The sequence below is a fragment of the Caballeronia ptereochthonis genome, from assembly GCF_001545075.1.
Classification (GTDB): Bacteria; Pseudomonadota; Gammaproteobacteria; order Burkholderiales; family Burkholderiaceae; genus Caballeronia; species Caballeronia ptereochthonis.
The window spans coordinates 57,672-115,342 of sequence record NZ_FCOB02000007.1; the positions used below are offsets into that span (position 1 = coordinate 57,672).

The following is a 57,671-nucleotide window of genomic DNA, read 5'->3' on the forward strand; positions in this document are numbered from 1 at the left end:
GCGACATCTGTGGCAAATGGGCGGCAGGCAAACGGAACGGCTACATACAATCCTTATGGAATTCGTATGCAATCTGCGGGACAATTGGAGCAGAACGTCGTCGCACAACAAGGAAAGCCGTCATGCCAATAGCAAGGAAGCGCGGATCATCGAGCGAAGGGGAGCTGAAAGGCTCGTTCGACGGCGCACAGCGCGGCCCTATCTACGAACGTTTGATGAACGCCATCGCTGAGCACCGTCTCCACCCGGGGACCAAGCTCGCCGAGGACCGGCTCGCCGCCATTTTCGGTGTGAGCCGTACGGTTGTGCGCGCAGTTCTCCAACAGCTCTCGCATGAACTGGTGGTCACGATCGTGCCGAACCGCGGCGCATTCATCGCCAGTCCGACCGTCGAGGAAGCACGCGAGTTGTTCGAGGCAAGGCGTCAGATAGAATTGCCAATCGTGGAGAAAGTGTGCCGCTCCGCCACGAAAAAGGACATTGCCCTGCTAAGAGCCCATGTGGCGCGTGAACAGGAAGCGCGCAAGCGCGACGATCGTCGCACCGCCGTGCGCCTGTCGGGCGAATTCCATGTGCTGCTGGCGCACTTGGGCGGCAACCGCTTCATCGAGCGCACGATGCGCGGCCTGCAAATGCTGACCTGTCTGACGATACTGCTGTACGACGCGCCGACCTCCCAGGCATGTCCGCACGACGAACACGGGTGCCTCATCGACGCGATCGAGGACGGCAGCGTCAAGCTCGCGCAAAAGCTGATGGTCGAACATCTGGCGCATATCGAGGCCAGCCTGCGACTTCATGCTCCGGAAGAAGAAGAGGACGATCTCGAAGCCATTCTGCTGCGCGGCGCGTCCTCATAACGAAATCGTGTTGGCGAGGCGGACGATGAAGTCCGCGCATGCGTCGAGCTGATCGAGCGCGACGGATTCATCCGCCTTGTGGGCGTCGTCGATGGAACCCGGACCGCAGATTACCGTCGGCACGCCTGCCCGCGCGAACAGTCCGGCTTCGGTGCCATAGGCGACCTTGCGTACAGCGGTGTCGTCGCAGAGCGCGCGTACGAGTCGCGTGATGGCGGCCTCCTCGTCGACATCCAGCGCGACCGTTGTGCCGATTTTCTCGAAGTCGATACGCGCCCCGGCCGCCACCGCACGCATCTGCGGTTCCAGCCGTTCTCGCGCGAAACGGGCGACGAGCTCGTAAAGATGCTCGGGGTCGTCGCCCGGCAAATTGCGATACTCGAACTGAAATTCGCACTGCCCGGGGACCGTGTTCAGCGCATTGCCGCCCGAGATCAGTCCCGTCTGCGCGGTGGCGTACGGTACGGCAAAGGCGTCATCGAATGGGCCGTCGCGGCGCAAGGTGTCGGCGATTTCGCGGATGCGGCAGATGAGCTGCGCCGCGTATTCGATCGCGTTGACGCCGTGCGGCGCTAGCGATGAATGCGCTGCATGGCCCCGCACGCAGCATCGATAACCGTTGTTGCCCTTGTGCGCCACGACGGGGCGCATGTCCGTCGGCTCCCCGACCACACACCCGCGCGGACGAATGCCGCGTTCCGCGAGTTCGGCGAGCAGCAGCGGCAAGCCGAGACAACCCACTTCCTCATCGAACGAAAACGCCAGGTGAAGCGGCTCGCGCAGCGGTCGCCGTGAAAGCAGCGGCACAAGGCCAAGCGCGACGCCAATAAATCCCTTCATGTCGCACGCGCCTCGCCCGTACAACCTTCCTGCGCGAACCACCGGATCGAACGGATCCAAGGACCATGCCTGACCCGCGACGGGCACGACGTCGGTGTGGCCCGAAAGCAGCACGCCGTTCGCGGTATCGCCATTTGCAGCGGGTAGCGTCGCAAAGAGGTTCGCCTTCGCGCCAGCCGCATCGCCGACCACGATCACATGTTCGACGCCGTGGTCCTTCAACCACATGCGCACGAAATCGATCAGCGCGAGATTGGATCGGCTGCTGGTGGTATCACAGCGAATCAGCGCGCGGATCAGATCGATATCGGCGCGCGCATTGGGGATCAGCGGGTTGAGACGCATCGTTGATTTTCCACATGAGGGCGAACCGGGAAGCAAGCACGATCGGTGCCACAGTGCCTATCAGGAGAAGCGAAGGGCAGCCTAAGTGACTCTGTAATCGCGGTTTATCTTGCGTTTGCGTTCGTGAACGGCTTTGCTTATCGGGAGCGCCGCGCGGGAGGAGCTTTAGCAGTGCTCGTACGGGAAGTACTGCCTCAATAGCCCATTTGTATTCTCGTTCGAACCGCGCTGCCAGGGATGTTGCGGGTCGTAGAAATAGACGGCAATGTCAGTCGCAACAGTAAAAAGCTTGTGGCTGGCCGGGCACTGTCAACTTGCCAACCTAGTGCTGCCCGACCGGACCGAAGGTCGATAAGAAAGCCTGGGTGCGCTTCGGGTCGCGAAAGCCTCGCATGCGCCGCTCGCGCTCCCGCGTGGGCTGATGACTGTTCTCCGCACGGTGGTGTTGGCTTTCGATGCTGGATAGCTGCGCAATTGATCTGTGACGAGGGGATTCTCGTCGAATAGCGCCGTCCTCGTCTCCGAGCTGATCTGCGGGAGTGTCACGCCTTCCGCTAAGAGATTCTGAATTGAGAGCAAAGAAATCGTGAATGTACTTTAAGTATCGCGCTCGCATAAGCTTGGTGTCCATGAGGTCATCAGGACGGGAGGCAAACGATGACCAAGTTCGACAAAAGGCGGCGTAATCCCGGATGCAAAAAAGCGTTACGCCGCTGGCGGGCTCAGATGCATGCCATATCGCCTTCAAAGCTCATGGCCACGCGAGCGAACATGTTGGCGAAGCCAATATTAAGAATCGGAATGAACCGGGTTCTGGATCTGGCGAATGACTTGATGAATCAGAAAGCGGATTAGCAGGTTTCTAAAAAAAAATCTTTAGTGAAGCAACGCGGGGTTCGCATACCTGCAGCGAGTCGTCTTCGACTCCCTTTCGGTGAAAGGTCGCCGTTCCGTCTTCGATCGGTATTTCAGCAGCCCGCTGGTGCGTAGATATACAAACGAGATGTGCAAACGAAAGGGCGACGTACGGTATCGGATTACCGCAAGATCCCCCAACGGAGACGACTATGAGCAGTGTTATCGAGCCAGCTGGCCGCACGGGCAACGCGCCGTTCTTTTCGAAGGCGGCGACCGTCGCCCAGCCGGGCTTCTCCCGCTGGATGGTGCCGCCAGCTGCATTCGCCGTGCACCTGTGCATCGGCCAGGCCTATGCATTCTCCGTGTTCAACGGACCGCTCACGAAAGTCATCGGCATCACGAAGTCCGCACCGGACGACTGGACGCTGACCACGCTCGGCTGGATCTTCTCGCTCGCGATCGCGTTCCTCGGTCTGTCGGCGGCATTCGCGGGCAAGTGGCTCGAGAAAGTCGGCCCGCGCCGCACGATGTTTACGGCCGCGTGCTGCTTCGGAGGCGGCCTCATCGTGTCGGCGATCGGCGTGTGGACCCACCAAATCGTATTGCTGTATCTGGGCTACGGCGTAATCGGCGGGATCGGACTGGGGCTCGGCTACGTGTCGCCTGTCTCGACGCTTATCCGCTGGTTCCCGGACCGCCGTGGCATGGCAACAGGCATGGCGATCATGGGTTTCGGCGGCGGTGCGATGATCGCCGCGCCGTTGTCGGTCGCGCTGATGAACCACTTCAAGAGCGCAACGAGTGTGGGCGTGTCCGAAACTTTCGTCGTGCTCGGCGTTGCGTACTTCATTTCGATGTCGATCGGCGCGCTTGCTATTCGCGTGCCGCCGGCCGGCTGGGCGCCCGCCCGCTGGACGCCGCCTGCGACCGCGACGCAGAAGATGATCACGCGTAATCACGTGCACATTGATCAGGCGTTGAAGACGCCGCAGTTCTATCTGATCTGGCTCGTGTTGTTCCTGAACGTGACGGCCGGGATCGGGATTATCGGCCAGGCTTCGGTGATGATCCAGGAGAGCTTCAAGGACACCGTCACGGCCGCGGCAGCCGCTGGTTTCGTCGGGCTGCTTTCGCTGTTCAACATGGGCGGCCGCTTCCTATGGGCCTCGGCATCGGACTTCGTGGGCCGAAAGAACACGTACTTCATCTTCTTCGCACTGGGTGCCGTGCTGTACTACTTCGTGCCGACTTTCGCGGCGACGGGCAATATCGCGCTGTTCGTGCTGTGCTTTTGCCTGATCCTGTCGATGTACGGCGGCGGCTTCTCGACCGTGCCCGCGTACCTTGCCGACATGTTCGGCACGGCTTACGTCGGCGGCATTCACGGACGTCTGCTGACGGCGTGGGCGGCGGCGGGTGTCGCGGGTCCCGTGCTCGTCAACTACCTTCGCGCGTACCAGATCGCGCATGGCGTCGCGAAGGCGGACGCGTACACGATGACCGTACACGTCATGGTGGTGGTGCTCCTGATCGGTTTCGTCTGCAACCTGCTGGTGAAGCGCGTGCATGACAAGCATCACATGACGGAAGCGCAACTCGCGGCCGGCAACTAACTCCGTAACGACACGAAGGAGAATCGCAATGTCGACGCAAACCGCTCATCCAACCAACAAGATGTTACTGGCCGTGTTCTGGCTGTATGCACTGATTCCTCTGACATGGGGTGTCGCCAATACGCTGGTGCAGGCGTTGAAGCTCTTTCATTGAACGCGGCGTCGCTCCAGAGGCTGCGCATACGCCACTGAGACAGGACTAGATTCATCGGTGGCAAAGTCATGCGGAACATTCGTGACGGACGCAACCAGGACGCTCAGGTGAATCTCGTCTTTATCACCGCGTGACTTCGTTCGCTCGAACCGGGCGAACTCACGGTCGACGGCTCGATCAATCTCCGCGCCCCGCAGCAGTATCGTCGATCCCGCGGGACGCCGCGTCTGCAGCGCCCGATGCGGAGTCGCCGAGGCTACAGGGCGCTCGCGTCATACGTGGCCGAACTCCTGCCTCAGGAATTCCTCCGCGTGCTCGAGCATGAAGTAACGAAACGCTTCAGCGGGCGGCGACAACACCTTCGAGAGCAAATTCGCCATATGCCAGCGGCGCAACACCGGGGCGCCTTCCACGTCGATGATCGCGATGCGCTCGTTACTCAATTCGAGACCGAGCGTATGCAGGGACAAGAGGCTGATCCCCATGTTGGCCATCACGGCCTGCTTGATCGTCTCGTTGCCTGACATTTCCATCGTGATATGGGGAGTAAGGCCGTGCCGCTTCCAGTACTCCTCCAGCACCGCGCGCGTGCCGGAACCGGGTTCTCGCACGATGAAGTTATAGCCGGCCAGCGCCTCTGCGGGCACATGCCCAAGTCGCACGAGGGGATGATCCGGAGCCGCGACGAATACGTGCGGATGCACCGCGAAAGGTTCCGCCCGCGTGGCCATCTCCCTCGATGGGCGTCCCATCACGGCCAGATCCACTTCGTTGCGCTGCAATTGCTCCACCAGCGTCTGACGGTTGCCGACGGACAGGCTCACCTCCACACCGGGGTGGTCTTGGCAAAAACGCCCGAGTAGCGGAGGCACGAAATATTGCGCCGTGCTGACCATTCCGATGACGAGCCGACCCGTCTCGACTCTCTTGAAGTGAGCCACCATGTCCTCGGCATCCTTAAGCGTCGCGAGGACCTTTCGCGCGTAGACCAGGAAATATTCGCCGGTAATGGTCAACGAAACGTTCCTGCCCTCGCGGTCGAAAAGCGGCAGCCCGATCTGCGTCTCCAGCTCGCGGATCTGCATGGTTACCGCTGGGGGCGTCAGGCTCAGCATGTCGGCTGCGCGCGAAAAACTCAAATGATGCGCGACAGCGACGAAGACGCGAATTTGCCGGAGTGTCACGCCTTTCATTAAGAAATCCTTAATCGAGAGACATCAATTCTTGAATATACATTAATTATCGTGCCGCATAAGCTTGGTGTTCATGTGGTCGGTCAACCAAACAGGAGACACTACGATGACCAAGTCAGTCGAAAGCACGGTGATGCCCGATGCCAAGCGTTACGCCGCCGGCGTGCTCAAGTATCGGCAGATGGGGTACTGGAACCCGGATTACCAACCCAAGGAAACCGACATCATCGCGTTGTTCCGCATCACGCCTCAGCCTGGCGTGGACCCGGAAGAAGCGGCTGCGGCCGTGGCGGGTGAGTCTTCGACCGCGACCTGGACGGTCGTGTGGACCGATCGCCTGACCGCGTGCGACATGTATCGGGCCAAGGCCTACCGCGTCGAGCCGGTGCCCAACAATCCCGAGCAGTATTTCTGCTGGATCGCCTACGATCTGTCGCTGTTCGAGGAAGGGTCGATCGCCAACCTGACCGCCTCTATCATCGGCAATGTGTTCAGCTTCAAGCCGCTGAAGGCGGCCCGTCTCGAAGACATGCACTTTCCGGTGGCCTACGTCAAAACCTTCACGGGCCCGCCGACCGGCATCATCGTCGAGCGCGAGCGGCTCGACAAATACGGCCGCCCGCTGCTGGGCGCCACCACCAAGCCGAAGCTCGGCCTGTCGGGACGCAACTACGGCCGCGTCGTGTATGAGGGGCTCAAAGGCGGCCTGGATTTCATGAAGGATGACGAGAACATCAACTCGCAACCTTTCATGCATTGGCGCGACCGTTTCCTTTTCGTGATGGATGCCGTCAACAAGGCATCGGCTGCAACGGGCGAAGTCAAGGGCAGCTACCTCAATATCACTGCCGGCACCATGGAAGAGATATACCGGCGCGCCGAGCTTGCCAAGGAACTGGGCTCGGTGATCGTCATGATCGACCTGGTCGTCGGCTGGCCCTGCATCCAGTCGCTGAGTCAATGGTGCCGGCAGAACGACATGATTCTGCACCTGCACCGCGCAGGTCACGGCACTTATACCCGCCAGAAAAACCACGGAGTGTCGTTCCGCGTCATCGCCAAGTGGCTGCGTCTCGCCGGTGTGGACCACATGCATACCGGCACCGCAGTGGGCAAGCTGGAAGGCGATCCGCTTACCGTGCAGGGTTACTACCACGTCTGCCGCGATGCGGTGACGAAGCAAGATCTGTCGCGTGGTCTCTTCTTCGATCAGGACTGGGCGTCGCTGCGCAAGGTGATGCCGGTCGCGTCGGGCGGCATTCACGCGGGCCAGATGCACCAGTTGATCGACCTGTTTGGCGACGACGTCGTGCTGCAGTTCGGTGGCGGAACCATCGGTCACCCGCAAGGCATTCAAGCGGGGGCGACCGCCAACCGCGTGGCGCTCGAGGCGATGGTGCTGGCCCGCAACGAAGGGCGCGACATCAAGAACGAAGGACTGGAGATCCTGCGCGAAGCGGCCAAATGGTGCTCGCCGCTGCAAGCCGCGCTCGACACCTGGGGTGACATCACCTTCAATTACACGCCGACTGACACGTCGGACTTCGTACCCACCGCGTCGGTGGCGTGACACCGCGACCGAGACTTCCCCAACGCTGAATTGCCGCAAGAGAGGACACCATGCGCATTACACAAGGCACCTTTTCCTACCTGCCGGACCTCACGGACGAGCAGATCACCAGGCAGCTCGAATACTGCCTGGACAAAGGCTGGGCGGTCGGCATCGAATACACCGACGATCCTCATCCGCGCAATACGTACTGGGAGATGTTCGGCTTGCCGATGTTCGATCTCCGCGATGCGGCCGGTCTCCTGCTGGAGATCAACAACGCCCGCAAGACGTTTCCCAACCAGTACATCCGCGTCACGGCCTTCGACTCGACGCACACGATCGAATCGGTGGTGCTGTCCTTCATCGTCAACCGGCCGGCTCACGAACCGGGTTTTCGGCTGGTGCGGCAGGAAGACGAAAGCCGCCGGATCCGCTACTCGATCGAGAGCTATGCGGTTCTGTTCCACCCCGAGGGCGAGCGCTACTAAACGAAGGAGAGCCGTATGTCCGCGCCTGGAACCATGGAGACATTGCCGCCGGCCACGCTGTCCAGCTCGCTGGCGACATCCGGCATCGCCGAATTGCTGACGCAGCTCGATCGCGAGTTGATCGGGCTGGCGCCGGTCAAATCCCGCATCCGGGACATCGCCGCGCTGCTGCTGGTCGACAAGCTGCGGTCGGCGCGCGGTTTCAGCGCGTGCACGCCCAGCCTGCACATGTGTTTTAGCGGCAATCCCGGGACCGGCAAGACCACCGTTGCAATGCGCATGGCGGCGATCCTGCACCGGTTGGGTTATGTGCGCAAGGGACATCTGGTGTCCGTCACGCGCGACGATCTGGTCGGGCAGTACATCGGACATACCGCACCGAAGACCAAGGAAATCCTCAAGAAGGCGATGGGAGGGGTGCTGTTCATCGACGAGGCGTATTACCTCTATCGTCCGGAAAACGAGCGCGACTATGGCCAGGAAGCCATCGAGATACTGCTGCAGGTGATGGAGAACAACCGCGAGGACCTGGTCGTGATACTGGCCGGCTACAAGGACCGCATGGACCGGTTCTTCGAGTCCAACCCCGGCATGTCGTCCCGCATCGCGCATCACATCGATTTTCCCGACTACAACGTTCAGGAGTTGCTACAGATTGCCGACTTGATGCTCGAGTCGATGCAATACCACTTCGATGAAGAGAGCCGGGTCGTATTTGCCCAGTACCTCGAACGCCGCATGACATTGCCGCATTTCGCCAACGCCCGAAGCGTGCGCAATGCCCTCGATCGGGCCCGGCTGCGGCATGCGTCGCGGTTGCTGAACGATGCGGACACGGTGGCGGACGACGCCGCGCTGACCACCATCACGGCGGCAGATCTGCTCGCCAGTCGCGTGTTCCAAGAGGCAAAAGACAAGGAGTAAGACGTGCAAGCATTGATATTCGACGTCGACGGCACGCTGGCCGATACCGAAGCGGCGCATCGCGAAGCGTTCAACGCGGCCTTTGCCGAGGTTGGCCTGGATTGGTACTGGGACGAGGGGTTGTACGCGCGCCTGCTGAATGTAGCCGGCGGCAAGGAGCGCCTGTTGCACTACTGGCGCACCATCGACCCGGAGGAAGCCCGTGGCCGCGAAGTGAAGGAAACCATCGACGCGGTGCATGCCATCAAGACGCGTCACTATGCCGCGCGTGTCGACGGCGGTGGATTGCCGTTGCGCCCCGGTATCCACCGGTTGATCGCCGAGGCCGAGGCCGCGGGTGTGCCCATCGCCATCGCGACCACCACCACGCCGGCCAATCTCGATGCGTTGCTGTGCGCGCCATTGGGTACGGACTGGCACAAGCGCTTCGCGTCGATTGGCGATGCCGCCACGGCGCCGGTGAAGAAACCGGCGCCGGACGTCTATCACGCCGTGCTGCAGCAACTCGGTCTGCAAGGTGCCGATTGCCTGGCCGTGGAAGACTCGTGCAACGGCTTGCGTGCGGCGACGGCTGCGGGAATTCCGACCGTCGTCACGACGACGCCCTACACGGAGATGCATTGGTTCGATGAAGCGCTCGTCGTCCTGCCCCATCTCGGCGATCCGGAGCAGCCATTGCCCCGGCTTGTGCCGGGCATGGGCCGACGCTGGGTGGATCTTGCCGCACTTCATCACTGGCACGACGGCGTGCTTGCAAGGGAGAACTGAGATGAGCACCGCACAGATCCGGCTTGCCCCGTCCATCCTGTCGGCCGATTTTTCCCGGTTGGGCGATGAGGTGCGCGCCATCGAAGCGGCTGGCGCCGATCTCGTTCATTTCGACGTGATGGATAACCATTACGTACCGAACCTGACCATCGGCCCCTTGGTTTGCGAGGCGATCCGGCCGCACGTGTCCATTCCCATCGATGTGCACCTGATGGTCGAACCGGTCGACGCGCTGATTCCGATGTTCGCCAAGGCCGGCGCGAATTTCATCACCTTCCATCCCGAGGCGAGCCGCCATATCGACCGCACGCTGTCGCTGATCCGCGATCACGGTTGCAAGGCGGGACTCGTGTTCAACCCCGCGACGCCTCTGGACTATCTGAACTACACCCTCGACAAGATCGAAATGGTGCTGCTGATGAGTGTGAATCCCGGTTTCGGCGGGCAGCATTTCATCGCCGGCACGCTCGACAAGCTGCGCGAGGCCCGCGCCCGCATCGAGCGTCACCGGGAGGACGGCGGCCAGCCCGTCTCGCTGGAGGTCGACGGCGGCGTGAAGGTCGAGAACATTGCGGAGATCGCGCGCGCCGGCGCCGATACCTTCGTTGCCGGCAGCGCGGTTTTCGGGGCTGCCGACGCGGACGGCGGCTACCGGACGATCATGCAACGCCTGCGCGCACAAGCTGCAGCGGCGCGCTGACTTCCAGATGATTAAAAGACGATGGGAGACACATCATGCCTTTGACCCCGAAGTTCACCCTGACGCAGTTCCTCATTGAAGAACGCCGGCGCCATCCCGAGGCCACAGGCGATTTCAATAGCGTCATCCTCAATGTCGCGATGGCTTGCAAGCATATTGCGCGCGCCGTGGCGTTCGGCGCGCTGGGCGGCGTGTACGGCAATGCCGGTGGCGCCGTCAATGTGCAGGGCGAGCAGCAAAAGACGCTCGATGTACTGAGTAACGACGCCTTTCTGCGCATCAATGAATGGGGTGGACAGCTTGCCGGCATGGCGTCGGAGGAACTGGAGAAGCCCTATGAAATTCCAGCGCAGTTTCCACGCGGCAAATATCTGCTGGCGTTCGATCCGCTCGATGGCTCATCGAACATCGACGTGAACGTGTCGGTCGGCAGCATTTTTTCCGTGCTGCGCGCGCCGGAACGGCTCCATGAGGGCGAAGAAATGGACTTTCTCCAGCCAGGCTGCACCCAGGTCGCCGCCGGCTATGCCATCTATGGCCCGACCACCATGCTGGTGCTGACGGTTGGCAACGGCGTCAACGGTTTTACCCTGGATCCGAACCTGTATGAGTTCGTCCTCACGCATCCCGACATGCGTGTGCCCGAGGATACGCAGGAATTCGCCATCAACGCGTCCAACAGCCGTTTCTGGGAAGCGCCCATCAAGCGCTATGTGGACGAGTGCCTGGCCGGCACGGGCGGGCCGCGCGGCAAGGACTTCAATATGCGATGGATCGCGTCGATGGTTGCCGAAGCGCATCGCATCCTGATGCGCGGAGGCGTCTTCATGTACCCGCGCGACACCAAGGATCCCAGCAGGGCAGGGCGGTTGCGCCTGCTCTATGAAGCGAACCCGATCGGGTTCGTCATGGAGCAGGCCGGCGGGCGCGCCAGCACCGGGCGGCAGCCGGTCCTCTCGGTCCAGCCCAGTTCGCTGCACCAGCGCGTCGGCCTGGTGTTCGGCTCGAAAAACGAAGTCGAGCGCATCGAGCGCTATCACCTCGAACCGCGCCGGGACGATTTTTCGTATCCGCTGTTTAACGAGCGCGGCTTGTTCCGCGCACCTCTCTGAGTTCACGGTCATGTCAGAGCGCCATCCCATTATCGCCATTACCGGTTCTTCGGGCGCCGGTACCACGTCCGTCACGCGGACCTTCGAAAACATCTTCCGCCGCGAAGGCGTGAAGTCGGTGGTGATCGAAGGCGACAGCTTCCATCGCTACGACCGCCAGCAAATGAAGACCATGCTTGCCGAGGCGGAAAAGACCGGCAATATGAACTTCAGTCATTTCGGCCCGGAGACCAATCTGTTCGACGAGCTCGAAAATCTGTTCCGCAGTTACGGCGAGTCCGGTACCGGCACGCATCGTCGCTATCTGCACAGCACCGAGGAGGCTGAACCGTACAAGCAAGAGCCCGGCACGTTCACCGAGTGGCAAGCGTTGCCGGAAGGGACCGATCTGCTGTTCTACGAAGGATTGCACGGCGGCGTGGTGACCGACAAGGTCAATGTGGCTCGGCATCCCGATCTGCTGATCGGGGTCGTGCCCGTGATCAACCTGGAGTGGATCCAGAAACTGTGGCGCGACAAGAAGCAGCGCGGTTACTCGACCGAAGCGGTAACCGACATCATCCTGCGCCGCATGCCGGACTATGTGAATTACATTTGCCCGCAGTTCTCCCGCACGCACGTCAACTTCCAGCGCGTGCCGTGCGTCGATACCTCGAACCCGTTCATCGCGCGGGAAATCCCGTCGCCGGACGAAAGCATGGTGGTGATCCGTTTCGCCAATCCGAAGGGCATCGACTGCCAGTATCTGCTGAGCATGGTGCACGGCTCCTTCATGTCGCGGGCCAACACCATCGTGGTACCCGGCGGGAAGATGGAACTGGCCATGCAACTGATTTTCACCCCCTTCGTGCTGCGCATGATGGAGCGCCGCAAGCTCGCGCTGGGCGCCATTTAAGGAGAGCCGCGATGAATGCTCCAGAACATCAACGGATGAAATCGCAATGCGCCAATGCCTTGCGTTTTCTGGCGGCCGACGCCGTCGAGAAGGCCAGGTCGGGACACCCGGGCGCGCCGATGGGCATGGCGGAAATCGCCGAGGTGGTGTGGCGGCGGCACTTGCGCCACAACCCGGCCAATCCGAAGTGGATCGACCGTGACCGCTTCGTGCTGTCCAACGGTCATGCATCGATGCTGCTGTACGCGTTGCTGCATTTGAGTGGTTACGATCTTCCGATCGCCGAGCTGCAGCGGTTTCGCCAGCTCCATGCCCGCACGCCGGGCCATCCGGAGGTGGGCGTCACGCCCGGCGTGGAGACGACCACCGGCCCTCTCGGACAAGGTCTTGGCAATGCGGTGGGGATGGCGCTCGCCGAAAGGCTGCTGGCCGCCACCTTCAACCGCGATGGTCACACGATCATCGACCACGCGACCTATGTGTTTCTCGGCGATGGCTGCCTGATGGAAGGCATCAGCCACGAAGCAGCATCGCTGGCCGGCAAGCTCGCGCTCGGCAAACTGATTTGCCTCTATGACGACAACGGCATTTCCATCGATGGCGACACGTCCGGCTGGTTTGCCGACGATACGGTCCAGCGCTTTCTCGCGTACGGCTGGCACGTAGCGACCGTGGATGGCCACGACGCCGTGGCCATCGACCGGGCCGTGACTGAAGCCAAGTCAAGTGAAAAGCCGTCGCTGATCTGTTGCCGCACCGTGATCGGAAAGGGCGCGCCGAACAAGGCGGGAGGACACGACGTGCACGGCGCGCCGCTGGGGGCGCAGGAGGTCGCCGGCATGCGCGACGCGCTGGGCTGGGTGGCTGCGCCGTTCGACGTGCCGGCCGATATTGCCGACGCGTGGAATGCGCGCGAGCGCGGCGCGCTGGCAGAGGACGACTGGACTCGACGCTTTGCCCGCTATAGCGCCGCGTACCCCGAGCTGGCCGCCGAACTGCTGCGCCGCTGCGAAGGGACGCTGCCGCCCGACTACGACGACGGCTTGATGTCCGCCGTGAATGACCGGTCGTCGGCGCTGCATCAGAAGATGGCGACCCGCAAGGCATCGCAACTGGCGCTCGAGCAGCTCGTCGGCGTGTTACCGGAATTATTCGGCGGCTCGGCTGACCTGAGCGGTTCGAACCTGACCAACGTCAAGGCATCGACCTGGGTCAATCACCACGGCACGGGCAACTATCTGAGCTACGGCGTGCGCGAGTTCGGCATGGCTGCGGTGATGAACGGGATCGCACTGCATGGCGGGTTCATCCCTTATGGAGGCACCTTCCTGACGTTCTCCGACTATTCGCGCAATGCGATTCGCATGGGCGCACTGATGAAGCTGCGCGTCATTCATGTGCTGACGCACGATTCCATCGGGCTGGGCGAAGATGGCCCGACGCACCAGCCGGTCGAGCACGCGTCGAGCCTGCGGCTGATTCCCGGCAATCGGGTCTGGCGTCCCTGCGATGGCGTGGAAACCGCGATCGCATGGCTGGCGGCCGTGCAGCGAACGGACGGGCCGAGCTGCCTCGTGCTGTCCCGACAGGCGCTGACGCCGATGGAACGCAGTGCCGAACAGATCGAGGACATCAAGCGCGGCGGTTACGTGCTGGGCGACGCGGCCGCGGTCGATGTCGTGCTGATTGCGACCGGTTCCGAAGTGGAGATCGCCGGGCGGGCGGCACAGACGCTCGCCGAACGAGGCATTGGCGCGCGCGTGGTGTCGATGCCCTGTGTCGAGCTGTTTTTCGCGCAGGACGCTGGCTATCGTGACGCCGTCCTGCCGCCCGGCGTGCCGCGCGTCAGCGTGGAAGCCGGCGTGACGTGGTACTGGCGTGGTGTGGTCGGGGAGCGTGGGGCGTCCGTCGGCATCGACAGCTTCGGCGAATCCGCGCCGGCAGAAGCGCTTTACGAACACTTCGGGCTGACCTCGACTCGCGTTGCGGAAGCGGCCCTGTCGCTGATCGGGAAGCAACAGTGATGGAAAGCAGCCAGGCAACTTGCCGGACCGTGCTCATCGATCTGGACGGCACGTTGGTGGATAGCGCACCGGACATCGTCGCCGCGGCTAACCAGATGCTGGCCGATCTGCACACTGTGCCGCTGCCGTTCGACACCGTCGCCGGTTTCATCGGCAAGGGCGTGCCGAATCTGGTGCGGCGCTCGCTCGAAGCCGGCGGTCTCCACGCGACAGCCGATGCGGCGCAGGCCGAAGCGCTGTTCCACCGGCATTACGCGCGGATCAACGGGAGTCTGAGCCGTGTATTTCCCGGCGTGATCGCCGGTCTGGACGCATTGCGCGCGCAAGGGTACCGGTTGGGCTGCGTGACCAACAAGCCGGAATCGCTTGCCGCGCCGCTGCTTGCGATGACAGGACTCGCGGCCTACCTCGAAGTAGTGATAGGCGGCGACACCATTGCGCAGATGAAACCCGATCCCGAGCCGGTGCGGCATGCCTGCCGCCTGCTCGGTGCCGACGTGGCCGGCAGTGTCCTGGTCGGCGATTCGCCGGTCGATGTTGCGACGGCGCGTGGGGCCGGCATACCGATCTATATCGTGCGTTATGGCTACGCGGGACCGGCTGGGGCAGAAGCGCTGGACTGCGACCATCTGCTGGATTCACTGGAAGATCTGCCGGATATTTTGGCACCGGGCAGGCGAGTATCGGCCGCCTGAGGCCGACAACAATCGAACGGAGACAAGACCCGTGAGTATCAAGGTAGCAATCAATGGTTATGGCCGTATCGGCCGCAATGTCCTGCGTGCCCATTACGAAGACGGCAAACGGCATGACATCGAGATCGTGGCGATAAACGATCTCGGCAACGCCGGCACGAATGCCCATCTGACGCAGTACGACACCGCCCACGGAAAATTTCCGGGCACGGTCAGCGTCGATGGAGACTGTCTCGTGGTCAACGGCGACAGGATCCGGGTGCTGGCGGTGCGCAATCCCGCCGAGTTGCCTTGGGGCGAACTCGGTGTCGATGTGGTGATGGAGTGCACCGGACTGTTCACGACCAAGGAAAAGGCGTCGGCTCATCTGATGGCGGGCGCCAAACGGGTGATGATCTCGGCGCCCGGCGGCAAGGATGTCGACGCCACCGTCGTTTACGGTGTCAATCAGCAGGTACTCCGCGCCGACGACAAGGTCATTTCCAACGCGTCGTGCACCACGAACTGCCTGGCGCCGCTGGTCAAGCCGTTACACGAAAAGCTGGGTGTCGTGACCGGTCTGATGACGACCATCCATTCGTACACCAACGATCAGGTCTTGACCGACGTCTATCACGAGGATTTGCGACGCGCCCGCTCGGCCACCATGAGCATGATTCCGACCAAGACCGGTGCGGCCGCGGCTGTCGGCCTGGTACTGCCGGAACTGAGCGGCAAACTGGACGGTTTCGCGATTCGCGTGCCGACGCTCAATGTATCGCTGGTGGATCTGTCGTTTATTGCTCAACGGGACACCACGGTGGACGAAGTCAATGCGATCCTGAAGGACGCGTCCGATGGTTCGATGAAAGGCATCCTCGAATACAACACGGCGCCGCTGGTCTCCGCCGACTTCAACCACAACCCGGCGTCGTCGATCTTCGATGCGACGCTGACCAAGGTGTCGGGCCGGCTGGTGAAGGTATCGAGCTGGTACGACAACGAATGGGGCTTCTCCAACCGCATGCTGGATACGGCCGTCGCGTTTGCGAACGCGAGCTAGGAGACCGTCATGTCATCTGTCGTTACGCTTGCCGATCTTGCCGCCGAGGATAAGCTGGCGGGGAAGCGCGTCTTTATCCGCGCCGATCTGAACGTGCCGCAGGACGAGGCGGGCAACATCACGGAAGATACGCGCATTCGCGCGTCGGTGCCTGCCATCGAGCTCTGCCTGAACGCCGGCGCGGCGGTGATGGTGACCTCCCATCTGGGGCGGCCGGTGGAAGGTGAACTCAAGTCACGCGATTCCCTGACGCCGGTCGCGCAGCGCCTCTCGGAGCTGCTTGGCCGCGAAGTGGTGCTGGTGCAAGACTGGGTGGACGGCGTGACGGTGGAGCCGGGCCAGGTGGTGCTGCTGGAAAACTGTCGCGTCAATCCTGGTGAGAAAAAGAACAGCGACGCGCTGGCCCGGAAAATGGCCGGTTTGTGCGATATCTACGTGAACGATGCCTTCGGTACCGCGCACCGCGCTGAAGCCACCACTCACGGCATCGCCGGCTATGCGCCGGTTGCGTGCGCCGGCCCGCTCCTGGCTGCCGAGATCGCCGCGTTGAGCAAGGCGCTGAGCCAGCCGGCGCGCCCGCTGGTCGCCATCGTGGCGGGCTCGAAGGTCTCGACCAAGCTGACCATCCTGGAATCACTCGCGAATAAGGTCGACTATCTGATCGTCGGCGGCGGCATTGCCAATACCTTCATGTTGGCGGCCGGCCTCAAGATCGGCAAATCGTTGGTGGAGAAGGATCTGGTCGCCGATGCAAGGCGCGTCTGCGACGCGATGGCTCGGCGTGGCGCGTCCGTGCCGATTCCGGTGGACGTCGTATGCGCGAAAGCGTTCTCGGCCATCGCCGCAGCGGTCGTGAAAGACGTTGCCCACATCGAAGACGACGACATGATCCTCGATATTGGCCCGAAGACCGCCGCCATGCTGGTCGATCGCCTGAAAGGCGCCGGGACCATCGTGTGGAACGGCCCGGTCGGCGTGTTCGAGTTCGACCAGTTCGGCAACGGTACCCGAATGCTGGCCCACGCCATCGCCGAATCCCCGGCGTTCTCCATTGCCGGCGGCGGCGATACGCTGACTGCCATCGCCAAGTATGACGTTGCCGATCGCGTGAGCTACATCTCCACTGGCGGCGGCGCTTTCCTCGAATTCCTCGAGGGCAAGACGCTGCCCGCAGTCGACATACTCGAACAGCGTGCTGCCGCGGCACACGACCCGCTCCATCACTAATCTTGCTAGGAGTACCATCATGGCCATCATTTCATTGCGTCAGCTTCTGGATCATGCGGCGGAGTTCGGCTACGGCGTACCGGCGTTCAACGTCAACAATCTGGAACAGATCCAGGCCATCATGGAAGCCGCGCAGGAGACCGATAGTCCGGTCATCCTGCAGGCTTCCGCGGGTGCGCGCAAATATGCGGGCGAGGCCTATCTGCGCCACATGGTGCTGGCTGCCGTCGAAACGCACCCCGACATTCCGATCGTGATGCATCAGGATCATGGCGGCAGCCCGGCCGTATGTCAGGCGTCGATTCGCTCGGGCTTTACCAGCGTGATGATGGACGGCTCGCTGCGCGAGGACATGAAGACGCCGTCCGACTATGAGTACAACGTCGCCACGACGCGCCGCGTGTGCGAATTCGCACATGCGGTGGGTGTGTCGGTGGAGGGCGAACTGGGCTGTCTCGGTTCCCTGGAGACCGGCGCCGCCGGCGAGGAAGATGGCTCCGGTGCGGAAGGCACGCTGTCGCACGACATGCTGCTGACCGATCCGGCGCAGGCCAAGGACTTCGTCGAACAAACCGGCGTCGATGCACTCGCGATCGCGATCGGCACGAGCCACGGGGCATACAAATTCTCGCGCAAGCCAACCGGCGATATCCTGGCCATCGACCGCATCCGGGATATCCATCACGCAATTCCGAAGGTCCATCTCGTGATGCACGGCTCGAGTTCCGTACCTCAGGAATGGCTCGAGATCATTCGCCAGTACGGCGGCGACATCAAGGAAACCTACGGCGTACCGGTCGAGGAAATCCAGCGCGGCATTCAGAACGGCGTGCGCAAAGTGAATATCGATACCGATATCCGGCTGGCGATGATGGGTGCGACTCGCAAGTTGCTGGCCGAAGATCGCAGCGAATTCGACCCACGCAAGGCGTTGGCTGCGGCAAAGAAGGCGGCGAAAGGCATTGTCCGCCTGCGTAATGAGGCGTTCGGTTGTGCCGGACAGGCGTCGAAAATCAAGCCCATTCCGCTCGAGCGCATGGCGGGGACCTATCAGTAGCGCGCTTGCGGATACCGCGAGAAGGGGCACGCAGCAGGACCAGTCATTGGCGACCTGTACATGAAACGATGGAAATTTCGCGGCTCAAAGATTGCGGGGCACAGGTTAAAGGTCTTGGGTAAAGACCTTATGCCGAAGTAAAACGGCCGATCGCAGGATTGGCCGTTTTTGCTTGTCCGCCGCGCACCCGTAGCAACGAGATACCAACGTCCGCATTCAGGTCAGCCCGTAGGATTTCGCGCCTGTGCCGGCAAGTGCACCCCCGTGAACGATAAGATATTCCTCGCGAATAGGGGTTCGCTCGAAGTAACTCTGCAGAATTTCCAGCGTGCCAGCCGCATAGCGGGCCTGCGCGGAGAGCGATGTGCCGGAGATGTGTGGCGTCATCCCGTTGAACGGCATGGTTCGCCACGGATGCTCCGGTGGCGCCGGCTGGGGAAACCAGACATCGCCCGCATAACCCGCAATGTGGCCGGACTCGACCGCGCGCACAACGGCGTCACGGTCCACCAGTTTTGCGCGCGCCGTATTGATGAGGTACGCGCCGCGTTTCATTTTCGCAAACATCCTGTCGTTGAACATGCCTTCAGTCGACGGATAAAGCGGTATCTGAAGATTGACGAAATCCACTGCGCTCACGAGCGATTCGGCATCAGGGTGAAACGTCAGGCTTAGCTCCTGCTCGATTTCCGGACTCAGCCGGTGCCGTTGGGTGTAGTGCAGATGCAGCCCGAATGGCTTGAGTCTGCGCAGCACCGCGAGACCGATCCGGCCCGCGCCGATCGTGCCGAAATGCATGCCTTCAATGTCGTAGCTGCGCGACACACAGTCGGCGATCAACCAGCCCCCGGCGACGGAGACGTCGTGCGATGGCAGGTAATTGCGGACGAGCGACAACGCGACCATCACGACGTGTTCCGCCACGCTGACGCTGTTGGAGCCGGTCACCTCGGCGACGGTGATGTCGGCACGCGCGGCCGCTTCGAGATCGACATGATCGGAACCGATGCCGGCTGTCAACGCAAGCTTCAGCTTCTTCGCCCTGGCAATCCGCTCCTGGGTCAGATAGGCCGGCCAGAACGGTTGGGAGATGATGATCTCCGCATCGGAAAGATGCTTCTCGAATGTCGAATCCGGCCCGTCCTTGTCGCTCGTCACGATGAATTCGTGGCCGAGCCCTTCCAGATAGCTGCGCAGACCCAATTCGCCGGACACGCACCCGATGAGTTCACCCGGCCTGAAGCCAAGCGGACCCTTCGGAGTCGGGGTGCTCTGGCCATTGGCGTAGACGGTGATCGTCGGGATGCTGTCGCGCACGTAGTGCGGCGGATATCCGGTTACGGGATCGGGATAGAGGACACATAAAACTTTCGACATGATGGTTCTGCTCCTTTCTTGCCGTATGTCTGTTTCGTTTCGTCAGCGTCGTGTTGTCGGCATAACCAACAATATTCGCGAGTGCGGGCAACCTCGTCCTAGTATCTGTCTTCTTGCGGGAATGGGACGATAATATTGCTGGGCGGTCAGCCGGGAGTGGTGCAATGTCCGAAAGCTCGTCATCAATTGCGGGAACCGATTTCACTCAAGGCATTCCGGCAACGGATATCGCCGATGGCGGCATGGTGACAGGCCATGTCGGCGAAGAACCCGTGTTGCTCGTGCGTCGGGCCGGTGAGTTGTTCGCTATCGGCGCGACCTGTCCTCACTACGGCGCGCCACTGGCCGACGGCCTGCTGGTCGCAGATACGGTTCGATGTCCGTGGCATCATGCGTCGTTCAGTCTTCGTACAGGCCAGCTTCTGCGGCCCCCCGCTCAGGACGATCTGAAATGCTGGCGCGTGGAGCAGCGCGACGGCCGGGCTTTTGTATGCGAAGCGCTGCCTGCGGTACGGCCACCTGAATTGACGGCTGCACAGCTTCCCGGATCGGTGGTGATCATCGGCGGCGGTGCAGCCGGAAACGCGGCGGCCGAAACCTTGCGACGAGAAGGCTATCAGGGCCCCGTTACGTTGTTGAGCGCCGATAGCGCGCTGCCTTACGACCGGCCGAATCTGTCGAAGGACTATCTTGCCGGAACCGCGCAAGCCGCGTGGCTCCCTTTGCGGTCTCCCACGTTCTACACAGATCATCACATCGATGCGCGATGCAACATTCGCGCCGTCAAGCTCGACCCGGCGCAAAAGACCGTCATGCTTTCGGACGGCAGTCAGGTGACGTACGATGCATTGCTGCTTGCCACTGGCGCCGAACCGGTGCGCCTCACGGTGCCCGGTGCAAACCTGTCGCACGTGCGCGTGCTTCGCACGCTTGCCGACTGCGATGCCCTGATCGCGCGTCTCGGTACGGCACGCCAATGCGTCGTGGTCGGCGCGGGCTTCATCGGGCTCGAAGTCGCGGCTTCGTTGCGCACGCGCGGATTGCAGGTGCACGTCGTGACACCCGGCGCCCATCCCATGGAGCGCGTCCTTGGGGAAGCACTGGGCAAGATGATCAGAACGCTTCATGAGTCGAAGGGAGTCATTTTTCATCTCGGGGCCACGGTTACTGAAATCGAATCGGATCGCGTGAAACTGTCTACCGGCGAGGTGCTGGGCGCCGATCTGGTCGTGACCGGGATCGGCGTTCGCCCCGAAGTGAGTGTGGCGCAGGAGGCCGGCCTGATAGTCGACCACGGGGTGAGCGTCGATGAATTTCTGCAGACGAGTGCCCGAGGCGTCTATGCCGCGGGCGATATCGCACGCTGGCCGGACCCGAGAACGGGAGATCGCATCCGTGTCGAACACTGGGTCGTGGCAGAGCGGCAGGGTGTGGTTGCCGCGCGAAATATGCTCGGAGCAACGCAGCGCTTCACAGCTATCCCTTTCTTCTGGACCCAGCACTACGATACGGCGATCAACTACGTGGGTCACGCGGAGCATTGGGATCGCGTCGACATAGAAGGCGACCCAGGCGCACATGACTGTACGGTAACCTACTGGTACAAGAATAGGCGGCTCGCGGTAGCCACTGTCGGGCGGGACCTGGATAGTCTGCGAGCAGAGGTTGCGTTCGAGCAGGCCACTCCAGCGTGACCATGTCCGGCGACAGCGACCGGTGGGCAGTCGCACCTCGAACGAGCGCATCGTGAATCTTCCCGACCTTTTCGACGGCGTCGTTGATTCCGGCGCGGCATCTGCCGTTCACTCGCTGACGAGCCGGGCGCGTTACCACGCAAGCGGCTGGCGAAACACCTTGCCGCCATAGCCGAGCACCACGTTCTCTACCTCGAACGGCGCTGGCTCCTTGACTTCGAGGATCAGCGCGACGTTGCCGGGCAGGAGTTCGCTGGAGATGGATTTTGTCAGCCTGCGGTCGAGAACGTCTTCGACCGCACGCCCGGCGAGCCCCGCGCCCGCGCCGATGGTGAGGCCCGCGAGCACGCCGGCCGGACCGCCAAGCAGGCCGATCAGGCCACCCGTTACCGCGCCGATCACCGTGCCCCAGAACGACTGCGTGTATTTATGGAGTACGGTCAGCTGGCCCGCGGCGTCGTTCTGCACCATGACGCCGCTCTCGATCTTGAAGCCGACATTGTCCGTCTCGAAGTTCCTGAAGTCCCGCGCGGCTCTTTCCGCCACGTCCAGGTTCTTGAAGGTCGCGACGACCAGTTCTTGCGCCATTTGCCTGCTCCCGTTGCGAATGTCGGCATCCCCAAAAAATAGTGCGTTGGCGCAATCAACGCCAGATTTGAATCTCCGATTCCAGCTATCGGCCTGGCATCCGAGGATCAGCCAAGCTCCGTCGAATGCTTTCTGATTGTGTAGCGGCCTTTGTGGCGCTCATGGACAACCCGGATCTTTGCTTTGATCTCTTCACGGTGGCCGTCAGCGGTGCCGCGCGGGTTTGCCCCTAGATCGCGATAAACAAATGGAATTGCATTACGAGAAAATTTGATTGGATTTCCAACGGATGCGGCCCTATCGTGCGTCAGTCCGATGCGGCAATCCGCGCGCTCGCATCGAGAAAACGGCCTCGCCGATAAAACAAAATATCCAGGAGACTTACCCATGGAGCAATCCTCCGCGGTGCCGCGTGTGCCGGAGTCGGACGCCAGCGGCGCTCAGAACATCGCTTCAAACGACCGGGCTTCGCCAAGAGTGCGGCGAATCCAGCGTACCGCGCTGGCTCTCCTCCTCCTGAGCGGAGTCATCAATTACATCGATCGCGCAACCCTGTCCATCGCGAATCCGCTGATCCGGCAGGATCTTGGACTTTCGGTCGGGGAAATGGGCCTGCTGCTTTCCGCATTCCTATGGGCTTATGCGTTTGCGCAACTGCCAGCGGGCGCGTTGGTCGATCGCTTCGGCGCACGCGTCATGCTAACCGTCAGCCTCGCGACATGGTCGGTGGCGCAAGCGTTCGGCGGCGTCGTGAGCGGCTTCGGCCAGTTCTTCGCCGCTCGCATGGTGCTGGGAATCGGGGAGGCGCCGCAGTTTCCCACGAGCGCCAAAGTCGTTCGCGACTGGTTCGGCAAGAAGGAGCGTGGCGCTGCAACCGGCATCTGGAACAGTTCGTCGACGCTCGGCACCGCAATCTCGGCGCCTTTGCTGACGGTCGTAATGTTGACCGTGGGATGGCGATGGATGTTCGGCATCATGGGAATCGCCGGCCTCGTCGTGGCACTGTGTTTCTTTCTCGTGCATCGCGACCCGCGTCAGGTCGACTTGACGCAGCGGGAGCGCGCGTATCTGTCTGACGTCGATGGGGAAATCCAGAGTCGTCCGACATGGCGCGAGTGGCGCCGTCTGTTCGAGTTCGGCACCACGTGGGGCATGCTGCTGGGATTCTTCGGCACGATCTACGTCTTGTGGCTCTACAACGCGTGGTTACCGACGTATTTGCAAATGGAATTTCACCTGACCATCGCGAAGTCGGGGTGGGTGGCGGCGGTCCCCTATCTCTTCGGCGTGGTGGGGAGTCTTTCTGGCGGAAAGATTTGCGACGTTCTCGCTCGGCGAGGGGTCTCGGCGATCAACAGCCGGAAGTACCCGATGGCGGCCTCGCTTTTCGGTGTCGCCGTGTTCACGGTACTGACTGGCCTCACGCACAGCGCGACACTGGCAGTCGTATTCATCTCGATCTCGATGTTGCTCCTGTATGTGTCGAGCAGTGCGGCCTGGGCGATGGCATCCGTTGCTGCGCCTTCCAACTGCACCGCGTCGATCGGCGCCATGCAGAATTTCGGAGGCTACTTCGGCGGCGCGCTGGCACCGGTGATCACGGGCTTCATCGTGCAGCAGACACGCTCGTTCCAGCCCGCGCTCTTCGTCGGCGCGGGCGTTGCCGCCGTCGCGGTGATCGGCTATTGGTTGCTCGTGCGCGGCCCGATTCCGCCGGCCGCGCTTACCCACGACGTGTAACGGCAACACGGCGCCGCCGTGAGCGAGAGTCTGAGGCTCTCGCTCGGATCAGCCAGGTAGTGCACCAGGAAACCCAAGTTCATAGCGCTGCGCGCAGGCTTCAAGTGCCGGGGCGATCGTCGGGTGCAGAGCGACTCCGTCGCGAAGTTGCTCGTGCTTGAGGCTCAGTCCGCGATCGCCCGGCATCCGCACACCCGACGTTCCGGGGCGCGGCGGATTCTCTCGGCATGCATCGCCGAGCCAGTCCATCTGCCGCACAAACGCGGCGGGACCGCCAAAGGCCGCCGGATCGTATAACGACAGAAACACGGTGGCGCCCCATCCATCGGCGGGATCGGCCCGGCCGTGACCTGCGAGACCTCCCGTCAGCGCCTCGATCATCAACGCTAGCCCGAAGCCCTTATGTCCCCACGTCATGCCGCCGACCGGGAGGATCGATCCCGGAGGCTCAGCGGACAGCACGGCTGGATCGCGGCTGGGCTGTCCATCCGCATCGAGAAAACATGCCTCCTCGAAGAGTTCTCCCGCTTTATGCCGGCGCGCGGTCATGCCGTTCGTTACGGTCGATGAGGAGATATCGATCAGAAACGGCGTGCCCGAGGTCGGAATGCCCGCCGCGATCGGATTCGGCGTAAATACGGAGCGCGTGCCGCCATGAGGGGCCACGCTTTGCACCGCCGGGTCGGAACTGCTGAGCACGATCATGAACCCGTCGGCAGTGGCCTTCTCCAGATAACTGGCAAGACAGGCGATGTGATGACTGCGCCGAATCACCAACGTCGCGCTCCCATATTCCTTTGCCCTCGGCGCGAGTGTTTCGATGCCACTGAGAACCAGCCACGGGCCAGGAAGACGCCGGCCATCCCACAGAAGGCTGGCGCCCCGGTCTGAAACGACCTCAGGCTCGCCGGAGCACGTCATCGCGGCGTTTTCAATCTCACGGATATAAGCGGGCAGCAGCGCGAGCCCGTGCGTGTCGTGTCCCATCAAGTCGCCATCCACAAGCGTTCGGGCGACTGCCAGCGCTTTGACGCCCTCCATTCCGGCCCTGACCAGCAGACGCTGTGCGAAGCCTTGCAGTTCATCGGCGGAGTATCGGACTTGTGTATTCATCGTGATCGCGTCAGTAAGGGTGGTGGTTCGAAGCTGTCGGGCGAGTAAAGGCCCGATGCGCTTTGGATTGTCCATTGAGCTTTTGATAAGCGTCCAATCGAGAGTTGAGTAAAATCAATTCCATCTGGTTATGAGTCTCCGTGCGTTTACCCTATGTCGCAAGATTCGAGCAACTCCGCTATTCCAGTGCTGACGAAGCTGCGCTTCAGGCATCTCCAGTTGCTCGAACTGCTGGGACGTACGCGCAACCTCCGTATCGCGGCTGAGCAGATGCACATCACGCAGCCGGCCGCGACGAAGATCCTGAGCGATCTGGAGGCGATGTTCGGTGCGCCGCTGTTCGAACGGCTACCGCGCGAAATGCGGCCGACCGATCTCGGTACGCTCTCGGTCCGCTATGCCGGCACGGCGCTGTCCGGTCTGGGCAAGTTTTCGAACGAGTTCGCGACACTGAAGAATGGCGGCTATGGTCATCTTACGGTCGGCTTCATTCCGGCTTCCGCCGCACAACTCGTCACCGCGGCTATCAAGGAGATCCAGCGCAGACGCCCGAGACTCATCATCAAGCTGGTCGAGCAAAGTAGTGATCAGCTCGCGACATGGCTTGAGGAAAGGCGACTCGATGTGATGGTCGGGCGTCCGACAGAGCCACGACACGAAGCGCTTTTCCATGTGGTCGATCTATTGGCGGAGCCTGCGCGTACGGTCGTCGGGCAACATCATCCGTTGCTCAAGCGGCGGCGCATGGAAATCACCGACCTGGGCCGGTGGCCATGGATCTTGTATCCGCAAGGTACCGCCATGCGGCAGCTATTTGAAGAGACGTTCGCGGCGGCTGGGATGATCGCGCCGGTGGGCATCGTGGAAACGCCCTCGATCTTCTCGACGCTGGAGTTGCTGCAGGCCACCGACATGATCTCCCTTCAACCACAGGCAGCGATGGACAAGTACGTCAAGCATGGCCTTCTAGGCTACCTGGACGTGCCAATACGGCGGACAATGTCGAATTACAGCGTCATTACGCGAAAAGACGAAGCTACCTCGCAAGCGATGAACGAATTTGTTGCCATCCTTTTGGCAATCGCCGCGCAATGCTAGGTAGTCGACATGACAGTCGTGAGAGGGCGTCTCCCAGTTCCGTAACCACAAGGGCAGCGGCCGCATTCTCTTTATGTGCTCGGTTCTCCGCCTATTACGGTCTCGTCATCTGGCTGCCGGGTATCCGGCGAAGCACTTCGGCTTGCCGCTCGCGAAGGCGGCGACGTCGACCGCTGCATCGATTCTCGGCGTACTTTGCAGGCGTCCGATTTTTCGGGCAGTTCGCGGACTGCATCGGCCGAAAGCACACATTCTTCATGTTCAGATGGGCGCGTTCACCAAGCAGCGTCCACTGTGCCTCCCGCGCCCGCCCTCCGGCGAACGGCCGGCTTGGTCGGCGGTCGTTGAAACGTCGCTCCACGATTGTCTCAATGGCCGGCCGAGCGGCTGTCTTTCCGATCCTAATGCGGTGACACGACACCTATCCTCGGTTTCCTGACTGCGGACTTGCTGTGCTGGAGTCGACCACCGCCTGTGCTTCCGACGTGCACGTGCGAAGTCCGTGTCTGCCTCATGCTCCTGCTACTGGACAGGGCTCGAAGGTTGGGAGCGAAGCTGTACCGCGACCTGTTCGAGGATAGGCGGGATCATGAGCAGAGCTTCGATTGGGTCTGCGATGCTGTAGCCACCGTCACCGACAGTCCCAACGGTTACCAGAGCCGCGCAAGTGGCGCCGTTGCCTCCTTCACGCGTGGCGCAAGATCGCTGAACTGGCCTGGCGAGCCCGGTGCGTGCGCCATCACTTTGACTGTTTGATAAAAATATTCGCAAAAACAATGAGTTATGGTCGTTTTTCAGAACTGGGCGTGAGGACGGGCAGCGCGCCATGAATGCGGTAAGTTGCAGCTCGGTGGGCAAAATGCCTATAATTGAGGGGCGTTTTGCCAAGCGGAGGAATCATGGGAACGATTGCATTTACGCCGACTGGGGCCGGCAACGCGCGACGGGCGGAATATGCACTGCTCGGAGAGCTGCTGGATGCGCGCGTCCGGGATGACACCGATCTCGCCGGATTGGCGCGCGAGCGCGTGGACATCGACGTGATCGACCGACTCGCCGCGCGAGGACTGAAAGCCGACGAATTAGTCTTCATCATTCCGCGGCGCACGTTGACGCATCGTCGGCAGCAACACGAACGCCTTTCGACGGAAGAGTCGGATCGCGCAATTCGTTTGGCCAGGATCGTTGCGCAGGCGAACGCCGCGTTTGGCAGCAACGAAAAGGCCCTGAGTTGGTTGCGCAATCCGCAAAAGCGCTTCGATGGCCGCACCGCCCTTGAAATGGCCGCAACCGAGCACGGGGCGCGCCTTGTCGAGGACGCACTGGTACAGATTGACGAGGGATACTTCGCCTGATGGTTCTGTGGAGGATCAGCAACTACGCCGACTTGAAAGGCATAGGGGGGCTGCGTGCGCCCGGTCGTTGGCACTTTGCCGGACGGCCAGTAGTCTATCTGGCCGAACATCCGGCCGGCGCACTGCTCGAGACGCTTGTTCATCAAGAAATTCGATCCACCGCGGATCTTCCCGAAACGTATCGCCTCCTGCGCGTTGCGGTCAGTGATCAGGTGGCGATTGCCGAACTGGGCGAGGCCGTCTTACCGGAGAACTGGAGAGAGGACACGTCGTACACACAGTCCGCCGGGAGCGAATGGCTTGAAGGTGGATCAACGGCATTGCTCAAAGTCCCCAGCGCAGTGATGCCTTTCGCATACAACTACATTCTCAATCCGGCGCATGCCGATATGGCCGATATCAAGATTGAGATGGTGATCGACGTGCGGCACGATCCGCGCATATTGCGCTTACTGACGCGTCCGTGAGCGGGCTTCGGTGTGACGGTCGTGACGGCACTAGCGAACAATGGACAGGCGATGAAAATATCCGTCGAACAAGCCAAGGCCATCTATCGAGAAGCGATCGACCCAGTCGCACGCGATGGCGAATCAACGAGCTGGTGGAATGAGGTTGCGGGCGAGGTCGAGCGGGTCGCCTGTGCGAGAACTGAGCGAGATGCCGCATATGGCATGCGATCATGAGCTCCCCGATCCCAATCTGAGTCTAATGACCACGTTTCCAACCCTGACAACTTCGCGGCTGTCATTGCGGGAGCTTTTGCCCTGCGACGCACCTTCGCTGTTTGCTGTGCATGGCGACGCGGAAGGCATGCGCTGGTACGGTACCGATCCAATGACCGATTAGGGGAGGCCGACAAGCTGATTCAGGTGTTTGCTGACTGGTGGCGCAGTGGCTCTGCCGTGCGCTGGGCCGTCGAGAGACTTTCGGACGGCCTTTTCCTAGGTACGTGCGGTCTCTTCCGATGGAATCGAAATTGGCGAAGCTGCGTCGTCGGCTATGAGTTGGCTCCGTTTGCGCGTGGCAATGGATACATGAACGAAGCGCTTTCTGCCGCAATCGATTACGGTTTCGACACGATGCAGCTAAACCGCGTCGAAGCCCAGGTTCACCCTCAAAACGCACCCTTTATACAAACGCTGGAGACGCTGGGCTTTCTCTGTGAAGGGTACCAGCGTCAGGCCGGGTACTGGCGTGGCACCTATCACGATCTCCTGCAGTTCGCGTTGTTACGTTCTGAATTCCGACGTCGTATCTAACGAACTGGTCAAAGGCCGCACTTGCCGAAGTTCGCGGACGTCACATGGGCTTGGAACTGCGATTTTCAGTAACCGTCCAGAAGCGGTCACTCCTGAATGCTGTATCGAATGGCCGCTTAGGGTCTACAACAACCGACCGCATCTCACGAGAGTCTGTAACGACAGACCCTCCCGGGCCGTTCTATGATACCGACCTCGACCTCAATTGCGTTACGGAGTTGACCACAAAAGCCACCAGTACATTGAGAATGAGCGCCACGAATCGCACGTTGATGTCCTTGAAGAGCGGCGGCAGGGACGGCAGCATCGTCGCCAGATTGCTATGTGTGAGTGCGCATTCCACGCAAATCGAGCGGCCGTTCCACGGCAAAGCGAGCAGGCATTCCACGCGAAGCCGAGCGGAGATTCCACAGCAAGGCGAGCGCTGCGGACGAGGCTGTAGCCCATCAGCAGCAGCGAAATCAGCACGCCACCGCCATTCAATGCGAAGGACGCGGGGGAGCGCTATGGCATCAATGCGATTTGCACATCCATGCGCGTGGTACCGCGCTGAACGACCAGTAGGACGGTTTCGATTCATGGATGCGCTTCTCAAGGTTGCAGAAATAGCGAATCCACCGCTGCGCGCTCTGGACATAATCGCTTCCAGCTTTCGCGAAGTGGGAATTCGTTGTCGGAAGATTGAATTCTTAATTTTACATAATGAAACTTATCAACATATTTCAAGTGTCAAAGCCAGATACAAATGTCGCGTTTTGCCATCGATTTTCCCGTGACAGAATCCGAGGTAACCAACTACATCGAATCGATCACATCGAGCAACGCGCGCTTGATCGCATTGCTCGCTCCGGACCAGGCAATCCCGATTCCCGCCTTATGATCGCGCAGCGCGAGCGGTCGAGCCACGACCTTCGGCGGCAACGCCATCGCCGCGGCCTCGGGAATCACGCCGATGCCGAGACCCGCCGAAACCAGCGCGAGCATCGTCGAGAACTCGCCGAGCTCCTGCGCAATGTTCAGATCCGCGCCCTCGCGCTTCAACGCCACCAGCATGCCGTCGTGGAAACCCGGCGCGTATCGCCGCGCGAGCACGAAAGCAGGAAAACCCCGGAGATCAGGCGGATGGATCACCGGCCGCGTGGCGAGCGCGTGATCGTCGGGAAGCGCGACGACGAACGGTTCCTCGAGCACCACGCGGATCTCCAGGCCGCTGCCGCTCACGGGCAGGCGGATCAGTCCGAAATCCAGCTGATTGTCCTGGAGCGCGGCAATCTGATCCGGCGTCGGCATATCCTTCAGTTCGAGCGTGATGAGCGGATAGCGCGCATGCATCGCGCGAATCAGCGCCGGCAGCAGCTTCGGCAGCACCGACGACACGAACGCAATGCGCAACGTGCCGATTTCGCCTCGCGCCGACAGCCGCGCGGTCTGCTCGGCTCGCGCCGCCTGATGCAGCGTCGCGCGTGCTTCGGGCAGGAAAAGCCTGCCGGTTGCGCTCAGCGTGACCTTGTGACGGTCGCGCTCGAACAGCCGCACATCGAGCTCCTCTTCGAGCGCCTTGATCTGCATGCTCAGCGCCGGCTGCACGATGCACAGGCGCTGTGCCGCCCGGCCGAAGTGCAGTTCCTCGGCGAGCGCGACAAACGCGCGAAGATGCTTGAGTTCCATGAAATCTCCCGACCCGCAGGCGCACAAGCCCCGTAATCACAATTCATGATAACAGCGTCATCAAAGACTATTGGCGCGACCGGCGTTATTCGGGTGAACTAGGCGCATTCGGAGACAAACCGCATCCGCAGCGGGATGCGTCGCTAAAAATGGACGAGACACTGACACTCTTCAGCCTTCAGGGAAAGCGCGCCCTCATCACCGGCTCCGGGCGCGGCATCGGGCTGGCGCTGGCGCGTGGCCTCGCGGGCGCCGGCGCGGCAATCATCATCAATGATCGCAATGAGCGCAAGGCAGCCGCTGTCGCGGCCGGCCTGCGCGACGAAGGCTTCGACGTCGGCATCGCGGTATTCGACGTGACCGACCGCGAGCAGGTCATCGCCGCCATCGGACGGATCGAGAAGGACATCGGCGCAATCGACATTCTCGTCAACAACGCGGGCATCCAGCGCCGCGCGCCGCTCGAAAGCTTCGACGAGCGCGACTGGAACGATCTGCTGCGCGTCAATCTCGACGGCGTCTTCCAGGTTTCGCAAGCCGTCGCGCGGCACATGCTGGCGCGCGGGCGCGGCAAGATCATCAACATCGGTTCGGTGCAGAGCGAACTGGCGCGTCCGGGCATCGCGCCCTACGCGGCGACCAAAGGCGCCATCCGCATGCTCACCAAGGGCATGTGCGCGGAATGGGCGCGGCGCGGCATTCAGACCAATGCGATCGCGCCCGGCTACTTCGAGACCGATCTCAATCGCGCGCTCGTCGACGATCCGGCCTTCTCGGAGTGGCTCTGCAAGCGCACGCCGGCGGGCCGCTGGGGCCGCGTCGAGGAACTGTGCGGCGCGGCGGTGTTTCTCGCGTCGCCGGCGTCGGACTTCGTGAACGGACAGACGCTTTTCGTAGACGGCGGATTGACCAGCGTGGTCTGAGCCTAAAGGAGACAAACGACATGCGTATATCACTGGCAAGCCGAAGCCGCCGCGTCCGCGCCCTCGCCGGCCTGACGATTGCCGTCGCGGCATGCGCGTCGCACGCGGCCGACTGGATCGTGTCGGGCAACGACGGCAAGTATCAGCGCGTCGAAGGCCGCGACACGTACCCGGACGATCCCCGGCCGGACACGTTGACGCTCCTCGACGCAAGCCATTTCCCCCCGCAGGTCAAGGTCCAGGTGGAAGTCGAGAACGGCATCCAGGGGCCGCCGCAGGCGGTCGCCATCACGCCCGATGCGAGCGTCGCGCTCGTCGGTGCGCCCACGCGCTACGACCATGCGGCGAAAAAGCTGCTGATGGATTCGTTCGTGCAGGTGGTCGACCTGCAGGCAACGCCGCCCGCCGTGACCCGGCTCGATATCGGCAGCCATCCGCAGGGCATCGCCATCGACAGGAGCGGCCGCCTCGCGCTCGTCGCGTGTGTCGACGGCAGCGTGGCGGTGCTCGGCATCGACGGAAAGCGCGTGACGCTCGTGGACACGCTGAAGATCGCGCAGAAGCGGCTCGCCGGTGTGAGCTTCACGCACGACGGCGCGCATGCGCTCGTCGCCTTGCGCGACGAACAGGGCGTCGCCGTGCTCGACATCGCCGATGGCCGCGTGACCGATAGCGGCGTGCGTCTTTCCAGCGGCGTCGCGCCCTACACGATCGACGTGTCGAGCGACGGCAAGTGGGCCGTCGTGAGCGATGTCGGGCTGGCCGGCCTGCCCTCCTACACGGGCAAGCTCGCGGGCGATGCCGACGCGGTGACGCTCATCGACGTCTCGCGCGCGCCGTTCCGCGCGGTTCAGCACGTGACGGTGCCGTCGCTGCCCGAGGGCGTGGCGATCTCGCCCGACGGCAAATGGATCGGCGTGCAGGCAATGGATGGCTCCAACCTGACGCCCGACAACCCCGGACGCCACGCGCGCGGCAAGGTGCTGCTGTTCGCGATTCGCGACGGTCAGGCCGTGAAGGTTGCGGAAGCGCCGGGCGGCGAGGCGGCGCAGGGCATCGTATTCACCGCGGACAGCAAGACCCTGATCGTCCAGTTCAACGTCGAGAAAGAGCTTGCGTTCTATGCCGTGAACGGCGGTCATCTGCGCGATACCGGGCAACGCATCGCGCTGACAGGCGGACCCTCGTCGCTGCGCACGACGCCGCGCTGACGCCCCGACCAATCAAGCAAAGAGTAACAGGAGAGAAGCATGCGTACGCCCAGCGCCGCACGCAGGAAGGTGGTCGTCTTTCGAAAACTGCCGGACGATCTGCTCGAACGCATCCAGGCGAAGCACGACGTGACCGTCGCCGACCCGAGACGCGCCGATGAACTGCCGCGCTTTCGCGATGCCCTCGGCGACGCCGATGGCCTGATCGGCTCGAGCTTCAGACTCGGCGCGGACGAACTCGCACGCGCCCCGCGACTGAAGGTGATTTCGAGCATTTCGGTCGGCGTCGACAACTACGACCTCGCGCATCTCAAACAACGCGACATCACACTCTGCCACACGCCCGGCGTGCTGACCGAGACGACCGCCGACACGGTGTTCGCGCTGATCATCGCGGCCTCGCGCCGCCTCGTCGAGTTGTCAAACCACGTGCGCGAAGGCCGCTGGACGCGCAACATCGGCGAAGACCTCTTCGGCTGGGACGTGCACGGCAAGACGCTCGGCGTGCTCGGCTTCGGGCGCATCGGCCAGGCGGTGGCACGGCGCGCCGCGCTCGGCTTCGGCATGCCGGTGCTCTTTCACGATCCGTTCGACGTGCCCGTTCCCCCGATGCTCGCCGGGCACGCGGAGCGCGTAGCGTTCGACGACGTGCTTGAACGCGCGGACATCGTCGCGCTGACGCTGCCGCTCTCGGACGACACGCGCGGCCTGATGGACGCGCAGGCGTTCGCGACGATGCAGCCCGGCGCGATCTTCGTGAACGGCTCGCGCGGCGCGATCGTGCGCGAGGACGCGCTGCTTGCCGCGCTCGATAGCGGCCACCTGCGCGCCGCCGGACTCGATGTGTTCGCCGTCGAGCCGCTCGCGCAGGATTCACCGCTGCGCACGCATCCGAAAGTCACGCAGCTTCCGCACATCGGATCGGCGACGCATGAAACACGGCGCGCGATGGACGAACTCGCGACCGACAACCTGCTGCGCGTGCTCGATGGCGAAGCGCCCATCGCCGCGTTCGATCTCTCGAAGCACTGACCCGACGATGTCGACCATGCCCCATTCGATTCCCTCCCTGTGCGGCTCGCTCGCCGGCCAGCCGTTCACCTTCAACGTCAAGGTGCACAACGCGGCCTATCGGGCGCTCGGCGTGGACTACACGTTCGTCAGCTTCGGCGTGGAGGACGCAGCCGGCGCGATAGCCGCGATGCGCACGCTCGGCATCCGCGGACTGAACGTGACGATGCCGCACAAGCAAGCCGTAATTCCCCACCTCGACGCGCTCGACGAAACCGCCCGCGAGATCGGCGCGGTCAATACCATCGACAACCGCGACGGGCGTCTCACCGGCTACAACACGGACTGCGTCGGTGCGGTGCGCGCGCTCGAAGAGGCGACTCCGCTCGACGGCCGGCGCGTCGCCCTGCTCGGCGCGGGCGGCGCGGCTCGCGCGATCGCCTGGGGTGTGCGGCGCGCTGGCGCCCGGGTCACCGTGTTCAACCGCACCGCGTCGCGCGGGCAGAAGCTCGCGCACGACTTTGGCCTCGACTTCGGCGGCAATCCCGGCGACTTCGATCCGCATGCGTTCGATGTCGTCGTGAACGCGACCGCCGCCGGCTTCCGCGCGCCGGAGGTCAATCCGTTGCGCGCCGGGCAGCTTGCCCCGCATCTCGTCGTGATGGACGCGGCCTTCATCCCGGTTCGCACGAAACTGATCCGCGATGCCGAGGCGCTCGGCTGCCGGGTGGTCGATGGAACGCGGATGCTGCTGCATCAGTTCTGCGGACAGATCGAACTGTATACAGGCAAACCGGCCCCGCTCGAGGTGATGAGCGCAGCCTTGCTCGACGAGATCGCGCGAGTCGGCTAGGCCGGCGCGGCTCTGTCTCGACGAAGCAGAGCGTGGCCAGTGCGATCCGGCACCTCGCTACAAGACGGGGGCGGTTCATCGCGTTGAATCTGGCTGGAGCGGCGCACGCGCCGCCATACAGAACGGGCCGTTGGGATCACAAGGTGATCGAAACGGCATCCACATTGGAAGAGACATCATGAAACACCAGCAAACCATCGCGGCCGCTCCGAGCGCGGCCCGCGTCGACACCGACGCCGACGCCCGCAAGCAGGACGTTACGACCGCGGACCTGTACCGTGCCGCGTGGGCCGCCTCGCTTGGCAGCGCGCTCGAATACTACGACTTTGCGCTGTACAACCTCGCGTCGGCGCTGATCTTCGGACCACTGTTCTTCCCGTCGAGCGATCCGAGCATCGGCCTGATCGCGAGCTTCGGCGCGTACTTCCTCGGCTTCGCGATCCGGCCCGTGGGCGGCATCGTCTTCGGGACGCTCGGCGACCGCTATGGACGCAAGTTCGTCCTGATGGCGACGATCCTGCTGATGGGCGTCGCGAGCACGCTCATCGGCTTGTTGCCCACCTACGCGAGCGCCGGCATCTGGGCGCCGATTCTGCTCGTCGGCTGCCGCCTGCTACAGGGACTGGGCGCCGGCGCGGAACAGGCCGGCGCCGCGGTGCTGATGGCCGAGTACGCGCCGGCCAGGCGGCGCGGATACTTCGCGGCCTTGCCGTTCATGGGCGTGCTGCTCGGAACGGTGATGGCGGCCGCGATCTACTTCGCGCTGGTGCGCGTCGAAGACGTTTCGCAGAGCTGGCTGTGGCGCGTGCCGTTCCTCCTGAGCGTCGTGATCATCGCGGTGGCGATCTGGATCCGGCTGAAGCTCAAGGAGTCGCCGTCGTTCGCCAAGCTCGAGGCGCGCCATCAAGTCAACGACAGTCCGCTGAAACACCTCCTCAAGCATTCGAAGCCGACGCTCCTCAAGGTCATCGGCATGCGGATGGCGGAGAACGGCGGTTCGTCGATCTATCAGTCACTCGCCATCAGCTATATCGCCACGGCAACCGGTCTCAAAGGACCGATCGGCCCGGTCGCGCTGCTGCTGGCGGGCGCGTCGGGAGCCGTCGTCATTCCGCTGACCGGCATGCTGAGCGACCGGTTCGGACGCATTCCCGTCTATCGCGCGTTCGCGTTGTATCAACTGCTGCTCGCCTATCCGACCTGGTGGGTGCTGAGCCTCGGCAACGCGACGGCCAGCGTTGCGATGTTGTGCGTCGCCCTGGCCGGTGTCTGGGGCATGTTCGCGACGCAAGGCGCGCTGCTTCCCGAACTCTTTGGCGCACAGCATCGATACGCCGGCGTCGCGGTGGGGCGCGAAGTGTCGGCAGTCATCGCGGGCGGGGTGGCGCCGCTCATCGGCGCGTCGATCATTGCCTGGGCGACCGCGCACTGGGGCGGCAGCCAGGGCACCATCCTCGCGTGGATTCCGCTCGCCACCTACGTCGCCCTTCTGAGCGCGATCGGTGTGGTGACGACGTACTACACGCCGGAAACGCGCGGCCGTGACCTCGATGACTTGCGCGACGCCGCGGAAGTCACGGCGGTGGCGGCCGATCGGCCAGGGGCGTGACGCCAGTCCGCGTCGTCTGCCGGTCCCGGCGCAGTGACGGCTGTTATCGTCGTAATCGTAGATGTGACAATGAGGAAAACGCCATGGCGCATAAAGCCTTCGAGAACTTGCAGCAACTCTTTCCCTCCGCCGGCGACATCCCCGAAGACGCCCGGCTGGGCGCGCCGATCCATCAGCGCGTATCGCTCGTCGACGGCGCATTGAAGTCGTGGGACGGCGCCTGCAAGACGGTGCTGTCGCCGGTTTGCGTTCGGCAGGGTTCGGGGGAGCCCGAGCAGGTCGCGATCGGCAGCTATCCGGTGATGGGCGAAGCCGAAAGCGACGCCGCACTCGATGCCGCCGTGCGCGCCTACGATCACGGCCGCGGCGAATGGCCGACGATGACGGTCGGCCAGCGCATCGCGTGCATGCAGGACTTCATCCGTCGCATGGTGGCCGAGCGTCATCAGATCGTGAATCTGATCATGTGGGAAATCGGCAAGAGTCTCGCCGATTCGCAAAAGGAGTTCGACCGCACCGTCAGCTATATGCGGGACACCATCGCGGCCCTGAAGGAGCAGGACAACAGCAACTCGCGCTTTACGATCGCCGAAGGGACGATCGGCCAGATCCGGCGCACGCCGCTCGGCGTCGTACTGTGCATGGGGCCTTACAACTATCCGCTGAACGAGACGTTCGCGACGCTGATTCCCGCGCTGCTGATGGGCAACACGGTCGTGTTCAAGCCGCCGCAATACGGCACGCTGCTCTTCTACCCGCTGCTCGACGCCTTCCGCGCCGCCTTCCCGAGAGGCGTGATCAACACGATCTACGCGCCGGGCGCGGTGGTCGTGCCGCACATGCTCGCGTCGGGGAAGATCGACGTGCTTGCGCTGATCGGTTCCAGCAAGGTCGCGGATCACCTGAAGAAGCAGCACCCGAAGTCGCACCGGCTGCGCGCGATTCTCGGCCTCGACGCGAAGAACGCCGCCATCGTTCTTCCGGATGCCGACATCGATCTCGCGGTGAAGGAGTGTCTGCTCGGCGCGCTGTCGTTCAACGGCCAGCGCTGCACGGCGCTCAAGATGCTGATGGTGCATCGCTCGATCGTCGATACGTTTATCGAACGCTTTACCGACGCTCTCGCGAAGCTCAAGGTCGGCATGCCGTGGGAGCCGGGCGTGTCGATCACGCCGCTGCCGGGCATGCATCGCACGGCCTACCTGACCGAGGCTATCGAGGACGCGAAGGCGAAAGGGGCGCGCGTCGTCAACGAAGGCGGCGGCGTATTCTGCAAGACGCTCTTCTATCCGGCGGTCGTGTATCCGGTCGAGGAAGGGATGACGCTGTATCGCGAGGAGCAGTTCGGGCCGATCATTCCAATCACGCCGTTCGACGACATCGCGACGCCGCTGGAGTATGTGATTACCTCCGACCATGGACAGCAGGTCAGCATTTTCGGGACCGATCCGGCGCAGATCGGCGCGCTCATCGATCCGCTCGTGAATCAGGTGTGCCGCGTGAACCTGAACTGCCAGTGTCAGCGCGGACCCGACGTGTTCCCCTTCGCCGGGCGCAAGGATTCGGCCGAAGGTACGCTCTCCGTCACCGATGCGCTGCGCGCGTTTTCGATCCGCTCGATGGTCGCCGCCAGGCAGACGGACGAGAGCCGCGCGCTACTCGATGCGATCGTCACCGATCACAAGTCGAAGTTCGTCAACACGAGGTTTATTTTCTAAGGCTCAACGAGTTGAAAGAACCGCCGCCCAGATCGAGAGAGCGCAGTGGCCCGGCCGAACAAGTCGTTCCAAAGCATGCGGCAGCGCCTATTTGAGCCTGGCGATGCTTCTCGCCGGGTCACGTTCCCGAAGCGCGCCTGCGTCGATCCGTGGGCGCTCGTGAACCGCGGCTCCGATACTCGACTCCCTTACAACGAGTTCCGGCTCCGCGAAGTACTGCACCGGCGGTTTTGCATCGCCGTCCGTTTCATCGAGCCTTGCAAGCAGCGTCCGGCTCGCCATCGTGCCCAGCGTGTCCGCCCCCGCTGACAATGTCGTCAACGGAGGGTTGGTGTGTTCAGCGGCAACGACGTTGTCACATCCGACGACAGCCAGCGCCTTGCCTGCACGCTTGCCCATCCGGTCGAGTTCGTGCAGCACGCCGAATGCAACCTGATCGTTATAGCAAACGACGGCCGTCGGCCGCGGCTTCATGTCGAAGATGGCGCGCACTGCATTCCGGCCCCCGGTCGGCGTCAGCTCCACATCGATGATCCACTCATCGCTGACGGGCAGTCCGTGCTTGTTCATGGCGGACAAGTAGCCCTGCCGGCGCTGGTTGGCCACGGTGTAGCCTTTTCTGTTTCCGGCAAACGCGATCCGCGTGTGACCCTGCCCGATCAGATGCTCGGTCGCCAGCTCGAAGCCGTGCGCGTTATCGACACCGACCGTATCGACATCCGCGCCCATCGGACGCATGACGAGCACGAGCGGTATGCCCCACGACCGGATCTCGACGGGCATATCGTCCGGCGTGCCCAGCGCGGGCGACATGATGAGCCCGGCGATGTTCTGCTCGCGCATCGAGCGCAGCACGCGCGTTTGCGTCTCGACGCTTTCCGCCGTATGCGCCATCAGCGTCGTAAAGCCCGACTGCGCGAGTACCCGCTCGATCGCCACCAGCAGCTCGACGAAGAACGGATTCGTCAGGTCGTTGATCACCATGCCGATCGTCGTGCTGCGTCGCCCACGCAGATTGGCGGCGCCACGGTTGTACACGTAGCCCAGCGCCCTCGCCGCTTCGCGCACCTTCTCGGCCGTCTCCGCCTTGATGCGCGGACTCTCCTGCAAGACGAGCGACACCGTCGACTTCGATACGCCGGCCGCGGCGGCGATGTCCTGAATGGTCGGACCAGATTTCATATTGCTTTGCACAATTGGAACGTTCCAAAAAGTGTTTGACAGCATGATTTGAGTCTACTACAGTTTGTTGGAACGATCCAACGCTTGAGAATTGGAACGTTCCAATGGAGAGAGACATGACGGCAAACATTCGCTGGGCGCTGATCGGCGCCAGCACCATCGCCGACGAATGGATGGTCGACGCCATCCGGTCGCAAGCTGACGGCGAAATCGCCACGGTCGTCAGTGGCAGCGCGCAGCGTGCGCACGATTTCGCGAAAAAGCACGCCATAGCGGCGCACTCGACGGATCTCGACGCCGTGCTCGCGGACCCGTCCATCTCGGCTGTCTATATCAGCAGCACCAACGAAAAGCATCTGCCGCAGGCTCTTGCGGCAGCGAAGGCCGGCAAGCACGTGCTCTGCGAAAAGCCCCTCGCGCTGACCGGGAGCGAGGCCGCGCAAATGATCGAAACGTGCGCGTCGCACAAGGTCCGGCTCGGCACGAATCACCATCTGCGCTGCGCGGCGACCCACCGCAAGATGCGTGATCTCATTCGCGCGGGCGCCGTCGGCAAGCCCCTCTTCGTGCGCATCTTTCATGCGGTCTCGCTGCCGCCGCATCTGCGCGGCTGGCGTATCGAGCGGCCCGATGCGGGCGGCGGAGTCATTCTCGACATCTCCGTTCACGACATCGACACGCTGCGCTTCCTGCTCGACGACGAACCGGTCGAAGTCAGCGCGATGACCTCGTCGGGAACGATGTCCGCCGCGGGCCTCGCCGATGGCGTGATGGCCATCGTGCGATTCAAGCGCGGCGTGCTCGCGCAGCTTCACGATGCGTTCACGGTGCCCTATGCGCCCACGGGACTCGAAGTTCACGGCACGTCCGGCTCGCTGTTCGCAAGGGACGTGATGACGCAACGTCCGATCGGCGAGATCACGCTGCGTACCGCAGACGGCACGCAAGACATCGAAGTCCGGCACCGCGACCTGTATTGCACCTCCGTCGCGCAATTTCATCGCTCCATTACCGACGGACAGAACCCGGCCGCGACGGGTATCGACGGCTATCGCTCGCTCGTCGCCGCGCTGTCCCTCGTGCAGTCCGCCGAAGCGGGCGGACACGTGACGGTGCCGTCCCGCTTCGCTGAATAAAAGTTCAAGGAGATTTGCCGTGCGTTCCAGCAAGGTTGTTTCATTGGCTCACGCAGCGAGCCTGATCGGCGATGACGACATCGTCACCGTGAGCTCGTCGAGCGGTCTCGGCTGCCCCGACGCGATGCTCGCCGCGATCGGCGCGCGCTTCGACGCCGAAGGTCATCCCCGCAATCTGACGATGCTGCATCCCATCGCTGCCGGCGACATGTACGGCATCAAGGGCATCGATCACATCGCGAAGAAAGGGCTGATTCAGACGGTCATCGCGGGCTCGTTCCCGAGCGGGCCGTCGAGCCTGCCGATGCCCGATATCTGGCATCTCGTCACCGACAACGCGATCCGCGCATATAACCTGCCGAGCGGCGTGCTGTTCGACATGCATCGCGAAGTCGCGGCGAAGCGCCCCGGCGTGCTGACCAAGGTGGGGCTCGATACCTATGTCGACCCCGACCGCCAGGGCGGCGCGATGAACGCGCAGGCAGCCGAGCACCCGATCGTCGAGAAGGTCACGTTCGCGGGCGACGAATGGCTGTACTACAGGAACTTCGTGCCGCGCGTCGCCATCGTGCGCGCGACCACCGCCGATGAACGCGGCAACCTGTCGTTCGAACATGAAGGCGCCCTGCTCGGCGGACGCGATCAGGCGCTTGCCGCGCACAACAACGGCGGCATCGTGATCGCGCAAGTGAAGCGTGTGGTCAAGGCGGGCTCCCTGCATACGCAACAGGTCCACATCCCGTGCAATCTCGTCGATTACGTGGTGGTCGATCCCGAACAGAAGCAGACGACGCAGATCGAATACGACCCGGAAATCAGCGGTGAAGTGAAGCTGCCGGACAGCGCGTTCGCGTTCGCCGAATGGAACGCCGACAAGGTCATCGCGCGCCGGGCCGCAATGGAGCTTGCCCAAGACGATGCGGTGAATCTGGGCTTCGGCATCTCCGCGAATGTGCCGCGCATTCTGCTCGAAGAGGGCTATCGCGACGATGTGACGTGGGTGATCGAACAGGGCGCGGTGGGCGGCGTGCCGCTGCTGGGTTTTGCGTTCGGCTGCTCGGGCAATGCCGACGCGATCATGCCGTCGCCGTCGCAATTCGTGTACTTCCAGGGCGGCGGCTTCGACGTATCGCTGCTGTCGTTCCTGCAAGTGGACCGCTTCGGCAATGTGAACGTGTCGAAGCTGCCGAGCAAGCCTTATCTCACCGCCGGCTGCGGCGGCTTCATCGACATCACGACGCATGCGAAGCGGATCGTCTTCAGCGGCTATTTCACGGCGGGCGCGAAGATCGAAGTGGGCGACGGGCGTCTCAGGATCGTCAAGGAAGGCAAGAAGAAGTTCATCGCCGATGTCGATCATGTGACCTTCAGCGGCCGCATCGGACGGCGGCGCAATCAGGAAGCGCTGTACGTCACCGAGCGTTGCGTGATCCGCCTCAGCGATACCGGTCTCGAAGTGATCGAGATCGCGCCCGGCGTCGATCTGCAAAAGGACGTGCTCGATCAATGCGACATCGAGCTCGCCGTCTCCCCTGCCCTGAAGACGATGGATGCGTCGATCTTTACGGACGCGCCGTTCGGCCTCCGTCTGAAGGAGGCCCGTCATGGCTGATTCGCCGCTCATCCACATCGAGACGAAGAAGGCCGTCGCGATCGTCACGCTCGATCGCCCGGACAAGCTCAATGCGCTGACGCCGGAGATGCTCGAACAACTCGAAGCCGCCGCGTCACAAATCGAAGCGGATGCAGGCGTGCGCGCAGTCGTGCTGACGGGCGCGGGCGAACGCGCCTTCTGCGTCGGCGCGGATATCAACCAGTGGTCCGCGCTCGCGCCGCTCGACATGTGGCGCGTGTGGGTCACGCGCGGCCATCGCATCTTCGACCGCTGGGCTGCGTTACGCGTGCCTGTCGTCGCGGCGATCAACGGCCCGGCGTTCGGCGGCGGCCTCGAACTGGCCGCGGTTGCCGATGTGCGCGTCGCGGACCCCGCCGCCACCTTCGCGCTTCCCGAAGCCAGCATCGCGACCTGCCCGGGCTGGTCGGGCACGCAGCGGCTGGTTTCGCTGATCGGCCCGAGCCACGTGAAGTCGCTCGCGCTCACGGGCAGGCGCATCGACGCGCAACGCGCGTACGGCATCGGACTGATCGATGAAATCTCCACGCCGAAAGCGTCACTCGCAGCCGCTGTCGCCATCGCTGAAAAGATCGCGACGCTCGCACCGGTCTCCGTGCAGTTGACGAAACAACTGATCAACGCCGCTTCGGGATTCGGGGCTGGCGCAACCCTGGAAGCCATGGCAGGCGCGCTGTCCGCAACGACGCACGACGCGCGCGAAGGCATGGCGAGCTTCCGCGAACGGCGCCCGGCGCAATACGAGGGTCAATGACATGACGTACAAGACTGCAATTCCCGCTGCAACCGCGCTTCTGACACGCGATAACGCAACGGATCATGAGGCCTTCAACGGCCGCATGTACATCAACGGCATGTGGGTCGAGTCCGCCGACGAGCGGCGCTTCGAGCGCCGCAGCCCCGCGCACGGGCACGTCGTCAGCACGTTCCCGGAAGCCACGGCCGCTGATGTCGAACAGGCCATCGAGGCTGCCGACTTCGCCTTTCGGAACGGCCAGTGGCCGAAGCTCAAGGGCGCGGAGCGCGCGCGGATTCTGCTCGCCACAGCCGCTGGCATCGAGGCCCGCGTCGAGAAGATGTCGCTGCTCGAATCGCTCGAAACGGGCAAGCCGCTTGCTCAGGCGCGCGGCGAAGTGTCGGGCTGCGTCGATCTCTGGCAGTACGCGGCGAGCCTCGCGCGCACGACCAGCGGCGACGCCTACGACACGCTCGGCGAAGACATGCTCGGCATCGTGCTGCGTCAGCCGATCGGCGTGGTCGGCCTCATCACGCCCTGGAATTTCCCGCTGTGGATTCTCTCGCAGAAGCTGCCGTTCGCGCTCGCCGCGGGCTGTACCTGCGTGGTCAAGCCAAGCGAACTGACGTCGAGCACGACCGTCATGCTGATGGAGATTCTCGAGGAAGCCGGCGTGCCTGCTGGCGTCGTCAATGTGGTGACGGGGAAAGGCCCGTCCGTCGGCCAGCCGCTCGCGGAGCACGACGCCATCGACATGCTGTCGTTCACGGGCTCGACCCGCGTCGGCAGCCTGCTCGGCGGACTCGCGTCGAAGAAGCTGAAGAAGGTCGCGCTCGAACTCGGCGGCAAGAACCCGCAGATCGTTTTCCCCGATTGCGACTGGGACGCGATGATCGACGCCGTCGTGTTCGGCGTGTATTTCAACGCCGGCGAGTGCTGCAACAGCGGCAGCCGCGTGCTGGTGCACGAATCGATCGCGGAGCGATTTGCTCAGGCTGTTGTCGAGCGCGCACGGCAGGTGCCCGTTGGCGACCCGCTGCACCCCGATTGCAAGATCGGCGCGGTCGTCAGCGAGAACCAACTGGGCGAGATTCTCGGCAACATCGAGAAAGGCGTTGCCGCGGGGGCGCGGCTGCGTCTGGGCGGCAAGCGTTACGACGCGCAAGGCCTCTATCTCGAACCGACCATCATCAGCGACGTCAGGCCCGACATGAGCATCGCGCGCGATGAAATCTTCGGCCCCGTGCTCGCGATCATCCCCTTCTCCGATGCGCGGCAAGCAATCGAGATCGCCAACGACACGGCCTACGGACTGTCCGCCGCCGTCTGGAGCAACGACATCAACACGTGCTTGAGCGTCGCGCGCGGCGTCGACGCGGGAACCGTGTGGGTCAACACCTTTCTCGACGGCTATCCGGAACTGCCGTTCGGCGGTTTCAAGTCGAGCGGCGTCGGACGCGAGCTCGGCAAGCAGGCCGTCGAGGACTACACCGAAACGAAAACGATCCAGCTTCATATCGGGGAGCGCAGGAACTGGTGGTTGCCGCGCCCCGCGGCCTGATCACGAAGCGCCCCAAGCCACGTCACGGCATATCCGCCGTGCAGTCCACCAGAAAGCCCGTCAAGAGAGCGTTTCATCATGGAGACAGAGATGTTCAAGAAGCGTATTGCCGCAATCACAGTGGGTCTCGTTGCCTGCCACGCGATGTCCGCGATCGCCGCCGCCAGCAAGCAGGTGGAAGTCATGCACTGGTGGACTTCCGGCGGTGAAGCCAAGGCCCTCACCGTTCTCAAGGACGGCCTGAAAACCAAGGGCTACGCATGGAAGGACAGCCCTATCGCGGGCGGCGGCGGCGAGGCTGCGCGCACGGTGCTGAAGGCGCGCGTCGCATCGGGCAACCCGCCGGATGCGATCCAGATGCTCGGCTTCACGATCCCCGAGTATGCGCAGGAAGACTATCTGCAAAGCCTCGATGCCGTCGCATCGAAGGAAGGCTGGGACAAGCTCGTGCCCGCGCCGATCCAGAAGTTCTCAAAAGTCGACGGACACTGGGTTGCCGCGCCCGTCGACGTGCATCGCACCAACTGGATCTGGGCGAACAAGAAGATCTTCGACGAGCTGAAGCTCACGCCGCCAAGGACTTTCGATGAACTCGTCGCCGATGCCGACAAGATCCGCAAGGCCGGCTATATTCCGCTCGCACACGGCGGCCAGGCATGGCAGGAAGCGACCATCTTCGATAGCGCCGTGATGTCCGCGGGCGGCCCGAAGTTCTACCAGCAGGCGCTCGTCAAGCTCGACCCGGGCGCGCTCGGCTCGAAGACGATGGAAAAGGCCTTCGACCAGATGCGCGCGCTGCGCGGCATGGTCGATCCCAACTTCCCTGGCCGTGACTGGAACCTCGCCACGTCGATGGTGATCAGCGGCAAGGCTGCGATGCAGATCATGGGCGACTGGGCGAAGGGCGAGTTCGCATCGGCAGGCAAGCAGCCGAATACCGACTATCTGTGCTTCCAGTATCCGGGCACGGAAGGCGCGTTCATCTTCAACACGGATCAGTTCGCCACCTTCAAGAAGGGTGACGCCAGCCTGCCGGGTGAATACGCGTTCGCATCGACCATCATGGACCGTGGCGTGCAGGCCAAATTCAACCAGATCAAAGGCTCGATCCCCGCGCGGCTCGACGTGCCGCAGGACGGCTTCGACGAATGCGGCAAGAAGTCGATGAACGACATGCGCGCCGCGCTCAAGACCGATTCGATGGTCGGCAGCTTCGCGCACGGACACGCGATGCCGGATGGTCCGAAGAACGCGGTCTATGACGTCGTCACGCACTTCTTCAATTCGAACCAGTCGTCGGCGGACGCCGTGAAGGCGCTCGTCGCGGCCGTGAAGAACGCGCAGTAAGCCAACTGGCCCTCGTGCGGAGCGGCACAAGAACGCCGCTCTCCGCGAGGTCCGTCATCTCCGACGGTAGGTGTTGCCATGCTCTTGCACAATCGCGCCCAAGCGGCGCCCACGCTCGAAGATCTGAAGAACGGCTCGGGCCAGCGTCCGGCGAACAAGCGATCGACGCTGCGCAATCGCTTCGAAGCCATCCTGCCGAAGCTCGTCCTCAGCCCGACGTTGATCATCACGCTGATCTTCGTGTACGGATTCATCGTGTGGACCACGCTGCTTTCGTTCACGCGTTCACGCGCTTTCGCCAACTTCCACTGGGCCGGCCTCCTTCAATATGGCCGCGTGTGGGAACATCCGCGCTGGCATGTGGCGATCGGCAATCTCGGCATTTATGCGTCGCTTTACGTCGTGCTCTGCATGGCGATCGGCCTCGGCCTCGCGATCCTGCTGGATCAGCGCATTCGCGCCGAAGGCGGATTGCGCGCGCTCTTTCTCTATCCGATGGCGCTCTCGTTCATCGTCACCGGTACGGCGTGGAAATGGATCCTCAATCCCGGTCTCGGCCTGACCAAGCTGTTCCATGACTGGGGATGGACGAGCTTCCAGTTCGACTGGATCATCAACGACGACATGGCCATCTACACCGTCGTCATCGCCGCCGTGTGGCAGGCCTCGGGCTTCGTGATGGCGATGTTTCTCGCCGGTCTGCGCGGCATCGATCAGGAACAGGTCAAGGCTGCTTCCATCGACGGCGCGCGCATGCCGGCGATCTATCGCCGCATCATCATTCCGCAGCTGCGGCCCGTGTTCGTCTCCGCGTTCGTGATTCTCGTGCATCTGGCCGTCAAGAGCTATGAGCTCGTCATCGCGTTGACGGGCGCGGGTCCCGGCTACTCGACCGAGCTGCCGTCGACCTTCATGTACTCGTTCACGTTCACCCGCAACGAGCTCGGCATGGGCGCGGCGAGCGCGGTGATGATGCTGTGCACCGTGGCGGCCATCATGGTGCCCTATCTCTATTCCGAAATGCGACCGCGCCGCAAGAGCGCCGGCCACTGATTCCCCCTATAGCCTCTCAGGAGACAACGATGGCTACCAAGACATGGGACTCGCCACAGATGGTGGTGGGCAAGCACAACTACGTCTCGCGAATCGTCATCTATTCGCTGCTGGCGATCGCAGCCGTGGTCTATCTCGTGCCGCTGCTCGTGATGTTGCTGACTTCGTTCAAGCCGCTTCCCGAAGTGTATTCGGGCAACATCCTCGCGCTGCCGCATCAGTGGACGATTGCCGCGTGGGAGAAAGCATGGGGCACGGCCTGCGTGGGACTCGACTGCTCGGGCGTCAAGGGCTTCTTCTGGAATTCATTCCGGATGGTCTTCGCGGCGGTGGCGGTTTCCACGCTGCTCGGCGCACTGAACGGCTACGTGCTGACCAAGTGGCGCTTCAAGGGCGATAACCTGCTCTTCGGCCTGATCCTGTTCGGATGCTTCATCCCGTTCCAGATCGTGCTGATTCCAATGGCGTCGTTTCTCGGCAAGATCGGCCTCGCGCAATCGATCACCGGTCTCGTGTTCGTGCATGTGGTCTACGGCCTGTGCTTCACGACGCTCTACTTCCGCAACTATTACATCGCGTTTCCGGATGAGCTGGTGAAAGCCGCGATGATCGACGGTGCGCGCTTCTTTCGCATCTTCTTCCGCATCCTGCTTCCCAACTCGGTGCCGATCATCACGGTGACCGTGATCTGGCAGTTCACGAATATCTGGAACGACTTCCTGTTCGGCGCTTCGTTCACGACGGGCAGCTCCGCGCCGATCACCGTCGCGCTGAACAACATCGTGAATACGTCGACGGGCGTCAAGGAATACAACGTCCACATGGCGACGGCCATGATCGCCGCCCTGCCGACGCTGTTCGTCTATATCGTGGGTGGTCGTTATTTCGTTCGCGGTCTGATGGCCGGCTCGGTCAAGGGGTAAATCATGTCTTCTCTGCACGTATCCAAGGTTCGCAAGGCCTACGGCTCCACTGAAATCCTCAAGGAGATCGACATCGATGTCGACGACGGCGATTTCCTCGTCCTCGTCGGACCCTCGGGTTGCGGAAAGTCGACGCTGCTTTCGCTGATCGCGGGACTCGACACGCTCTCGGGCGGTGAAATCCGCATCGGCAACGACAAGGTCAACGACCTGCATCCGAGCGAGCGCGACATCGCGATGGTGTTCCAGAGCTACGCGCTGTATCCGAACATGACCGTCGGGCAGAACATCAGCTTCGGTCTGGAAATGCGCAAGATCTCGAAGGGCGAGCGCGAAAAGGCCGTGCAGGATGCCGCGCGCCTGCTGCAGATCGAACATCTGCTCGACCGCCGTCCGGGCCAGCTTTCGGGCGGTCAGCGTCAGCGCGTCGCGATGGGCCGCGCGCTCGTGCGTCATCCGAAGATCTTTCTGTTCGACGAGCCGCTGTCGAATCTGGATGCGAAACTGCGCGTCGATATGCGCACCGAGATCAAGAAACTGCATCAGCGCCTCGGCGCGACCATCGTCTATGTCACGCACGACCAGATCGAAGCGATGACGCTCGCAACGCGCATCGCCGTGATGAAAGGCGGCGTGCTGCAACAGCTCGGCACGCCCGCCGAGGTCTACAACACGCCGGCGAATACCTTCGTCGCGACCTTCATGGGCTCGCCGTCGATGAACCTGATTCCCGCGCGCATCGAGCGTGCGAACGGCTCGCTTCAGATTCACGTTGGCGAAGGCCATGGCGCAATCGCGCTCGATCTGCCGCCGCAAAGTGCGGCCGTCGATCGCTACATCGGCAAGAAGGTGATCGCTGGTCTGCGCCCCGAGGCGATCGGCGTCGAGAACGAGCGCGCCGCCGCGGCGCTGCGCACGGTGCCCGTGACGATCAACGTGCTCGAGCCGACAGGCCCCGACACGCTCGCCGTGCTCGATTTCGGCGGCATGGAAGTATCCGCGCGACTGGGCGCCGACATGCCGCATGCGTCGGGCGAGCGATGCGAGTTGCGCGTCGATCTGTCGAAGCTCGTGCTGTTCGATGCCGATACGGAACTCCGGATTTACTGAAGCGCGCAGCGCATTGAACGATGGTGCAGCCATGAACAAGTCAGAGGGTAAGTTTTCAAGCGCGCTGGTGACGGGCGCCCGGCGCGGTATCGGCAGATCGATCTGCGTGGCGCTGGCGCGGCGCGGCTTCGATATCGTGCTGACGGATGTCGTGCACGACGAAGACGCGGATACGACCTGTGCGCTGGTGCGCGACGAAGGCCAGGACGCACTGTTCATACGGAGCGATCTGAGCGATGTCGAGTCGCACGGGCGTGTCGTCGATGAAGCCGTGCGCTTCAAAGGCAGTATCGAATGTCTCGTGAACAACGCGGGCATCGGCTCGCCCAGCCGGGGCGATCTGCTGGACGTGTCGCCGCAGGCGTTCGATGCCGTGCTGGGTGTCAACCTGCGCGGCACGTTCTTCATGACGCAGGCCGTCGCGCGCCATATGGCCTCGGCGACGTCGGGCGTTGCGCGCTCGATCGTCACGGTGTCGTCCGTATCGGCGGAAATGGCCTCGCCCGAGCGCGCCGAATACTGCCTGTCTAAATCCGCACTGCCGATGATGACGCGGCTCTTCGCGCTGCGGCTCGCGAGCGCCAACGTCGGCGTATTCGAAGTGCGGCCCGGCATCATCCGCACGCCGATGACGGCCGGCGTCGCGCAGAAGTACGAAGCGCGTTTCCGCGAAGGCCTCGTGCCCGCGGGACGCTGGGGCGAAAGCGACGAAGTTGGCCAGGCCGTCGCGACACTCGCCGACGGCTCGCTGCCCTTCGCGACGGGCAGCGTCGTGAACGTGGATGGCGGCCTGTCCATCCCTGCCTTCTGAACCGACTGACATGAATACGACGACATACGACTATGTGATCGTGGGTGGCGGCTCGGCGGGGTGCGTGCTCGCCAACCGCCTGAGCGCCGATCCTTCGATCAGGGTGCTTCTGCTCGAAGCAGGCGGCTCCGATCGGCATCCGTTCTTTTCGATGCCGGCGGGCTTCGCGAAGATGACGCGCGGCATCGGTTCGTGGGGCTGGTTCACCGTGCCGCAAAAGCATCTCAACAATCGCGTGCTGCGCTTCACGCAAGCGAAGGTGATCGGCGGCGGCTCGTCCATCAACGCGCAGATCTACACACGTGGTGTCCCGGCAGACTACGACGACTGGGAACAGAAAGCCGGCGCCACGGGCTGGTCTTATCGCGATGTGCTGCCGTACTTCAGGAAGTCGGAGAACAACCAGCGCTTCGCCAATGAGTATCACAGCTATGGCGGGCCGCTCGGCGTGTCGAACCCGATCAGTCCCTTGCCGATCTGCGAGGCATTTTTTCAGGCAGGACAGGAGCTGGGTATTCCGTTCAATCCCGACTTCAATGGCGCAAGCCAGGAAGGTCTGGGCTATTACCAGCTCACGCAGCTGAATGCGCGCCGCTCGTCCGCCGCTGCCGGCTTTATTCGCCCGGTCCTCGGGCGGCCCAACCTGACCGTGTGGATGCAGGCGCGCACGCTTCGCGTGATCGTCGAAGGCGGCCGCGCAACGGGCGTCGAATACGTGTCCGGCGACAGCCGCGACCCGAAGATCGTGCGTGCGGCGCGGGAAGTGATCGTAGCGTCGGGGGCGATCGGCTCACCGAAGCTGTTGATGCAGTCGGGCATCGGTCCCGCCGACCACCTCGAGTCCGTCGGCATCGAGCCGGTGCATCATCTTCGAGGCATCGGCTCGAATCTGCAGGACCATCTCGATCTGTTCGTCATCGCGGAATGCACGGGCGATCACACCTACGACAAGTACAACAAGCTGCACAACGCCGCGTGGGCCGGGCTGCAATATCTGTTGCTGAAGAAAGGGCCGGTCGCGTCGAGCCTCTTCGAAACGGGCGGCTTCTGGTATGCGGACGGCGACAGGCGCGACCGTTCGCCCGATATCCAGTTTCATCTCGGCCTCGGCTCCGGTATCGAGGCAGGCATGGCGAAGCTGAAGAACGCGGGTGTCACGCTGAACACAGCGTACCTTCGCCCGCGCTCGCGCGGCACGGTTCGGCTTTCGAGCAGGGACCCAGCCGCCCCGCCGTTGCTCGACCCCAACTACTGGGCCGATCCGCACGATCGCGACATGGCGATCAAAGGCTTGCGGCTCGCGCGCGACATCATGCGCGCGCCCGCGTTGAAGCGCTACGTGCAAAGCGAGATCCTGCCGGGCCCGGGCGCGAACACCGAGCAGGCGTTGTTCGACTACGCCTGCGCGAATGCGAAGACCGATCACCATCCCGTCGGGACGTGCCGCATGGGAGGGCCCGACGACCCGGACAGCGTCGTCACGCCGGACCTGCGTGTGATCGGGCTCGACGGCCTGCGCGTCGTCGACGCGTCCGTCATGCCTTATCTGCCCTCGTGCAACACCAATGCTCCGACGATCATGGTCGCCGAAAAAGCCGCCGACATGATCGTTCAATCCCAGACATCGAGAGGAATCCGTGAAGATCAATCTGCCGACCAAGGAAGGTTCAATCCAGCCGTACGCGATGCAGCAGCGCAGCGACCGGCGGCCGCCCCCTACCGCGCCGACGTTTGATCGCATCGCCTATGCGGCGGCGCATGTCGTCGTCGATCCTTCCCATGCCTATGAGCCCTGGAGCGATGCGCCGCGCGTCGACTGGGACGCCACACTCGAATTCCGCAGCTATCTGTACGGCCTCGGCTTCAAGGTGGCCGAGGCGATGGACACGGCGCAACGTGGCATGGGCATCGGCTGGACCACGGCAGCAGAGCTGATCCGCCGCAGTATCGCGCATGCGCGCGGCATCCCCGGCGCGGATCTCGCGTGCGGCGCGGGCACGGATCATCTCGATGGCGGCCGCACGCATACGCTTGCCGACATCATCGATGCGTACGCGGTGCAGTTCGAGGTGGTCGAATCGGCGGGTGGCCGGCCGATCATGATGGCGAGCCGCGCGCTCTGCGCCACGGCGCAGTCCGCCGACGACTATCAGCGCGTCTATGACGCCGTGATCTCCGCCTCGCGCAACAAGGTCGTGCTGCACTGGCTCGGCGATGCATTCGACGCATCGCTCGCGGGTTACTGGGGCAGCCGCGATGTATCGACTGCGATGACGACCGTCCTCGACATCATCGCGTGTCATCAAAACAAGATCGAAGGCATCAAGATTTCCCTTCTCAACGCGGACTACGAGCGCGAGCTCAGGTCGCGACTTCCCGAAGGCGTCTTGATGTTCACGGGCGACGATTACAACTACGGCGAACTCATTGCCGGAGACGGCACGGGACATTCGCATGCGTTGCTCGGCATCTTCGACCCGATCGCGCCCGTCGCATCGGCCGCGCTCACGAAGCTCGCTGAAGGCGATCTCGACGGCTATCGCCATTTGATCGACCCGACTGTCGCCCTGTCGCGCGAATTGTTCGCGGCGCCGACGCAGTACTACAAGGCGGGCGTCGTGTTTCTCGCATGGCTCAACGGTCACCAACGCCACTTCTCGATGGCGGGAGGCATGCAGTCGGCGCGATCAGCCGTGCATTACGCGGAGGTATTCAGGAAGGCCGACGTGGCGGGCGTTCTTGTCAGGCCCGAGTTGGCCCATCAGCGCATGAGTCAATTTCTCGCCTTGAATGCCGGTATCGACAACGGACTATGAAAACAACCCGGACTTCGGATTGGAGACCTGCGAAACGTCATCGGCGCGAGTGTCGCAGGCAGTGCGATGGAGTGGCGACATTCTTCGCGCCGGAAACGCACGGCATCAGCCTTCGCAGCCAGGACTGACGTCCGTTCAGGAGCGACACGCGCATGGCGTCATGAGCGCTGTCGCTCCTGATCCGGTTCACGCTCACCGAAGTCAAGAAGTCAGGGCAAGGGCGGCGACTGCATCGTCACGTGTCGGCCCGTTTTCGCCGCCTCTTCGAGCGCGAGTGCCGTGGCAAGGGACTGGTATCCGTCACGACCGCTGGCCGCGGGCGCTTCGCCCAGCATGATTGCCCGATGGAACTGGGCGACGCCGGTGGCGTACAAGTCCGCGTGAGAAATTTCGATGATCTCCTCGCCCCGCGCCGAGCGCAGCATGATCTCGCCGACCGGGCGCTGCGTCATCACGTCGCGTGCGAACAATGACCCTTCGGAGCCATGCACCTCGAGTCCCGTATGCGCGAACGGTACGGTGAATGCATCGTGGATCTGGGCGAGCATGCCATTGTCGAAGCGGATGATACCCATCACGCCATCCGCGAGGCCCATCTTGCCCAGGCTTCCCGACGAGGTCATTGCAGTCACTTCGACGGGCTCCGCGTCGAGCAGGAACCGCAACGTATCGGCGTCATGCACCGAAATGTCGAGCACGACGCCACCGCCGGCGTCTGGCCGCTCGATGCGCCAGCCACGCAGATGAGGCGGCAACGATACGGCATGAAAAACACGGGCGAACAGCGGTGTGCCGATAGCGCCGCCGCGAATCAGCTCGCGCAAGCGCCTGTGAGTCGCGGCGCAACGAAGATGATGGTTGGTGGCCAGGATCACCTGTTTTTCCGCGCACCTGTCGATCATTTCACGGGCATCGGCGGTAGACATCGCGAGCGGCTTTTCACACAGGACGTGCTTGCCCGCTGACGCGGCTTCGAGTACTTGCTGCAGGTGCTTTTCATTGGTGCTGCTGATGTAGACCGCATCGATCTCCGGGTCCGACAACACCTGTTTCAGGTCCGCGCTTGCAGTCGGAATGGCGTGCTTCTCCGCGAATCGCTGCGCGCGAGCGAGGTCACCACTGACGACTGCCTCGATGGCGCCGTCAGGCTGGGCGCGAATCGCGTTGATCATCCATTCCTCGGCAATCGTGCTCGCGCCGATCAAAGCCCACCGAATAGTTGCCATGCCTCTTCTCCCTTCAGTTTCGATTGATCACGACGTAGCAGCTCTCTGGTGGTCGGATCAGAGGCCGAACCCGAGCTGCCGCTTTCCGAGCGTCGTCAGACTGGCTTCGGTGCCACGCCCGACGAAATCGGTCTCGAAGTTGTCAGCAGGAAAGTCGGGCGGGCTCTCGCCGTCGAGGAATGCCGGCAGTTGCCTTTTGAGGTATTCGTCGTTCTTTGCGCAACCCGGCGCCGCCGCGATGTACATCACATTGCTGTATCCCTTGCCGCGATGCTCGTCCTCCACCGCATGAATCACATCGCTGTGCCAGAAGACGGTATCGCCGGCCTGCATCAGCGGAATGGATGAAAGCGCTTCGTGCAGCGGCGCGTGCCACGTCGGACTGATCGACAGCGCGCGGCCCGGCATCGCGCCGCACAGGTCATCGTCGGCGACGTCGTCCTGGAGCGCGCGCAGCAGTACATAGACCATTGCATTTGCAATCGGCACCAGCTGCAAGGTCCCGTCGCCCGGCCCCTGCGGCGTGAGCGCCGTCCATCCCTGGAAGGTGCGGAACATCGAACATACGGTCGGTGACGGAATCTCGCGCGCCTCGGGACGATACGCTGCGTCGAAGGCATCGTACCGGCGCCAGTCGCCGCTGAATACATGTCGATAGACGCGCCGGAAATTGTCGTCGAGCCATCGTTCGACAGATCCACCATCGCAATGCGGGGAAAGCCCGAGCGACGCGGAGCCAGGCGGCCGCCGGCGCAGGCGATCCGCATACACCGGAACCTGATCGGGATCGAAGTGAACCCGTCCTTCGCTTTGCCATTTCCACAGCCGGTTCAGAAACACGCGCGTCTGCGTGAGCTCCGGCGACTGGCGTGCCTCCACCTGCGGGCCGGACCAGTAGATGCCGTAAATCTGCGGCTTGCTCGATGCGAGGTTGCCGAAATACTTGTCCTCCGCCCGATGCGCGAGCTTCTCGTCCAGACGGTTGCCTTCGACGTAGCCGGCAATCGCTTCGTCCCATCCGGCTGCACGCTGGGGACCGAAGACGCCGCGCACGATACACGCGCCGCGATCCTTGATCGCCGCGATCGTCTCTTCGCTGACTCGTCGCGCGACGATGTCCGCATATCGAAGCTCCGGAATCACCGGCTCGCCGCGCCGACGGAGTTCTGCGATCGCTTCCACCTTGCGCCTGATTTCGGCCTCGACCTCCTGAAACACTTCCTTGTATCGGGGCAAACCTTCGCGAAGTTGCTTTTTCACTGCGCGGATTGCCGCCGGCAGGTCTTGTATATGCAGGGATTCCACAGCGTGTCTCCAGATGTTTTCGAGTGCCTACAGCTTAGACGCGAGCGCGCTGTCGTTGCGATACAATCGAGACAATCTCTTTGCACTTTCGGTCATGAAGCCCGCTTACGAGCACGTCACGATGGATGCCGGCTGTTCGATCCGGGTTTTCCATCGCAAGCTCCCCCGGATACCTTTCGAATGGCATCACCATCCGGAGTACGAGCTCACGCTCACGATGAACAGTCGTGGAAAGCGCTATATCGGGGACTCGATCGTCGACTATGAAGGCAACGATCTGGTGCTCGTTCCGCCGGATTTGCCGCATACGTGGGCGTCGAACAAGTCGATCGATTCAACTGCGCCGCAGGTGGCGATCGTGATCTGGTTCAGCGGGGACTGGGCGCGGCGTCTCGCGGACTGCTGCCCCGAGTACGAACCGCTTCGAAGACTTCTCCGCAGAGGTGCATCCGGGCTCGCCTTCACGCAGGAGGCCGGTGCGACTGTCAGTCAACGGCTCGCCGCGCTGCTGTCGCAATCGCCCAGGGAGCGCCTGGGCGCCGTGCTCGATGTCCTGTGCGAACTCGCGGAAACGGATGCGGCGCCGCTCGCCTCGCCCAGCGCATTCAACAAGGAACACGCAGGCCGACCTTCGGGCCACGAACCGGAACGGATCAATCGCGTCCTTGGGGTCATCGATGCCCGGTTCGCAGAGCGCCTGACGCTGCGTGAGCTCGCTGAAGCAGCGACGCTTTCCGAGCGAACATTGAATCGCTACTTCGTGCAGCATCTGGGCGAGAGCGTCGGCAAATATCTGAACCGCGTTCGCATCGGCCATGCATGCCGGATGCTCGCTGATACATCATGGCCGGTGTCCGTTATCGCTTCGCAATCGGGATTTCCAAACGTCGCCAACTTCAACAGGCAATTTCGCGCGGTGAAGGACACCACGCCGGCCGCTTACCGCAGGGAGTTTGCCGGGAGGAATCGGGAGCCACATGATCCCTCGTCCTTGGAATCCAGATCACCTTCGCTGGAGAAGCGCCGGTAGGTATCCTTCAGCCCTGCCCGCGCAAACGTGCATCTCGCGACGTCATTCAAGTCCTGTGGGACGGCCGCCTTTCGTTTTTCCCGACTAGCCTGATAGACGCCACCGACTGACCTGTTCCTTGTGGCAGGGCCCGGCGCTCCGATGACCTGAGGTTCGAGCTTGCGTTGCTCGCGGATTGCGCGGCAGCCATTGGTATCGATGGCCTAAGCGCACAGAAAACAGGAATGGAACTTGCCGGGATGAGCTTCATTCCTGATTCCTCCGGACAAGGCTCAAAGAAAGATGGTCGAGATCGAGGGAACGAAGGCGATCGCGATCAGCCCGAGAAGCAGCATGCCGAGGTAGATCCAGATCCGTCGGAGCCCGGCCTCCGGCGATACCTCGCCGATGATGCATGCGGCGTAATAGCAAAGACCGAACGGTGGCGCGAAGACCCCGAGACCCATCGCCAGCACCACGACCATCGCGTAGTGCACTTCGTTGATGCCGAGTTGATGCGCAACCGGAAACAGCAAAGGTCCGAACAACACGATAGCCGGGATGCCTTCGAGCACGCTGCCGAGCACGATGAACGCGACGATCGACACGAGCAGGAACCCGATCGCGCCGCCCGGAACCTTCGTCATCATCTCGGCGAGATCATGCGAGAAGCCGGACTGCGTCAGCGCCCAGCCCATCGCGCTCGCCGCGCCGACAATGAAAAGGATCGCGCCGGACAGCGCCGCGGTCTGGAGCAGCATCGGCAGGACCGACTTCCACGTCAGCCCGCCGCGATAGATGAGGAGCCCGATCAGGAGCGAGTACGCTATGCCGATCGTCGAGACCTCGGTCGCGGTCGCGATGCCTTCCACCACCGCGCTTCGGATCAGGAACGGGAGCAGGAGCGCCGGCAATGCAACGATGAACGTGCGCCGAACCTGCGACCACGGCGCGCGCACGGATCGCGGAATGCTCTCGTCCGTCCTCTCGTCGTGCCCCGCCCGCCACCAGGCGACGACGCCCAGTACGAGCGCCAGAACGATGGCAGGCATGATGCCGGCGGTGAAGAGCGCGGCGATCGAGATGCCCGTCACCGAAGCAATCGCGATCAGAACCAGTGACGGAGGAATCGTCTCACTCATTGCGCCCGAGGCGGCCAGCAGTGACACGAGCTCGCCGTCCGACATCCCGCGCTTGCGCATCTCGGGGAAGAGCACAGGCGCGACCGCCGCCATGTCGGCCGTCTTCGAGCCGGAAATGCCGGAAATCAGCAACATCGCGCCGAGCAACACGTAGGACATCCCTCCCCTGACGTGCCCCAGCAAAGCGGCGAGAAACGCCACCATCACGCGCGCCACGCCGGTGACATGCACCAGTTGCCCGAGCAGCACGAACATCGGCACGGCGAGCAGAATGAGCGTGCTCATGCCTTCGTCCATGCGCCCGACCACGACGCTCAGCGGCGTCGACGTGGTGGTCAGCAAATAGGCGCTCGTCGCGAGGGCGAAGGCGAAGGCAATCGGAACACCGGCCATCACGGCCGCACCAAGAACGCCGACGAAGAAGACCAGCAGCGCGCCCTGCCCCATCTCTGCAAGAGGCCCGGCGCCCGCGTAACAGCCGAGCGCGGCCAGCCCGACGAGCGCCATCACGCCGATGACGTCGCGCCAGTCATGCCGCATCAGGCGCAAACAGCAACTGATGAGGCCGGCGGCGCACCCGACCGGAATGGCCAGCGCCCTGACGGAGCCGGACCAACCGAGCGCGGGCGTTTCCGTGAACGCCTGGTCCTGCACATAGTCGAGCGCGGGGTGCAGCACCAGTGCGAGAAACGCCGCGCACGCGCCGACCGCCAGCGTGCCCGTCCACGCCTGCGCACGCGGCGACATCTTGGACACGAAGAACGTCAGCCGCATGTGGCAGGAGCGCTGCAAGGCGAGCGCGCTGCCCAGCATCGCGAGCCACAGGAACAGCACCGACGCGAGTTCGTCCGACCAGATGAGCGGACGATGGAAGACCGCACGCGCGACGATGCCGACGAAGAGGATCACGACTTCCGCGACGACCGTGGTCGCCGCGAGCCACTCCACCGCCCGGCGCAACCAGCGTTCGACGGCGCGCTCCGCCTGGGCGCCCCGCACGAAGGCCGCGCCATGAACTTCGAGCTCGTGCGCGGCGCTCATGATATTTTCCCCGTGACCGCCTCGAGCGCGATCCACGGGTCAGCGCCGAACTTGTCTTTCCACTGCGCGTAGAACC

At 62.9% G+C, this 57,671-nt stretch carries 51 protein-coding genes and 2 pseudogenes (1 of these 53 only partly in view); 40 read left to right on the top strand and 13 right to left on the bottom strand.

Translation table 11 applies throughout. The features are described 5' to 3' along the window. The first annotated feature begins 200 nt into the window (after window positions 1–200). On the top strand, window positions 201–860 hold the full coding sequence (locus AWB83_RS09160) for a GntR family transcriptional regulator (protein WP_279629084.1): 660 nt from the start codon (window positions 201–203) through the stop codon (window positions 858–860). On the opposite strand, the gene argE is transcribed toward AWB83_RS09160, so the two are convergent. The 3 genes and pseudogenes from argE to AWB83_RS37695 all read right to left on the bottom strand — a co-directional run. Next, on the bottom strand, window positions 855–2,045 hold the full coding sequence (argE, locus tag AWB83_RS09165; RefSeq protein ID WP_087044482.1) for an acetylornithine deacetylase: 1,191 nt from the start codon (window positions 2,043–2,045) through the stop codon (window positions 855–857). The two genes, AWB83_RS09160 and argE, sit on opposite strands and share 6 nt — an antisense overlap. Window positions 2,046–2,225: 180 nt before the next feature. Then, a pseudogene (locus tag AWB83_RS35745) lies at window positions 2,226–2,345 on the bottom strand (IS30 family transposase); the annotation flags it as partial. Window positions 2,346–2,370: 25 nt separating this feature from the next. Then, window positions 2,371–2,534, bottom strand: a pseudogene (locus tag AWB83_RS37695) (IS6 family transposase); the annotation flags it as partial. A gap of 168 nt (window positions 2,535–2,702) precedes the next feature. Between AWB83_RS37695 and AWB83_RS36440 the strand changes: the two are divergent. The 3 genes from AWB83_RS36440 to AWB83_RS09180 all read left to right on the top strand — a co-directional run bounded on the left by AWB83_RS36440 (window position 2,703) and on the right by AWB83_RS09180 (window position 4,670). Further along, window positions 2,703–2,900: a hypothetical protein gene (locus AWB83_RS36440; RefSeq protein WP_159463030.1), complete on the top strand. Its 198-nt coding sequence runs from the start codon at window positions 2,703–2,705 to the stop codon at window positions 2,898–2,900. Between the two features lie 212 nt (window positions 2,901–3,112). Then, window positions 3,113–4,516 carry an L-lactate MFS transporter gene (locus AWB83_RS09175; RefSeq protein WP_087044484.1) on the top strand — a complete coding sequence of 468 codons (1,404 nt, stop codon included), beginning with the start codon at window positions 3,113–3,115 and terminating at the stop codon, window positions 4,514–4,516. Window positions 4,517–4,544: 28 nt separating this feature from the next. Beyond that, window positions 4,545–4,670, top strand: coding sequence for an MFS transporter small subunit (locus AWB83_RS09180; RefSeq protein ID WP_087044486.1), 126 nt, complete (start codon window positions 4,545–4,547; stop codon window positions 4,668–4,670). A gap of 272 nt (window positions 4,671–4,942) precedes the next feature. Here the strand turns inward: AWB83_RS09180 and AWB83_RS09185 are convergent, their stop codons facing one another. Then, window positions 4,943–5,863, bottom strand: a complete 921-nt coding sequence (locus tag AWB83_RS09185; protein ID WP_087044488.1) for a LysR family transcriptional regulator — start codon at window positions 5,861–5,863, stop codon at window positions 4,943–4,945. 106 nt (window positions 5,864–5,969) lie between these two features. Here AWB83_RS09185 and AWB83_RS09190 point away from each other — a divergent pair, with 106 nt between their 5' ends. The 12 genes from AWB83_RS09190 to fba are packed head-to-tail and all read left to right on the top strand — an operon-like array spanning window position 5,970 to window position 18,347. After that, complete coding sequence (locus tag AWB83_RS09190; RefSeq protein ID WP_087044490.1) at window positions 5,970–7,433, top strand: form I ribulose bisphosphate carboxylase large subunit; 1,464 nt, start codon at window positions 5,970–5,972, stop codon at window positions 7,431–7,433. 50 nt (window positions 7,434–7,483) lie between these two features. After that, entirely contained in the window at window positions 7,484–7,903 is a 420-nt protein-coding gene (locus AWB83_RS09195; protein ID WP_087044492.1) for a ribulose bisphosphate carboxylase small subunit, read from the top strand. 15 nt (window positions 7,904–7,918) lie between these two features. Then, entirely contained in the window at window positions 7,919–8,827 is a 909-nt protein-coding gene (gene cbbX, locus AWB83_RS09200) for a CbbX protein (RefSeq protein WP_087044494.1), read from the top strand. A 3-nt stretch (window positions 8,828–8,830) separates the two neighbouring features. Beyond that, window positions 8,831–9,595: an HAD family hydrolase gene (locus AWB83_RS09205; RefSeq protein WP_087044496.1), complete on the top strand. Its 765-nt coding sequence runs from the start codon at window positions 8,831–8,833 to the stop codon at window positions 9,593–9,595. A gap of 1 nt (window position 9,596) precedes the next feature. Beyond that, entirely contained in the window at window positions 9,597–10,295 is a 699-nt protein-coding gene (gene rpe / locus AWB83_RS09210) for a ribulose-phosphate 3-epimerase (RefSeq protein WP_087044498.1), read from the top strand. Between the two features lie 35 nt (window positions 10,296–10,330). After that, window positions 10,331–11,407 (top strand): class 1 fructose-bisphosphatase, encoded by a 1,077-nt coding sequence (locus tag AWB83_RS09215; RefSeq protein ID WP_087044500.1) that lies wholly within the window; start codon window positions 10,331–10,333, stop codon window positions 11,405–11,407. A 10-nt stretch (window positions 11,408–11,417) separates the two neighbouring features. Then, window positions 11,418–12,302 carry a phosphoribulokinase gene (locus AWB83_RS09220; protein WP_087044502.1) on the top strand — a complete coding sequence of 295 codons (885 nt, stop codon included), beginning with the start codon at window positions 11,418–11,420 and terminating at the stop codon, window positions 12,300–12,302. A gap of 11 nt (window positions 12,303–12,313) precedes the next feature. After that, entirely contained in the window at window positions 12,314–14,326 is a 2,013-nt protein-coding gene (gene tkt, locus AWB83_RS09225) for a transketolase (RefSeq protein ID WP_087044503.1), read from the top strand. Continuing rightward, complete coding sequence (gph, locus tag AWB83_RS09230) at window positions 14,326–15,021, top strand: phosphoglycolate phosphatase (protein ID WP_087044505.1); 696 nt, start codon at window positions 14,326–14,328, stop codon at window positions 15,019–15,021. Before tkt ends, gph begins: the two co-directional genes overlap by 1 nt. Before the next feature lie 31 nt (window positions 15,022–15,052). Then, window positions 15,053–16,063, top strand: a complete 1,011-nt coding sequence (gene gap / locus AWB83_RS09235) for a type I glyceraldehyde-3-phosphate dehydrogenase (RefSeq protein WP_087044507.1) — start codon at window positions 15,053–15,055, stop codon at window positions 16,061–16,063. Between the two features lie 9 nt (window positions 16,064–16,072). Then, entirely contained in the window at window positions 16,073–17,290 is a 1,218-nt protein-coding gene (locus AWB83_RS09240) for a phosphoglycerate kinase (RefSeq protein ID WP_087044509.1), read from the top strand. 19 nt (window positions 17,291–17,309) lie between these two features. Next, window positions 17,310–18,347 carry a class II fructose-bisphosphate aldolase gene (gene fba, locus AWB83_RS09245; protein WP_087044511.1) on the top strand — a complete coding sequence of 346 codons (1,038 nt, stop codon included), beginning with the start codon at window positions 17,310–17,312 and terminating at the stop codon, window positions 18,345–18,347. A 216-nt stretch (window positions 18,348–18,563) separates the two neighbouring features. On the opposite strand, the gene AWB83_RS09250 is transcribed toward fba, so the two are convergent. Next, window positions 18,564–19,724 (bottom strand): NAD-dependent formate dehydrogenase, encoded by a 1,161-nt coding sequence (locus AWB83_RS09250; protein ID WP_087044513.1) that lies wholly within the window; start codon window positions 19,722–19,724, stop codon window positions 18,564–18,566. 164 nt (window positions 19,725–19,888) lie between these two features. On the opposite strand from AWB83_RS09250, the gene AWB83_RS09255 reads away from it, so the two are divergent. Then, window positions 19,889–21,418: an FAD-dependent oxidoreductase gene (locus AWB83_RS09255; protein ID WP_087044515.1), complete on the top strand. Its 1,530-nt coding sequence runs from the start codon at window positions 19,889–19,891 to the stop codon at window positions 21,416–21,418. Between the two features lie 132 nt (window positions 21,419–21,550). Here the strand turns inward: AWB83_RS09255 and AWB83_RS09260 are convergent, their stop codons facing one another. After that, window positions 21,551–22,006, bottom strand: coding sequence for a DUF1269 domain-containing protein (locus AWB83_RS09260; RefSeq protein WP_087044517.1), 456 nt, complete (start codon window positions 22,004–22,006; stop codon window positions 21,551–21,553). A 387-nt stretch (window positions 22,007–22,393) separates the two neighbouring features. On the opposite strand from AWB83_RS09260, the gene AWB83_RS09265 reads away from it, so the two are divergent. Continuing rightward, on the top strand, window positions 22,394–23,746 hold the full coding sequence (locus AWB83_RS09265; protein ID WP_087044519.1) for an MFS transporter: 1,353 nt from the start codon (window positions 22,394–22,396) through the stop codon (window positions 23,744–23,746). A 48-nt stretch (window positions 23,747–23,794) separates the two neighbouring features. Here AWB83_RS09265 and AWB83_RS09270 read toward each other — a convergent pair whose 3' ends face one another. Beyond that, window positions 23,795–24,859 carry an Ldh family oxidoreductase gene (locus AWB83_RS09270; RefSeq protein WP_087044750.1) on the bottom strand — a complete coding sequence of 355 codons (1,065 nt, stop codon included), beginning with the start codon at window positions 24,857–24,859 and terminating at the stop codon, window positions 23,795–23,797. Window positions 24,860–25,012: 153 nt separating this feature from the next. On the opposite strand from AWB83_RS09270, the gene AWB83_RS09275 reads away from it, so the two are divergent. The 4 genes from AWB83_RS09275 (at window position 25,013) to AWB83_RS09295 (ending at window position 28,571) form a co-directional block, all read left to right on the top strand. After that, entirely contained in the window at window positions 25,013–25,957 is a 945-nt protein-coding gene (locus AWB83_RS09275) for a LysR family transcriptional regulator (protein ID WP_087044521.1), read from the top strand. Window positions 25,958–26,856: 899 nt separating this feature from the next. Further along, complete coding sequence (locus tag AWB83_RS09285; RefSeq protein ID WP_087044525.1) at window positions 26,857–27,312, top strand: Xre family toxin-antitoxin system antitoxin; 456 nt, start codon at window positions 26,857–26,859, stop codon at window positions 27,310–27,312. Continuing rightward, window positions 27,309–27,779, top strand: coding sequence for an RES family NAD+ phosphorylase (locus AWB83_RS09290; protein ID WP_087044527.1), 471 nt, complete (start codon window positions 27,309–27,311; stop codon window positions 27,777–27,779). The genes AWB83_RS09285 and AWB83_RS09290 overlap by 4 nt, the downstream gene beginning before the upstream one ends. A 402-nt stretch (window positions 27,780–28,181) precedes the next feature. Next, a complete protein-coding gene (locus AWB83_RS09295) occupies window positions 28,182–28,571 on the top strand; it encodes a GNAT family N-acetyltransferase (RefSeq protein ID WP_244197641.1) in 390 nt (129 codons plus the stop codon). A gap of 795 nt (window positions 28,572–29,366) precedes the next feature. On the opposite strand, the gene AWB83_RS09300 is transcribed toward AWB83_RS09295, so the two are convergent. Further along, window positions 29,367–30,239 carry a LysR family transcriptional regulator gene (locus tag AWB83_RS09300; protein WP_087044530.1) on the bottom strand — a complete coding sequence of 291 codons (873 nt, stop codon included), beginning with the start codon at window positions 30,237–30,239 and terminating at the stop codon, window positions 29,367–29,369. Window positions 30,240–30,388: 149 nt separating this feature from the next. Here AWB83_RS09300 and AWB83_RS09305 point away from each other — a divergent pair, with 149 nt between their 5' ends. From AWB83_RS09305 to AWB83_RS09330, 6 genes are all read left to right on the top strand, one after another. Further along, window positions 30,389–31,162: an SDR family oxidoreductase gene (locus tag AWB83_RS09305; RefSeq protein WP_087044532.1), complete on the top strand. Its 774-nt coding sequence runs from the start codon at window positions 30,389–30,391 to the stop codon at window positions 31,160–31,162. Between the two features lie 20 nt (window positions 31,163–31,182). Beyond that, on the top strand, window positions 31,183–32,373 hold the full coding sequence (locus AWB83_RS09310; RefSeq protein WP_087044534.1) for a YncE family protein: 1,191 nt from the start codon (window positions 31,183–31,185) through the stop codon (window positions 32,371–32,373). Window positions 32,374–32,412: 39 nt separating this feature from the next. After that, the gene (locus tag AWB83_RS09315; RefSeq protein ID WP_087044536.1) at window positions 32,413–33,405 is read left to right on the top strand and encodes a 2-hydroxyacid dehydrogenase; all 993 of its coding nucleotides are present in this window, start codon (window positions 32,413–32,415) and stop codon (window positions 33,403–33,405) included. Between the two features lie 16 nt (window positions 33,406–33,421). Further along, the gene (aroE, locus tag AWB83_RS09320; protein ID WP_087044752.1) at window positions 33,422–34,237 is read left to right on the top strand and encodes a shikimate dehydrogenase; all 816 of its coding nucleotides are present in this window, start codon (window positions 33,422–33,424) and stop codon (window positions 34,235–34,237) included. 178 nt (window positions 34,238–34,415) lie between these two features. After that, entirely contained in the window at window positions 34,416–35,846 is a 1,431-nt protein-coding gene (locus AWB83_RS09325) for an MFS transporter (RefSeq protein ID WP_087044538.1), read from the top strand. An 83-nt stretch (window positions 35,847–35,929) separates the two neighbouring features. Next, window positions 35,930–37,564, top strand: coding sequence for an NADP-dependent glyceraldehyde-3-phosphate dehydrogenase (locus tag AWB83_RS09330; protein ID WP_087044539.1), 1,635 nt, complete (start codon window positions 35,930–35,932; stop codon window positions 37,562–37,564). 87 nt (window positions 37,565–37,651) lie between these two features. Here the strand turns inward: AWB83_RS09330 and AWB83_RS09335 are convergent, their stop codons facing one another. Further along, a complete protein-coding gene (locus AWB83_RS09335; protein ID WP_244197642.1) occupies window positions 37,652–38,746 on the bottom strand; it encodes a LacI family DNA-binding transcriptional regulator in 1,095 nt (364 codons plus the stop codon). A gap of 116 nt (window positions 38,747–38,862) precedes the next feature. On the opposite strand from AWB83_RS09335, the gene AWB83_RS09340 reads away from it, so the two are divergent. From AWB83_RS09340 to AWB83_RS09390, 11 genes are all read left to right on the top strand, one after another. Next, a complete protein-coding gene (locus AWB83_RS09340; protein ID WP_087044542.1) occupies window positions 38,863–39,882 on the top strand; it encodes a Gfo/Idh/MocA family protein in 1,020 nt (339 codons plus the stop codon). A 19-nt stretch (window positions 39,883–39,901) separates the two neighbouring features. Next, window positions 39,902–41,494, top strand: a complete 1,593-nt coding sequence (locus AWB83_RS09345; RefSeq protein WP_087044544.1) for an acyl CoA:acetate/3-ketoacid CoA transferase — start codon at window positions 39,902–39,904, stop codon at window positions 41,492–41,494. Beyond that, on the top strand, window positions 41,487–42,269 hold the full coding sequence (locus AWB83_RS09350) for an enoyl-CoA hydratase/isomerase family protein (RefSeq protein ID WP_087044546.1): 783 nt from the start codon (window positions 41,487–41,489) through the stop codon (window positions 42,267–42,269). The genes AWB83_RS09345 and AWB83_RS09350 overlap by 8 nt, the downstream gene beginning before the upstream one ends. Before the next feature lies 1 nt (window position 42,270). Then, window positions 42,271–43,812: an aldehyde dehydrogenase family protein gene (locus tag AWB83_RS09355; RefSeq protein WP_087044548.1), complete on the top strand. Its 1,542-nt coding sequence runs from the start codon at window positions 42,271–42,273 to the stop codon at window positions 43,810–43,812. Between the two features lie 90 nt (window positions 43,813–43,902). Further along, window positions 43,903–45,159 (top strand): ABC transporter substrate-binding protein, encoded by a 1,257-nt coding sequence (locus AWB83_RS09360; RefSeq protein ID WP_087044550.1) that lies wholly within the window; start codon window positions 43,903–43,905, stop codon window positions 45,157–45,159. Window positions 45,160–45,237: 78 nt separating this feature from the next. Further along, entirely contained in the window at window positions 45,238–46,212 is a 975-nt protein-coding gene (locus AWB83_RS09365) for a carbohydrate ABC transporter permease (protein WP_087044552.1), read from the top strand. A gap of 29 nt (window positions 46,213–46,241) precedes the next feature. Continuing rightward, window positions 46,242–47,135 (top strand): carbohydrate ABC transporter permease, encoded by an 894-nt coding sequence (locus AWB83_RS09370; RefSeq protein WP_087044554.1) that lies wholly within the window; start codon window positions 46,242–46,244, stop codon window positions 47,133–47,135. 3 nt (window positions 47,136–47,138) lie between these two features. After that, the gene (locus AWB83_RS09375) at window positions 47,139–48,245 is read left to right on the top strand and encodes an ABC transporter ATP-binding protein (RefSeq protein WP_087044556.1); all 1,107 of its coding nucleotides are present in this window, start codon (window positions 47,139–47,141) and stop codon (window positions 48,243–48,245) included. Between the two features lie 31 nt (window positions 48,246–48,276). Continuing rightward, window positions 48,277–49,056 (top strand): 3-ketoacyl-ACP reductase, encoded by a 780-nt coding sequence (locus tag AWB83_RS09380; protein WP_087044558.1) that lies wholly within the window; start codon window positions 48,277–48,279, stop codon window positions 49,054–49,056. A gap of 10 nt (window positions 49,057–49,066) precedes the next feature. Continuing rightward, a complete protein-coding gene (locus AWB83_RS09385) occupies window positions 49,067–50,791 on the top strand; it encodes a GMC family oxidoreductase (RefSeq protein WP_087044560.1) in 1,725 nt (574 codons plus the stop codon). Continuing rightward, window positions 50,694–51,872: a dihydrodipicolinate synthase family protein gene (locus AWB83_RS09390; protein WP_087044562.1), complete on the top strand. Its 1,179-nt coding sequence runs from the start codon at window positions 50,694–50,696 to the stop codon at window positions 51,870–51,872. The genes AWB83_RS09385 and AWB83_RS09390 overlap by 98 nt, the downstream gene beginning before the upstream one ends. A gap of 209 nt (window positions 51,873–52,081) precedes the next feature. Here the strand turns inward: AWB83_RS09390 and AWB83_RS09395 are convergent, their stop codons facing one another. Together AWB83_RS09395 and AWB83_RS09400 are read right to left on the bottom strand one after the other, a co-directional pair. Next, window positions 52,082–53,098, bottom strand: coding sequence for a Gfo/Idh/MocA family protein (locus AWB83_RS09395; protein ID WP_087044564.1), 1,017 nt, complete (start codon window positions 53,096–53,098; stop codon window positions 52,082–52,084). A gap of 57 nt (window positions 53,099–53,155) precedes the next feature. Next, window positions 53,156–54,403, bottom strand: a complete 1,248-nt coding sequence (locus AWB83_RS09400) for a DUF1479 domain-containing protein (RefSeq protein WP_087044566.1) — start codon at window positions 54,401–54,403, stop codon at window positions 53,156–53,158. A 94-nt stretch (window positions 54,404–54,497) separates the two neighbouring features. On the opposite strand from AWB83_RS09400, the gene AWB83_RS09405 reads away from it, so the two are divergent. Continuing rightward, window positions 54,498–55,433 (top strand): helix-turn-helix domain-containing protein, encoded by a 936-nt coding sequence (locus AWB83_RS09405; RefSeq protein WP_087044568.1) that lies wholly within the window; start codon window positions 54,498–54,500, stop codon window positions 55,431–55,433. A 272-nt stretch (window positions 55,434–55,705) separates the two neighbouring features. On the opposite strand, the gene AWB83_RS09410 is transcribed toward AWB83_RS09405, so the two are convergent. Both AWB83_RS09410 and AWB83_RS09415 read right to left on the bottom strand, forming a co-directional pair. Further along, entirely contained in the window at window positions 55,706–57,595 is a 1,890-nt protein-coding gene (locus AWB83_RS09410) for a TRAP transporter large permease (RefSeq protein WP_087044570.1), read from the bottom strand. Beyond that, window positions 57,592–57,671, bottom strand: partial view of a TRAP transporter substrate-binding protein gene (locus AWB83_RS09415; RefSeq protein ID WP_087044572.1) — the 3' end only. It continues 949 nt past the right edge of the window; 80 of the gene's 1,029 nt are visible here — the last part of the coding sequence; its start codon lies off the right edge, out of view — the gene reads right to left on this strand; it ends in the stop codon at window positions 57,592–57,594. The genes AWB83_RS09410 and AWB83_RS09415 overlap by 4 nt, the downstream gene beginning before the upstream one ends.

Bases quoted from the DNA above. Each gene is read 5' to 3' on its own strand.
- argE (WP_087044482.1), bottom strand. From the start codon at position 2,045: ATGCGTCTCAACCCGCTGATCCCCAATGCGCGCGCCGATATCGATCTG.
- AWB83_RS09335 (WP_244197642.1), bottom strand. From the start codon at position 38,746: ATGAAATCTGGTCCGACCATTCAGGACATCGCCGCCGCGGCCGGCGTA.
- AWB83_RS09380 (WP_087044558.1), top strand. From the start codon at position 48,277: ATGAACAAGTCAGAGGGTAAGTTTTCAAGCGCGCTGGTGACGGGCGCC.
- AWB83_RS09405 (WP_087044568.1), top strand. From the start codon at position 54,498: ATGAAGCCCGCTTACGAGCACGTCACGATGGATGCCGGCTGTTCGATC.
- AWB83_RS09340 (WP_087044542.1), top strand. From the start codon at position 38,863: ATGACGGCAAACATTCGCTGGGCGCTGATCGGCGCCAGCACCATCGCC.
- AWB83_RS09215 (WP_087044500.1), top strand. From the start codon at position 10,331: ATGCCTTTGACCCCGAAGTTCACCCTGACGCAGTTCCTCATTGAAGAA.
- AWB83_RS09220 (WP_087044502.1), top strand. From the start codon at position 11,418: ATGTCAGAGCGCCATCCCATTATCGCCATTACCGGTTCTTCGGGCGCC.
- AWB83_RS09250 (WP_087044513.1), bottom strand. From the start codon at position 19,724: ATGTCGAAAGTTTTATGTGTCCTCTATCCCGATCCCGTAACCGGATAT.
- cbbX (WP_087044494.1), top strand. From the start codon at position 7,919: ATGTCCGCGCCTGGAACCATGGAGACATTGCCGCCGGCCACGCTGTCC.
- AWB83_RS09300 (WP_087044530.1), bottom strand. From the start codon at position 30,239: ATGGAACTCAAGCATCTTCGCGCGTTTGTCGCGCTCGCCGAGGAACTG.
- AWB83_RS09365 (WP_087044552.1), top strand. From the start codon at position 45,238: ATGCTCTTGCACAATCGCGCCCAAGCGGCGCCCACGCTCGAAGATCTG.
- tkt (WP_087044503.1), top strand. From the start codon at position 12,314: ATGAATGCTCCAGAACATCAACGGATGAAATCGCAATGCGCCAATGCC.
- AWB83_RS09190 (WP_087044490.1), top strand. From the start codon at position 5,970: ATGACCAAGTCAGTCGAAAGCACGGTGATGCCCGATGCCAAGCGTTAC.
- fba (WP_087044511.1), top strand. From the start codon at position 17,310: ATGGCCATCATTTCATTGCGTCAGCTTCTGGATCATGCGGCGGAGTTC.
- AWB83_RS09375 (WP_087044556.1), top strand. From the start codon at position 47,139: ATGTCTTCTCTGCACGTATCCAAGGTTCGCAAGGCCTACGGCTCCACT.
- AWB83_RS09185 (WP_087044488.1), bottom strand. From the start codon at position 5,863: ATGAAAGGCGTGACACTCCGGCAAATTCGCGTCTTCGTCGCTGTCGCG.
- AWB83_RS09180 (WP_087044486.1), top strand. From the start codon at position 4,545: ATGTCGACGCAAACCGCTCATCCAACCAACAAGATGTTACTGGCCGTG.
- AWB83_RS09360 (WP_087044550.1), top strand. From the start codon at position 43,903: ATGTTCAAGAAGCGTATTGCCGCAATCACAGTGGGTCTCGTTGCCTGC.
- AWB83_RS09265 (WP_087044519.1), top strand. From the start codon at position 22,394: ATGGAGCAATCCTCCGCGGTGCCGCGTGTGCCGGAGTCGGACGCCAGC.
- AWB83_RS09175 (WP_087044484.1), top strand. From the start codon at position 3,113: ATGAGCAGTGTTATCGAGCCAGCTGGCCGCACGGGCAACGCGCCGTTC.
- AWB83_RS09255 (WP_087044515.1), top strand. From the start codon at position 19,889: ATGTCCGAAAGCTCGTCATCAATTGCGGGAACCGATTTCACTCAAGGC.
- rpe (WP_087044498.1), top strand. From the start codon at position 9,597: ATGAGCACCGCACAGATCCGGCTTGCCCCGTCCATCCTGTCGGCCGAT.
- gph (WP_087044505.1), top strand. From the start codon at position 14,326: ATGGAAAGCAGCCAGGCAACTTGCCGGACCGTGCTCATCGATCTGGAC.
- AWB83_RS09385 (WP_087044560.1), top strand. From the start codon at position 49,067: ATGAATACGACGACATACGACTATGTGATCGTGGGTGGCGGCTCGGCG.
- AWB83_RS09315 (WP_087044536.1), top strand. From the start codon at position 32,413: ATGCGTACGCCCAGCGCCGCACGCAGGAAGGTGGTCGTCTTTCGAAAA.
- AWB83_RS36440 (WP_159463030.1), top strand. From the start codon at position 2,703: ATGACCAAGTTCGACAAAAGGCGGCGTAATCCCGGATGCAAAAAAGCG.
- AWB83_RS09355 (WP_087044548.1), top strand. From the start codon at position 42,271: ATGACGTACAAGACTGCAATTCCCGCTGCAACCGCGCTTCTGACACGC.
- AWB83_RS09275 (WP_087044521.1), top strand. From the start codon at position 25,013: ATGTCGCAAGATTCGAGCAACTCCGCTATTCCAGTGCTGACGAAGCTG.
- aroE (WP_087044752.1), top strand. From the start codon at position 33,422: ATGCCCCATTCGATTCCCTCCCTGTGCGGCTCGCTCGCCGGCCAGCCG.
- AWB83_RS09325 (WP_087044538.1), top strand. From the start codon at position 34,416: ATGAAACACCAGCAAACCATCGCGGCCGCTCCGAGCGCGGCCCGCGTC.
- AWB83_RS09330 (WP_087044539.1), top strand. From the start codon at position 35,930: ATGGCGCATAAAGCCTTCGAGAACTTGCAGCAACTCTTTCCCTCCGCC.
- AWB83_RS09410 (WP_087044570.1), bottom strand. From the start codon at position 57,595: ATGAGCGCCGCGCACGAGCTCGAAGTTCATGGCGCGGCCTTCGTGCGG.
- AWB83_RS09305 (WP_087044532.1), top strand. From the start codon at position 30,389: ATGGACGAGACACTGACACTCTTCAGCCTTCAGGGAAAGCGCGCCCTC.
- AWB83_RS09240 (WP_087044509.1), top strand. From the start codon at position 16,073: ATGTCATCTGTCGTTACGCTTGCCGATCTTGCCGCCGAGGATAAGCTG.
- AWB83_RS09195 (WP_087044492.1), top strand. From the start codon at position 7,484: ATGCGCATTACACAAGGCACCTTTTCCTACCTGCCGGACCTCACGGAC.
- AWB83_RS09285 (WP_087044525.1), top strand. From the start codon at position 26,857: ATGGGAACGATTGCATTTACGCCGACTGGGGCCGGCAACGCGCGACGG.
- AWB83_RS09310 (WP_087044534.1), top strand. From the start codon at position 31,183: ATGCGTATATCACTGGCAAGCCGAAGCCGCCGCGTCCGCGCCCTCGCC.
- AWB83_RS09260 (WP_087044517.1), bottom strand. From the start codon at position 22,006: ATGGCGCAAGAACTGGTCGTCGCGACCTTCAAGAACCTGGACGTGGCG.
- AWB83_RS09350 (WP_087044546.1), top strand. From the start codon at position 41,487: ATGGCTGATTCGCCGCTCATCCACATCGAGACGAAGAAGGCCGTCGCG.
- AWB83_RS09270 (WP_087044750.1), bottom strand. From the start codon at position 24,859: ATGAATACACAAGTCCGATACTCCGCCGATGAACTGCAAGGCTTCGCA.
- AWB83_RS09395 (WP_087044564.1), bottom strand. From the start codon at position 53,098: ATGGCAACTATTCGGTGGGCTTTGATCGGCGCGAGCACGATTGCCGAG.
- AWB83_RS09370 (WP_087044554.1), top strand. From the start codon at position 46,242: ATGGCTACCAAGACATGGGACTCGCCACAGATGGTGGTGGGCAAGCAC.